Source organism: Yoonia sediminilitoris, assembly GCF_003058085.1.
GTDB lineage: Bacteria > Pseudomonadota > Alphaproteobacteria > Rhodobacterales > Rhodobacteraceae > Yoonia > Yoonia sediminilitoris.
On record NZ_QBUD01000014.1, the window covers coordinates 56361 to 113330 of the forward strand.

The 56970-nt window shown below is 56.0% G+C and carries 55 protein-coding genes, 1 tRNA gene, 1 other RNA gene and 1 pseudogene (2 of these 58 running past the window's edge); 33 read left to right on the top strand and 25 right to left on the bottom strand.

Annotated elements, in window-relative coordinates:
- Both C8N45_RS19140 and C8N45_RS19145 read left to right on the top strand, forming a co-directional pair.
- Positions 1–326 carry the 3' portion of a sigma-54-dependent transcriptional regulator gene (locus C8N45_RS19140; RefSeq protein WP_108387957.1) on the top strand. It extends 1006 nt beyond the left edge of the window, so only the last 326 of its 1332 coding nucleotides appear in the window; its start codon lies off the left edge, out of view; its stop codon occupies positions 324–326.
- A 416-nt stretch (positions 327–742) separates the two neighbouring features.
- Positions 743–3463, top strand: a complete 2721-nt coding sequence (locus C8N45_RS19145) for an Rne/Rng family ribonuclease (RefSeq protein WP_108387959.1) — start codon at positions 743–745, stop codon at positions 3461–3463.
- 341 nt (positions 3464–3804) lie between these two features.
- On the opposite strand, the gene C8N45_RS19150 is transcribed toward C8N45_RS19145, so the two are convergent.
- Positions 3805–4032, bottom strand: a complete 228-nt coding sequence (locus tag C8N45_RS19150; RefSeq protein ID WP_108388083.1) for a sulfurtransferase TusA family protein — start codon at positions 4030–4032, stop codon at positions 3805–3807.
- 105 nt (positions 4033–4137) lie between these two features.
- Between C8N45_RS19150 and C8N45_RS19155 the strand changes: the two genes are divergently transcribed.
- The 4 genes from C8N45_RS19155 (at position 4138) to C8N45_RS19170 (ending at position 8065) form a co-directional block, all read left to right on the top strand.
- Positions 4138–4893, top strand: coding sequence for a cytochrome c biogenesis CcdA family protein (locus C8N45_RS19155; RefSeq protein WP_108387961.1), 756 nt, complete (start codon positions 4138–4140; stop codon positions 4891–4893).
- 51 nt (positions 4894–4944) lie between these two features.
- On the top strand, positions 4945–6219 hold the full coding sequence (locus C8N45_RS19160; RefSeq protein ID WP_108387963.1) for a hypothetical protein: 1275 nt from the start codon (positions 4945–4947) through the stop codon (positions 6217–6219).
- A gap of 59 nt (positions 6220–6278) precedes the next feature.
- The gene (locus C8N45_RS19165; RefSeq protein WP_108388085.1) at positions 6279–7574 is read left to right on the top strand and encodes a cytochrome P450; all 1296 of its coding nucleotides are present in this window, start codon (positions 6279–6281) and stop codon (positions 7572–7574) included.
- A 245-nt stretch (positions 7575–7819) separates the two neighbouring features.
- Positions 7820–8065, top strand: a complete 246-nt coding sequence (locus C8N45_RS19170; RefSeq protein WP_108387965.1) for a hypothetical protein — start codon at positions 7820–7822, stop codon at positions 8063–8065.
- Here the strand turns inward: C8N45_RS19170 and C8N45_RS19175 are convergent.
- The 10 genes from C8N45_RS19175 to C8N45_RS19220 all read right to left on the bottom strand — a co-directional run bounded on the left by C8N45_RS19175 (position 8050) and on the right by C8N45_RS19220 (position 15328).
- Complete coding sequence (locus C8N45_RS19175) at positions 8050–8286, bottom strand: ribbon-helix-helix domain-containing protein (RefSeq protein WP_108387967.1); 237 nt, start codon at positions 8284–8286, stop codon at positions 8050–8052. The two genes, C8N45_RS19170 and C8N45_RS19175, sit on opposite strands and share 16 nt — an antisense overlap.
- Entirely contained in the window at positions 8279–8455 is a 177-nt protein-coding gene (locus C8N45_RS19180) for a DUF4169 family protein (protein WP_108387969.1), read from the bottom strand. The genes C8N45_RS19175 and C8N45_RS19180 overlap by 8 nt, the downstream gene beginning before the upstream one ends.
- Positions 8452–9843, bottom strand: a complete 1392-nt coding sequence (gene fumC / locus C8N45_RS19185; protein ID WP_108387971.1) for a class II fumarate hydratase — start codon at positions 9841–9843, stop codon at positions 8452–8454. The genes C8N45_RS19180 and fumC overlap by 4 nt, the downstream gene beginning before the upstream one ends.
- Positions 9844–9910: 67 nt before the next feature.
- Positions 9911–10393, bottom strand: coding sequence for an SspB family protein (locus tag C8N45_RS19190; RefSeq protein ID WP_108388087.1), 483 nt, complete (start codon positions 10391–10393; stop codon positions 9911–9913).
- A 46-nt stretch (positions 10394–10439) separates the two neighbouring features.
- A complete protein-coding gene (chrA, locus tag C8N45_RS19195; RefSeq protein ID WP_181868960.1) occupies positions 10440–11759 on the bottom strand; it encodes a chromate efflux transporter in 1320 nt (439 codons plus the stop codon).
- A gap of 7 nt (positions 11760–11766) precedes the next feature.
- The gene (locus C8N45_RS19200) at positions 11767–12423 is read right to left on the bottom strand and encodes a DUF1194 domain-containing protein (RefSeq protein ID WP_108387973.1); all 657 of its coding nucleotides are present in this window, start codon (positions 12421–12423) and stop codon (positions 11767–11769) included.
- Between the two features lie 253 nt (positions 12424–12676).
- Positions 12677–13026, bottom strand: a transfer-messenger RNA (tmRNA) gene (ssrA, locus tag C8N45_RS19205).
- 24 nt (positions 13027–13050) lie between these two features.
- The gene (locus tag C8N45_RS19210) at positions 13051–13395 is read right to left on the bottom strand and encodes a DUF4345 family protein (RefSeq protein ID WP_108387975.1); all 345 of its coding nucleotides are present in this window, start codon (positions 13393–13395) and stop codon (positions 13051–13053) included.
- A 100-nt stretch (positions 13396–13495) separates the two neighbouring features.
- Positions 13496–14539: an ABC transporter substrate-binding protein gene (locus C8N45_RS19215; protein WP_108387977.1), complete on the bottom strand. Its 1044-nt coding sequence runs from the start codon at positions 14537–14539 to the stop codon at positions 13496–13498.
- A 60-nt stretch (positions 14540–14599) separates the two neighbouring features.
- A complete protein-coding gene (locus C8N45_RS19220; RefSeq protein ID WP_108387979.1) occupies positions 14600–15328 on the bottom strand; it encodes a FadR/GntR family transcriptional regulator in 729 nt (242 codons plus the stop codon).
- 65 nt (positions 15329–15393) lie between these two features.
- On the opposite strand from C8N45_RS19220, the gene C8N45_RS19225 reads away from it, so the two are divergent.
- From C8N45_RS19225 to C8N45_RS19295, 15 genes are all read left to right on the top strand, one after another.
- On the top strand, positions 15394–16143 hold the full coding sequence (locus C8N45_RS19225; protein ID WP_108387981.1) for a DUF2182 domain-containing protein: 750 nt from the start codon (positions 15394–15396) through the stop codon (positions 16141–16143).
- 13 nt (positions 16144–16156) lie between these two features.
- Positions 16157–16867 carry a DUF1326 domain-containing protein gene (locus C8N45_RS19230; protein ID WP_108387983.1) on the top strand — a complete coding sequence of 237 codons (711 nt, stop codon included), beginning with the start codon at positions 16157–16159 and terminating at the stop codon, positions 16865–16867.
- Positions 16864–17370: a DinB family protein gene (locus C8N45_RS19235; protein WP_245882757.1), complete on the top strand. Its 507-nt coding sequence runs from the start codon at positions 16864–16866 to the stop codon at positions 17368–17370. Before C8N45_RS19230 ends, C8N45_RS19235 begins: the two co-directional genes overlap by 4 nt.
- On the top strand, positions 17370–18470 hold the full coding sequence (locus C8N45_RS19240) for a dimethylsulfoniopropionate demethylase (RefSeq protein WP_108387985.1): 1101 nt from the start codon (positions 17370–17372) through the stop codon (positions 18468–18470). The genes C8N45_RS19235 and C8N45_RS19240 overlap by 1 nt, the downstream gene beginning before the upstream one ends.
- A 90-nt stretch (positions 18471–18560) precedes the next feature.
- Positions 18561–19544 carry an acryloyl-CoA reductase gene (gene acuI / locus C8N45_RS19245; protein ID WP_108387987.1) on the top strand — a complete coding sequence of 328 codons (984 nt, stop codon included), beginning with the start codon at positions 18561–18563 and terminating at the stop codon, positions 19542–19544.
- 98 nt (positions 19545–19642) lie between these two features.
- On the top strand, positions 19643–21493 hold the full coding sequence (locus C8N45_RS19250; protein WP_108387989.1) for a BCCT family transporter: 1851 nt from the start codon (positions 19643–19645) through the stop codon (positions 21491–21493).
- Positions 21494–21607: 114 nt separating this feature from the next.
- Positions 21608–22825, top strand: coding sequence for an aminotransferase class V-fold PLP-dependent enzyme (locus C8N45_RS19255; RefSeq protein ID WP_108387992.1), 1218 nt, complete (start codon positions 21608–21610; stop codon positions 22823–22825).
- 37 nt (positions 22826–22862) lie between these two features.
- Positions 22863–24272: a cryptochrome/photolyase family protein gene (locus C8N45_RS19260; protein WP_108387994.1), complete on the top strand. Its 1410-nt coding sequence runs from the start codon at positions 22863–22865 to the stop codon at positions 24270–24272.
- A gap of 129 nt (positions 24273–24401) precedes the next feature.
- Positions 24402–25613: an SAM-dependent methyltransferase gene (locus C8N45_RS19265; RefSeq protein ID WP_108387996.1), complete on the top strand. Its 1212-nt coding sequence runs from the start codon at positions 24402–24404 to the stop codon at positions 25611–25613.
- A gap of 36 nt (positions 25614–25649) precedes the next feature.
- Positions 25650–26090 (top strand): TrgA family protein, encoded by a 441-nt coding sequence (locus C8N45_RS19270; RefSeq protein ID WP_108387998.1) that lies wholly within the window; start codon positions 25650–25652, stop codon positions 26088–26090.
- Positions 26091–26093: 3 nt separating this feature from the next.
- On the top strand, positions 26094–27206 hold the full coding sequence (locus C8N45_RS19275) for an NUDIX domain-containing protein (RefSeq protein WP_108388000.1): 1113 nt from the start codon (positions 26094–26096) through the stop codon (positions 27204–27206).
- A 51-nt stretch (positions 27207–27257) separates the two neighbouring features.
- A complete protein-coding gene (locus tag C8N45_RS19280) occupies positions 27258–28289 on the top strand; it encodes a cysteine synthase A (RefSeq protein ID WP_108388093.1) in 1032 nt (343 codons plus the stop codon).
- A complete protein-coding gene (locus C8N45_RS19285; RefSeq protein ID WP_245882758.1) occupies positions 28286–30616 on the top strand; it encodes a DUF3772 domain-containing protein in 2331 nt (776 codons plus the stop codon). The genes C8N45_RS19280 and C8N45_RS19285 overlap by 4 nt, the downstream gene beginning before the upstream one ends.
- Positions 30613–31329, top strand: coding sequence for an alanyl-tRNA editing protein (locus C8N45_RS19290; RefSeq protein ID WP_108388002.1), 717 nt, complete (start codon positions 30613–30615; stop codon positions 31327–31329). Before C8N45_RS19285 ends, C8N45_RS19290 begins: the two co-directional genes overlap by 4 nt.
- Positions 31330–31333: 4 nt before the next feature.
- A complete protein-coding gene (locus tag C8N45_RS19295) occupies positions 31334–31978 on the top strand; it encodes a M35 family metallo-endopeptidase (protein WP_168769528.1) in 645 nt (214 codons plus the stop codon).
- Here the strand turns inward: C8N45_RS19295 and C8N45_RS19300 are convergent.
- On the bottom strand, positions 31975–33114 hold the full coding sequence (locus C8N45_RS19300; RefSeq protein ID WP_108388005.1) for an AI-2E family transporter: 1140 nt from the start codon (positions 33112–33114) through the stop codon (positions 31975–31977). The two genes, C8N45_RS19295 and C8N45_RS19300, sit on opposite strands and share 4 nt — an antisense overlap.
- A 128-nt stretch (positions 33115–33242) precedes the next feature.
- On the opposite strand from C8N45_RS19300, the gene C8N45_RS19305 reads away from it, so the two are divergent.
- From C8N45_RS19305 to C8N45_RS19315, 3 genes and pseudogenes are all read left to right on the top strand, one after another.
- A tRNA-Ser gene (locus C8N45_RS19305) sits at positions 33243–33332 on the top strand.
- Positions 33333–33763: 431 nt separating this feature from the next.
- Positions 33764–33889: pseudogene (locus C8N45_RS19310) on the top strand (IS5/IS1182 family transposase); the annotation flags it as partial.
- 13 nt (positions 33890–33902) lie between these two features.
- On the top strand, positions 33903–34319 hold the full coding sequence (locus C8N45_RS19315; RefSeq protein WP_133176016.1) for a hypothetical protein: 417 nt from the start codon (positions 33903–33905) through the stop codon (positions 34317–34319).
- A gap of 261 nt (positions 34320–34580) precedes the next feature.
- Here the strand turns inward: C8N45_RS19315 and C8N45_RS23320 are convergent, their stop codons facing one another.
- The 9 genes from C8N45_RS23320 to C8N45_RS19355 form a co-directional block, all read right to left on the bottom strand.
- The gene (locus C8N45_RS23320; protein ID WP_168769529.1) at positions 34581–34730 is read right to left on the bottom strand and encodes a hypothetical protein; all 150 of its coding nucleotides are present in this window, start codon (positions 34728–34730) and stop codon (positions 34581–34583) included.
- Positions 34731–34741: 11 nt separating this feature from the next.
- The gene (locus C8N45_RS19320; RefSeq protein ID WP_114427863.1) at positions 34742–34984 is read right to left on the bottom strand and encodes a hypothetical protein; all 243 of its coding nucleotides are present in this window, start codon (positions 34982–34984) and stop codon (positions 34742–34744) included.
- Positions 34985–35565: 581 nt separating this feature from the next.
- Positions 35566–36063 carry a hypothetical protein gene (locus C8N45_RS23035; RefSeq protein WP_133176017.1) on the bottom strand — a complete coding sequence of 166 codons (498 nt, stop codon included), beginning with the start codon at positions 36061–36063 and terminating at the stop codon, positions 35566–35568.
- A 111-nt stretch (positions 36064–36174) separates the two neighbouring features.
- The gene (locus tag C8N45_RS19330; protein ID WP_133176018.1) at positions 36175–36459 is read right to left on the bottom strand and encodes a hypothetical protein; all 285 of its coding nucleotides are present in this window, start codon (positions 36457–36459) and stop codon (positions 36175–36177) included.
- On the bottom strand, positions 36450–36644 hold the full coding sequence (locus tag C8N45_RS19335; RefSeq protein WP_108388015.1) for a helix-turn-helix transcriptional regulator: 195 nt from the start codon (positions 36642–36644) through the stop codon (positions 36450–36452). Before C8N45_RS19335 ends, C8N45_RS19330 begins: the two co-directional genes overlap by 10 nt.
- Positions 36645–37683: 1039 nt before the next feature.
- A complete protein-coding gene (locus tag C8N45_RS19340) occupies positions 37684–38289 on the bottom strand; it encodes a hypothetical protein (protein WP_108388017.1) in 606 nt (201 codons plus the stop codon).
- Complete coding sequence (locus C8N45_RS19345; RefSeq protein ID WP_108388019.1) at positions 38286–39470, bottom strand: tyrosine-type recombinase/integrase; 1185 nt, start codon at positions 39468–39470, stop codon at positions 38286–38288. Before C8N45_RS19345 ends, C8N45_RS19340 begins: the two co-directional genes overlap by 4 nt.
- 694 nt (positions 39471–40164) lie before the next feature.
- Positions 40165–42507 (bottom strand): mechanosensitive ion channel family protein, encoded by a 2343-nt coding sequence (locus C8N45_RS19350; protein ID WP_108388021.1) that lies wholly within the window; start codon positions 42505–42507, stop codon positions 40165–40167.
- Positions 42508–42566: 59 nt separating this feature from the next.
- Positions 42567–43001: an amidase gene (locus tag C8N45_RS19355; RefSeq protein WP_108388023.1), complete on the bottom strand. Its 435-nt coding sequence runs from the start codon at positions 42999–43001 to the stop codon at positions 42567–42569.
- Positions 43002–43149: 148 nt separating this feature from the next.
- Between C8N45_RS19355 and C8N45_RS19360 the strand changes: the two genes are divergently transcribed.
- The 3 genes from C8N45_RS19360 (at position 43150) to C8N45_RS19370 (ending at position 46401) form a co-directional block, all read left to right on the top strand.
- Positions 43150–44460: a cache domain-containing protein gene (locus tag C8N45_RS19360; protein WP_108388025.1), complete on the top strand. Its 1311-nt coding sequence runs from the start codon at positions 43150–43152 to the stop codon at positions 44458–44460.
- Positions 44461–44474: 14 nt separating this feature from the next.
- The gene (locus C8N45_RS19365; protein ID WP_108388028.1) at positions 44475–44816 is read left to right on the top strand and encodes an STAS domain-containing protein; all 342 of its coding nucleotides are present in this window, start codon (positions 44475–44477) and stop codon (positions 44814–44816) included.
- 439 nt (positions 44817–45255) lie between these two features.
- Complete coding sequence (locus C8N45_RS19370; RefSeq protein WP_108388030.1) at positions 45256–46401, top strand: NADH:flavin oxidoreductase/NADH oxidase; 1146 nt, start codon at positions 45256–45258, stop codon at positions 46399–46401.
- 773 nt (positions 46402–47174) lie between these two features.
- On the opposite strand, the gene C8N45_RS19380 is transcribed toward C8N45_RS19370, so the two are convergent.
- The 4 genes from C8N45_RS19380 to C8N45_RS19395 all read right to left on the bottom strand — a co-directional run bounded on the left by C8N45_RS19380 (position 47175) and on the right by C8N45_RS19395 (position 51416).
- Positions 47175–48167 (bottom strand): nuclear transport factor 2 family protein, encoded by a 993-nt coding sequence (locus tag C8N45_RS19380; protein ID WP_108388034.1) that lies wholly within the window; start codon positions 48165–48167, stop codon positions 47175–47177.
- A gap of 4 nt (positions 48168–48171) precedes the next feature.
- Positions 48172–49050 carry a carbohydrate ABC transporter permease gene (locus C8N45_RS19385; protein WP_108388036.1) on the bottom strand — a complete coding sequence of 293 codons (879 nt, stop codon included), beginning with the start codon at positions 49048–49050 and terminating at the stop codon, positions 48172–48174.
- 9 nt (positions 49051–49059) lie between these two features.
- A complete protein-coding gene (locus tag C8N45_RS19390) occupies positions 49060–50085 on the bottom strand; it encodes a carbohydrate ABC transporter permease (protein ID WP_108388038.1) in 1026 nt (341 codons plus the stop codon).
- Between the two features lie 83 nt (positions 50086–50168).
- On the bottom strand, positions 50169–51416 hold the full coding sequence (locus C8N45_RS19395; RefSeq protein WP_108388040.1) for an ABC transporter substrate-binding protein: 1248 nt from the start codon (positions 51414–51416) through the stop codon (positions 50169–50171).
- A 263-nt stretch (positions 51417–51679) separates the two neighbouring features.
- Between C8N45_RS19395 and C8N45_RS19400 the strand changes: the two genes are divergently transcribed.
- The 6 genes in view from C8N45_RS19400 to C8N45_RS19425 are tightly spaced (at most 23 nt apart) and all read left to right on the top strand, a layout consistent with a single transcriptional unit that may run on beyond the window.
- Positions 51680–52726 (top strand): ABC transporter ATP-binding protein, encoded by a 1047-nt coding sequence (locus tag C8N45_RS19400; RefSeq protein WP_108388042.1) that lies wholly within the window; start codon positions 51680–51682, stop codon positions 52724–52726.
- Positions 52726–53211 carry an ester cyclase gene (locus C8N45_RS19405; RefSeq protein WP_108388044.1) on the top strand — a complete coding sequence of 162 codons (486 nt, stop codon included), beginning with the start codon at positions 52726–52728 and terminating at the stop codon, positions 53209–53211. The genes C8N45_RS19400 and C8N45_RS19405 overlap by 1 nt, the downstream gene beginning before the upstream one ends.
- A 5-nt stretch (positions 53212–53216) precedes the next feature.
- Positions 53217–54530, top strand: coding sequence for a histidinol dehydrogenase (hisD, locus tag C8N45_RS19410; protein WP_108388046.1), 1314 nt, complete (start codon positions 53217–53219; stop codon positions 54528–54530).
- Positions 54531–54553: 23 nt separating this feature from the next.
- On the top strand, positions 54554–55318 hold the full coding sequence (locus tag C8N45_RS19415) for an SDR family NAD(P)-dependent oxidoreductase (RefSeq protein ID WP_245882766.1): 765 nt from the start codon (positions 54554–54556) through the stop codon (positions 55316–55318).
- Positions 55318–56340 (top strand): LacI family DNA-binding transcriptional regulator, encoded by a 1023-nt coding sequence (locus C8N45_RS19420; RefSeq protein ID WP_108388048.1) that lies wholly within the window; start codon positions 55318–55320, stop codon positions 56338–56340. The genes C8N45_RS19415 and C8N45_RS19420 overlap by 1 nt, the downstream gene beginning before the upstream one ends.
- Positions 56337–56970: the 5' portion of a nuclear transport factor 2 family protein gene (locus C8N45_RS19425; RefSeq protein ID WP_108388050.1), read on the top strand. The gene runs 335 nt beyond the window's last position; the window shows 634 of its 969 coding nt (coding positions 1–634); it begins with the start codon at positions 56337–56339; the stop codon falls past the right edge of the window. The genes C8N45_RS19420 and C8N45_RS19425 overlap by 4 nt, the downstream gene beginning before the upstream one ends.

A 56970-nucleotide genomic window follows, 5' to 3' on the forward strand; every position in this document is an offset into this window, starting at 1 on the left:
CCGCACAATTGCTGCAAGCGCCATGGCCGGGCAACGTGCGCCAGCTCATCAATGTGGCCGAACGTGCAGTATTGCAAAACCGCCGCGGCACCGGGTCAATCGCATCGCTTTTGATGGCGGACACGGAAGAAACCAAGCCAGCCATGACAACCGAAGGCAAGCCGTTGAAGGAATTTGTCGAAGCATTCGAACGGATGCTGATCGACAACACGATGCGTCGCCATAAGGGCTCGATCGTTTCGGTCATGGATGAGTTGTGCCTGCCGCGCCGGACCCTGAACGAGAAGATGGCCAAATACGGCCTGCAAAGGTCTGATTATCTTTAGCCTTGTTATGACAAAAGAATGACAGAACCCTGCACGAGGCACCTTGTGCAGGGGCGATTGTATACCTAGTGTAGAACTTACGGTTGGTCGTGCCTTAGCGCATGATGACAACCGGTCGGAATTCTCTGTTGTGATTGGAGCGGGTCAACGACCCGTACGAACGTAACAGCTGATTTGGTCAGAAATGACCAGAAGAACGCCCTGGTCGCGCATACTCAACGCGGACCGGGCCTTGAACGGGCCGCATCAATGCGGTCGGAGAAGAAACGCGATGCAACGCGCAGGATATAGAGGCAAGGATGCTGCGGCCCCGAGGGGCCCGGTTCTTGCCCGCGCGCAGATCGCCTTAATCAGACATGTAACACGGACTTCAGCGCCCCCAGGGGCGCCTCCGGGGTTATGTGCGAACGGACAAAATGCCAAAGAAAATGCTAATCGATGCAACACACGCGGAAGAAACCCGCGTTGTTGTGGTAGACGGGAACAAAGTCGAAGAGTTTGACTTTGAAAGTCAATTCAAACGCCAGCTTGCTGGCAATATCTATCTGGCGAAAGTAACGCGGGTCGAGCCGTCTCTACAAGCCGCCTTTGTGGACTATGGCGGCAACCGCCATGGGTTTCTTGCGTTCTCGGAAATCCACCCGGACTATTATCAAATCCCGATCGCAGATCGCGAGGCGCTGATCGCCGAAGAAAAGGCCTATGCCGAGGCGCTGAAAGCCGAAGCGGAAGCCGAGGAAGAAGAAAAGCCCAAACCGCGCCGCCGCAGTCGTTCCAAATCGAAGGCTGCCGCAGTCGAGGCAAAGGATGCTGTCGCCACGGCAGATGTTGAAGACACAGAGGGGGAAAATGCTGGCGAAATCGCCGGGATGGAAACCATTGATCTTGCCGACGATGAGGACGAAGGCACATCGCCAATGATGACAGTGGCGGAAACGCCCGTCGAAACCCCTGCGGCCGGTGAAGATGATGATGATGATGACGATGACGATGCTGAACCTGCATTGGATGCGGGCGAAAAAGACGACAGTATCGAAAGCGTGGCTGAGGAAGACGACACCGACGACGTTCGCCCAATCCGCAAGCCGCGCCCGAAACGCTATAAGATCCAAGAGGTCATCAAGGTTCGCCAGATTCTTCTGATTCAGGTCGTCAAGGAAGAGCGCGGCAACAAGGGTGCAGCGCTGACCACTTACCTGTCACTTGCCGGGCGCTACTGTGTCCTGATGCCAAACACAGCCCGTGGTGGCGGTATCAGCCGCAAGATCACCAATGCCGCGGACCGCAAGAAGCTGAAAGAAATCGCCAGTTCCATGACCGTGCCCGAAGGGGCAGGGCTGATCATTCGGACCGCTGGGGCGCAACGCACCAAGGCCGAGATCAAGCGCGATTACGAATATTTGCAGCGGATGTGGGAGCAGATCAGGGAACTGACACTGAAATCCACTGCCCCCGCCAAAATCTACGAAGAGGGCGACCTGATCAAACGGTCAATCCGCGATCTCTATTCAAAGGAGATTGACGAGGTCATCGTCGCAGGCGAGGCGGGTTACCGCACCGCCAAGGACTTCATGAAAATGATCATGCCGTCCCACGCCAAGAACGTGAAGTTCTACGCAGAGCAATTGCCGCTTTTTGCCCGATATCAGGTCGAAGGCTATCTGAACGGCATGTTCAACCCCACGGTGCAGCTGCCCTCGGGCGGCTATATCGTGATCGGTATCACAGAGGCGCTGGTTGCGATCGACGTCAACTCTGGCCGCGCAACCAAAGAAGGGTCAATCGAACAGACGGCAACCAAAACCAACCTTGAGGCCGCCGACGAAGTGGCCCGCCAGTTGCGTCTGCGTGATCTGGCTGGACTGATCGTGATCGACTTTATCGACATGGACGAGCGCAAGAACAACGCCGCCGTCGAAAAGCGCTTCAAGGAAAAGCTCAAGACGGACCGTGCCCGCATTCAGGTGGGCCGGATTTCCGGCTTTGGCCTGATGGAAATGTCGCGCCAGCGCCTGCGTCCCGGTATGCTTGAGGCAACGACGCAAATGTGTCCGCACTGTCACGGCACTGGTTTGCTGCGGTCCGATGATAACGTTGCCCTGTCGATCCTGCGTCAGTTGGAAGAAGAGGGCGTACGCGGGCGTTCCAAGGAAGTGCTTGTGCGGGCACCGATCAGCATCGCCAACTTCCTGATGAACGGCAAACGCGAACATATCGGCGATATCGAATCCCGTTATGGACTGTCCGTGCGCATCGAATGTGACCCCACGCTGGTCTCACCCGATTTCGCGATCGAGAAATTCAAGACCGCTACGCGGGCCGTGCCAGAGGCGGCACCTGTCGTGACCACGGTCATGGAAATGGACGATGACGACGTGGATGATGTTGTCTTGGTCGAAGACAAAGAAGAGGACCGCCCCGAACCGGAAGCGGAAGAAAAGCCCAAGCGAAAGCGGCGCAGGCGTCGCCGCCGTCGGGGTGGTGCTAATCGCGACGACAATGACCAGTCCGATACGCAAACCAATGGTGATCAGTCTGAAGCGCCTGTTGCGGATGCAGATGCAGTAGCCGCTGATAGCCAGACGCCAACCGCCGAGGAAGCCCCGGCAGCAGAGGTTGCAGAAAAGCCAAAGCGCACCCGGACGCGGACACGCAAAAAGGCCGAAGAGCCCGCAGAAGCTGCAGCAGATGCGCCAGCGGCCGAAGTTACTGAAGCGGAAGCGGAAGAAAAGCCTGCGCCCAAGAAACGCACGCGGACCCGCAAGAAGCCAGAGCCTGTTGCAGAAGATGCGGCCGCCGATCCGGTCGCATCCGCTGATAGCGAAACGCCCGCAGCCGAGGAAAAGCCAAAGCCCAAACGCCGCAGCCGCGCCAAGCCCAAAGCAGACAAGGCAGAGACACCTGAACCGGTTGCTGCTGTCGCTGAAGCGACAGCACCTGCAGCACCTGCCGAGGCACCGAAAGCGGCAGAAGCGGCAGAACCTGAACCACAGCCGGAACCGGTGGCAGAAACGGTCAAACCGGCACCGCAGCCGGAACCTGCGGCAGAAGTGGCCGTCGCAGTTGCAGAGGAGCCTGTCGCAGAGGAAAAGCCAAAGCCGAAACGCAAAGGCTGGTGGTCACTCGGACGCGGTTAGTCTGGCAAATTGTCGAATGACGAAACGGACACTATCAAACGCCGCCCTTCGGGGCGGCGTCATGTTGTTCAATCGCATCTGATGAAGGGGCGCTTTCAAGACGTATCCGGTGTTGAGTGCGGAGGCGCCCAACATACCGGGTGCTGAAAACACGCCTCCCGATGAAGCGTAGAAAAATAAATCGTCTATAGAATTGTCGCATCAACCATGGGTGAACATCGCTTGGACTGGCAAGATGCCCTTACAAAGGGGCAGATAGACGCATTCCTGGATGCGTTGAATGAAAGGCCGTTGGGCGTATATCGCACCTTTACGGCCAACATTGTGCAAGGACCAGACGTTCAGGCCTTGCGGATCAGGTAAACCTGTCCGTCCTCCGCATCCGACACCTCAAGCAAATCATGCCCCGCCTCGGCGCAGAAATGCGGGACGTCAACGATGGCGGCAGGATCATCCGCCAGCACGCGTAACACTTGCCCCGACGCCAGCGCCTGCAAACGCTTGCGGGCTTTCAGGACGGGCAGGGGGCACAGCAGCCCTTTGGCATCAAGATCCGCGTCATAAGTCATAGTCGTCAGGTAGGCGGGATATTTCAGTTTGTCCACTAACTTGTGAGCGTTTCCCCCCGTGACGAATGGCTGCGCATCGCTTAGGTGGTATGAAAAGGAAATGCCATGCTCGACACCAGTCTGATCCTTGATGCGACCCTGTTGCCCGCCATGTTCATCGCGATGGTGGCGGGGCTCTTGTCGTTCCTCAGCCCTTGTGTGCTGCCGATTGTGCCGCCCTATCTGGCCTATATGGGCGGCGTGTCGGTGTCGGACATGGATGAAACGGGTGCCGCACGCAGGCGGGTATTGCTTGCCGCTGCGTTTTTCGTGCTGGGGCTGTCCACGATATTCTTGATGCTGGGGTTCGCCGCGTCCGCCTTGGGGCGGTATTTCCTGCAAGCGCAGGATTGGTTCGTGACCATCGCAGGCATTGTGGTGATGATCTTTGGCGCCCATTTCATCGGCATCTACCGGATCGGCTTTCTGGACCGTGAAGCGCGGGTCGACACGGGCGACCGGGGCGGGTCGGCGTTTGGGGCTTATGTCTTGGGATTGGCCTTTGCCTTTGGCTGGACACCCTGCCTTGGGCCTATTCTGGGCACGATCCTTGGCTTGGCTGCATCCGAAGGAGACGTGGCGCGCGGCACGATTCTGCTGGCGGTCTACGCTTTGGGTTTGGGCATTCCTTTCCTTATCGTTGCGGCGTTTTTCCCGCGCCTCAAGGGGCTGATGGGCTGGATGAAGCGCCATATGGACCGGATCGAGCGCACCTCTGGCCTGTTGTTGTGGACTGTTGGCCTGCTGATGCTGACCGGGCAATTCACCGCCTTCAGCTTCTGGCTGCTTGAACAGTTTCCGGCATTGGCTGCCGTGGGTTAACGGCTTATCACTGCTGCATAATCCATTTGTGCTGCGTGGCAAGGAACATTGATGAGCGAACAAGGCAGCCGGGTCAGACGCCGCAGGGTTTTTCATATCCCCGGCTATGACCCGATCCATCCGCGCCGCTACCGCGAACTCTACCGGACACAAAGTGCGGCACAGGCCGACTTCAGCGGCTACGATATTGCTGTCAAAGCCCACAGTGCCGAGAGTGGTTTTTGCTGGCTGACCAAGGCGCGCATTGATGGACAAGAGGTGCAGGCGCGGGTTGATGTGCTGGTCTGGTCAGATATCGTGCGCAAGAGCATGGCCCGGACCATCCCGGCGACTTATCTGCAATTGGCCCAGACGGCGTGGATCTATGTTATGACAGGCACGTTGCAGCGGCTGATGCGGATGCGCAAGGGGCCGGTTATCGCAGCCCTCTATCCGGTTGCGATGTTGCTGTTGCAGCTGGCTTTTGCGGTCATTGTCGGAGGCTATGTTGGCGGGGCGGTGCAAGCGGGCCTGAATGAGCTGGCCGGCATGACCGGCCTGTCAGAGGGGGCGCTGTCGGGTGCATTTACGTGGGGTGCCACAGGCTTGAAATATGGCGTCTGGGTTGGGGTTGTGCTGTTGCTTCTGCGTTGGTTCAAGAGCAAGGATCACAAGGTTCTCGCCTACTACCTCATGCATGACTATGCCTTTTCTGCGCGGCATTGGGGGGCGAACCCACCCGCACTTGACACACGCCTGTCAGAGTTCGCAAAGGTGATCGCGGACAGCTTCACCGAAGACGTGGATGAGGTGCTGGTGGTTGGTCATTCCTCTGGCGCGCATCTGGCGATTTCAGTGCTGGCGGATTTGTTGCGCTCGGGCAGAGTGCCGCAAAAGGGGCCGAAGCTTGCCCTGCTGACATTGGGGCAGGTTGTGCCGATGATGTCGTTTCTGCCGGACGCGTGGCAATTGCGCAGTGATCTGGCTTATCTCGCAACCTGCGATGCTATCACGTGGGTTGATGTGTCCGCACCCGGTGACGGCTGTTGCTTTGCGCTGTGCGATCCGGTGGCAGTTACAGGGGTCGCGCCGCCGGGCAAACGTTGGCCACTGGTCATTTCAGCCGCATTCACCCAAAGCCTATCGCCAGCGCGGTGGAAGGAACTGCGCTGGCGGTTCTTTCGGCTTCATTTTCAATATCTTTGCGCATTCGACCAACCGGGGGACTATGATTATTTTCAGATCACCGCCGGGCCGCTGACATTGGCTGACCGTTACCGGGATCGGCACCCGTCACAGTCGCGGATTGATGTGGCTGTGTCCAAATATACATCGTTTGCGCCGTGAATAATGAATTGCCCCCCAAGCCCGCTGCACGGCCTGAAAAAGTGTCGCTTTGGCAGTACATGCGCCTGTTCCGCCGCGATATCCTGTCGGCACAGCCTGCCAAGCTTTATGGCGCATGGATGGCAGAGTTTCGCACGCCGTTTTTTCGCAGCTACCTTGTGAATGATCCCGCCCTCGTGCGCCTCGTTTTGCAGGACCGTCCGCAGGACTTCCCCAAGTCCGACCGCATCGGCGCGGGACTGCGCCCGTTGCTGGGCGAAAGCGTTTTTCTCACCAATGGTGAGGTCTGGAAACGCCAGCGGCGTATCATTGACCCGGCCTTTGCGGGCGGGCGATTGCGCGACACCTTTGCAGGGATCATGGCGGCGGGGCAAGCCGGTGTTGACCGGATGTCATTGGAAGATGCCCCGCAGGAAATCGAAGCGATCGCGAGCCATATTGCCGCTGACGTGATTTTTCGCACCCTGTTTTCCATCCCGATCGAGGACAAGACAGCAACACAGGTTTTTGATGCGTTCCAACGTTATCAACGCTCGCAGCCGATCCTTAATCTGGCAGCCTTTGTGCCGGGGCCAAAATGGATGCCGCGCTTCTTTCGCAAGGATACGCGGCGCACCGCGCAAACCATCCGGCGGCTGATAACGGAGCTGACCCAACAGCGGCTTGACCTGATCGCCAAGGGGCAGGCACCCGACGATATTGCCACCAAAATCCTGACCACACGGGACCCGGTCACAGGTGCCAGCTTCAGCCTGAAGGAAATGGTCGATCAAGTGGCGATCTTTTTTCTTGCGGGGCATGAAACAAGCGCGTCTGCACTCGCATGGGCCCTGTATTTGCTCGCGCGCTACCCCGATTGGCAGGATCGTGTCGCAGCAGAGGCACAGGGCTTTGATGGGCATTTCGCCAGCCTGTCGCGTTTGCCTGTGACCCGTGATGTGTTCCGCGAGACGCTGCGGCTTTATCCGCCGGTGCCGATGATGGTGCGCGAAACGACCAAGTCGGAGGTTTTCAGGAAACGTTGCGTGAGACCGGGTGCGCAGGTTGTGATCTCTGCCTGGCACATGCACCGGCATACTCGGCTATGGGCGGATCCGGACCAGTTTGACCCGGCCCGCTGGCAGACGAGCGCAGGCAAAAAGAGCGCGCAAGATGCCTATCTGCCCTTCTCCGCCGGCGAGCGGGTCTGCATTGGGGCAGGCTTTGCGATGATTGAGGGAACGGTTCTGCTGGCGCAACTTTTGCGGGCTTTCCGATTTGAGCCCTGCGAATCGTTCGTACCGGTGCCTGTCGCGCATCTGACGGTACGCTCTTATAGCGGGATATTGTTGCGTATTAGTTCGCGCGTAAGTTGAAAGGGTTCATGAATAGATCAATTATCGCGCATTTTTGGGGGAATTGGAGGCAATGACGAAACGTCATCTTGGGCAAATTGGGCCGAATCTCGCTGAGCCATTGTTTCGTTAACATTAGGTTTATAGACGATTGGATATCTGTGGAACGTGATAAAGAAACGGTGAACCGATGGCTGCTGCCTTCTTTTCGCCGCATTGTTGGTGAACCTGTTTAGCCTAGCTTCAATAATGTTATCGGGGGATACATGAGTATAGCACTGCCATCTATATCCAAGCGTGGCCTTGGCGGTTTTTTGGGACGCAAATCGAAGAAAATAAGCTCCGCGCATGTACCATCAGCGCAAAAGCAGCTTGAGGGGCGTGACATCGCCAAGCTGTTTTCCGAGAAGGGGCAGAGGCCAAAAGCAAGGCCCGCCAAACTGAACGAAACTGAAAAGCTGGATCGTGCTGCATTGAACAGTTTGCGCGGCGCTCTCTATTCCAAAGACTGACTGCGCGCCAAAGCGCGCTGCAGCACGTAGACACGCAAGGCCGAGGCGAGACCGATGTCTCCCCGGCCTTCGTCTATTTCGGCAGCAAGCCCGTTGATTGTCTTGCCATCCGCATCGGCAATCGCACGGAACTGGTCCCAGAAAATATCTTCCAATGACACACTGGTGCGATGGCCCCGCAGCGTCAGCGACCGTTTCACAGGGCGCCGCTGGTCACTCATCATCGAACTTCAACTGTGAGAGCCGGTCGCTGGCCTGCTTCTCGCGGGCAGCATCCAGCAGTCTTTCTGCCTTGCTCCGGCCAAAGCGCACGGCGTTTGCATCCGCTTTGGCCTTTTCCTCGGCCCGCGTCTTTGCCTTGCGCGCTTTGTTCAGATTGATGGGCTTCATTTGGGGCCGATCATATCCTCGGGGCGTACGACCTTGTCGAAAGTCGCCTCATCGACAAAGCCCAGCTTGATTGCCTCTTCTTTCAGGGTTGTGCCATTCTTGTGAGCCGTCTTGGCGACGGTGGTAGCATTGTCATAGCCGATGGTGGGCGCAAGGGCCGTCACCAGCATCAGGCTTTCGCGCATCAGCTTTTCGATCCGGGTCCGGTCGGCCTTGATACCGACCACGCAATTGTCAGTGAATGCACCACAGGCATCACCGATCAGTTGCATGGATTGCAGGACGTTGTAGGCCATCATCGGCTTCATCACGTTCAATTCGAAATGACCCTGTGATCCGGCAAAGCCAACGGCCGCGTCATTACCCATGACATGAGCACAGACTTGGGTGATTGCCTCTACCTGTGTGGGGTTCACCTTGCCGGGCATGATGGATGATCCGGGCTCGTTTTCGGGTAGCATCAGTTCGCCCAAGCCACAGCGGGGCCCAGAGCCAAGCATGCGGATGTCGGCGGCAATCTTGTAAAGGCTGGCGGCGGTTGTCTTTAGCGACCCCGACATCTGCACAAGCGCATCATGGGTCGCCAATGCCTCAAACTTGTTGGGGGCGGTCACAAAGGGCAGGCCGGTAATTTCGGCCATATGTCCCGCAACCGTTTCGCCCCAGCCTTGCGGTGTATTCAATCCGGTGCCAACGGCGGTGCCGCCTTGGGCCAATTCGTAAATCTGGGGCAGGGCGCTGTTGATCCGGTTGATCGCCATCTGCACCATATGCACATAGCCCGAAAATTCCTGCCCCAGCGTCAGGGGCGTCGCGTCCATTGTGTGGGTGCGGCCGATCTTGATGATATCGTCGAACTCTGCCTGCTTGGCCTTCAACGCATCAAGAAGCTTTTCCAGACCCGGCAACAGCACGTCGCGGGCGGTGGTTGCGATGGCGATATGCATGGCCGTCGGGAATGTATCGTTGGACGACTGGCCCATGTTGCAATGATCGTTGGGGTGCACCGGGTCCTTTGATCCGATGGTACCGCCCAGCATTTCGATAGCGCGGTTGCTGATGACCTCGTTGGCGTTCATGTTCGATTGGGTGCCCGACCCGGTTTGCCAGACCACCAAAGGGAAATGATCGTCCAGCTTGCCCGCGACTACTTCGGAAGCGGCCGCGATGATCGCATCTGCCAGTTTGGCATCCAGTTTGCCGCGTTCCTTGTTGGCAATGGCGCAGGCCTGCTTGATCACACCCAACGCCTGGACAATCGCGACCGGTTGCTTTTCCCAGCCAATGGGGAAGTTCATGATGGATCGCTGCGTTTGCGCGCCCCAATAGCGGTCTGCTTGAACTTCCAACGGGCCAAAGCTGTCGGTTTCGGTGCGCGTTGCAGTCATTGGAATACCCCTTCTGAAAAACGTTCAGTGCGGGTTTAAGCTGCAGGCAACCACGGCGCAAGCCGTGCTATTTGCGAAACTTGTCCAGACTGACGACTTCGGCCTCTTTGCGGCCTTCGCCGCCGTCGTCGTCGGATGGTTCGACCATTTCATCCATGGGCGCTTCTTCGGCGTCCGGCTCGCCTGTTCCGGTCTCTTCCTGGGTTTCGAAACGCAGGCCAAATTCAACCGACGGGTCAACAAATGTCTTGATCGCGTCATAGGGAATATAAAGCGTTTCGGGATTGTCGCCAAAGTTCAGCGAAATGGTGAAACCTTCAGAGGTCACGTCAAGATTGTCGAACCAATGCTGGATCACCACGGTCATTTCACCGGGATAGCGGTCAGACAACCAATCGGCGATTTCGACATCAGGGTGCATGGTGTCAAAGGTGATGAAAAAATGATGATCGCCCGGCAGTCCGTCAGCGGCAACACGCTCCAGCACCTCTTGGATAAGGCTGCGCATCGCGCGGTGCATCAAGTTGCCATAGTCGATTGTCCGGCTCACATTCTTTTCCTTTTGGTGACGTTCCTCAATCATAAGGGATTCGATCCTAGAGGGAAGGGGCGATCTGAAACGAGGGCGCAGCAAGGTGAACAAGAAACCCAAGCGCGGCGGACATTGCAAGGACGATGGGCAAGGACAATCGCGCCCGCTGCATGGCAATCGCCGCGATCGCGGCAAGGCCCACGGCCACTGGATTAATACTTTGCAGCTCTGGCACAAGGGTTTGCAGGGGGCCGCTTTGCACGGGATGCAGCATGCGAAAGAACACATGCAGCGAAAACCACAGCGACAGGTTTGCAATCACGCCCACAACTGCAGCGGTAACACCGTGCAACGCCCCTTGCAGCCGCGGACGCCCTTCCAGCCAGTCGATCAAGGGCGCACCGGCAAAGATCCAGATAAAGCAGGGCACGAATGTCACCCACAGGGTGATGGCACCGGCCAACAGCGCAGTCGCGATGCCACCTTCGGCCATACCCGCGAGCATGCCCACAAACTGGGTGACAAGGATCAGCGGCCCCGGTGTCGTTTCAGCCAGACCAAGCGCGTCCATCATTTGCGGCGTTGTCAGCCAGCCGTATGATCCCACGACCTCTTGCGTCATATAGGCAAGCACGGCGTATGCGCCGCCAAACGTGACGACGGCCAGTTTCGAAAAAAACAGGCCCAGATCGACCATGAAAGGTGCATCCAGGAGATAGGCCGCAACAAGCGGCGCAGCCCAGATGGTGGCACCAATGGCAATGACGCGCCCGCTCTGGCTGAGGTCAGGGTGCCCCTTGATGTCTGTTTCTTGGGGCACTGTTGTGCTGACGCTTGCGCCGATCATGGCAGCGAAGGCAATAACAATCGGAAACGGGATCGCGAACAAAAAGAGTGCGACGAAACCGGCCAGCGCGACCAGCCAATGCCACGTCTGCACCAGCGCCCGCCCAGAGATTTTGACCAGCGCATTGATCACAATCACAACAACTGTAGCCTTGATGCCAAGGAACATGGCCTGGGCCACGGGCAAGTTGCCATATTGGCCGTAAAGCAGGGCAAGGATCGCGATGACAATGGCACCGGGGATCACAAACAGCAGCCCGCCGATCAAGCCGCCAACAACACCGTGGCGTTTCCAACCGGCATAAGTGGCCAGTTGCATCGCCTCCGGCCCCGGTAACAACATGCAAAAGGACAGGGCGCGCAGGAATTGCTGTTCGGTGAGCCAGTCGCGGCTTTCCACAAGTTCCTTGTGCATCAGCGCAATCTGCGCCGCAGGCCCGCCAAATGACAAAAGGCCGATGCGCCCGAAAACCCGGATCATGTCGGTGATCGGCGGGGTCCCGTGGCCGGACCGCGATGGGGGACGCAGACGAGCCATCTGTGACCTATCCAAAGACCTTGCTGATCTCGCGCAGAATTTTTGTCCTGATGGCGCGGGGGTAATCGCGATGGGTGCGGGCCGTGATTACGAAACCGTTGCGGGTGATGACAGCGCCGCGATAGAAATTGGTGATCGCGAGCCCCATGGATTCAATGGCAATCCCGTTGATTGTGACGCCCGCGCGTTCCGCGGCATTGCGCGCGTCGCGGACCGCAGCACCGGCATTCGGGGTGCCGTCGCCGGACACATCAATGACCTTGCGCACACAATCGGGAACCTGATCGAACAAGCGCAGCGAAAACCGGATCGCTTCGGCGGGTGCGGTGTCTGACAAAACAAAGGCACGTTCCATCAGGCGTGCCTGCTGTGCCACATATTCTGCATCAAGGCTGGTGCGCACCCGCGTCCATGGAATGGAAAGCTGCTGCCGGTCCACGCCTGACCATTGCACCACGCTGAGCGCAACTTCGCCCTGCACCAACGCATCCACGATTTCAGGATCACGCAGCGCATCGGCCAGACCGTCAACCTGCAAGCGGTACTCGGCCACATCGACAGAGTTCGACACGTCGATTGTCAGCACAAGCGCTGTATCACAGGCTATGCTCCGCAACGGTAGCCAGCAGAGGCAAAGCACAAGGAGAACACGAAAGCATGTCATGCCGTTACACTGTGATGCGTCAGAGCGACAATCAAGCCCTGATGGTGGACCCGCTGGAGATGTCGGTCAGGAACTGCCGCCATTATTTCTGCTTGATTCTGTCGCTTTTTGGGCACATTCATTGTTCACCTCTTGCTTCATGACCCACACTCGTAGCGCGCGCCGACTTTACCACTCACTCACCCAACGGTCGGCGCGCCGGCGTGGCGAGCACAATTTTGCCAGTGCATGGCTTTTTTCAGGCGGGAGGGAAAGTGCAGGTTTCTGTTGCCAGGTACCTGCGAACCCCGCCAGAGGCTGCAAAGCCTAAGGACTTAAGTTTTCGATTTTACGCACAGCTTACGCTGCGAGTGCCATCGGTGCTTTGTTGTCATTTGCAACTAGCTTTGATGTACCGATAACGGTGGTAACTCACCGAAACAAAGCAAACCCCTTTAGACGTTCGTCGATCCTATTTCGTCCCCATGGCTGCCAAATGAGCAGTTATTGGTGGAGACGCCGGGTACCGCCCCCGGGTCCGATCCGCTTATTACGAGCGCGTTTATGTCCATAGTCCCGAAGGACACTCCTTAATTAGTATGCGGACTGCGCATAAACAAGCCCGGCATCGTCATTTCCGGATTAGAATTAGACATTAAGCGACAGGGCAAGTAGTCCCACGGCGGCCTCGACCACGAAGAAAACCCATTTCTTTTTGGATTGCCCGTCCAGAATGAGCGATGTGAGCCGCCCCGTTGCGGCACCGGCCCAGCAGAACCCCAGCATTATGTAAGCTTCCGCAGAGCCCAGGATCAGCGCCCCAAGCCCCATGCCGACAAACAGACAGCCCGCAGATGCCCTGATTTCGGAGGGACCCATCTGCGACGGACCGGAGGTCAGGTCCAGTGTCTCCAGGGTGTAGCGCGGCGCCAGCCAGCCAAAACATCCAAGTCCAATGCTGGTCAGCGCAAAGATGATATTGATGATGTCCATGGTTTTTCCTTGGCGGGGGATGGGTTAAAACCCATCTTACGATAACAAAAAGGGCAGCCTTTTCTGGCTGCCCTTTGACAATTAGCGCTTGTGGCGGGTTTTAGAAGCCTGCCTTGATCAACTCAAACGTTTCGGCCTGACGTTCGCGGGCGTCGTTTGAGATTGGCAACTGCGCCAGCACCGGCACATCAATTGTCCCCAGACCGGAGGCTTCAAGGTCTTCTTCGGTGACTGTCGAGGTCAGCGCGACCTTGTTTGACGACCCAAAGCCTGCTTCGAGCAGGGGAATGACGGATGTGTCGGCAAGAATGGCGTTCATATAGTCATAGGCCTTTTCTTCTGTGCCCTGACCGTCGGCCAGATTGACATAGCCGCACAGCCACAAGGATGATCCTTCGGTTGCCTCGCGTTGAAAGGCCACGGGGCGCCCTTCTTCTACCATGGTCGGGTATGTCTCATTCCAGGCCCAGCTGATCAGCACTTCGCCCGATGACAGCAATTGCGCCAGTTCTGCGGGGTCCGTCCAGTAGGTCCGCAGATTGGGATGCACTTCGCGCAGCCAGTTTGATGCGGCCTCGAACTGCGCGTCGGTTGCATTTTGCCAATTGTCGACCCCTGTTGCCAGATATGCCAGCGCATAGGCATCATCCACATTGTCAGGCAGCGTCAACCGCCCCGCATATGCGGGGTTTTTGAAGACCTCGAGGCTCGCCACATCGTCGGCAGGGACCTCTTCGGGGTTGTAGGCGATGGCAGTCGACCCGAAGTCTGTTGGAATGAAATAGACAGCTTCGCCTGATGCCACGTCGGTGCCGGTCAGGTTACTGTCAAGATCGCCGTAGGCAGGGATTTTGTTTATATCCCAAGGTTCAATAATGCCGCTTTGTGTCCATTTGCTGACCGATCCGGCGCAGATATGCGCCACGTCGGCCTGAAAACCCGAGCGGACTTTCTGAAATGCTTCGTCCTCATCGCCAAAAAAGCTGAAGGTCGGGCTGTCGCCGTGTTGTTCCACATAGCCCAAATGGAAGTCCGGATTTTCAAACCCCGGATAATCAAGGATCAGTAAATCCGCGTCCTGTGCAAGACTTGCCGTTGTGAGTGCGCAAACGGCTGTCGCGCATAGAAAGAAATTCGTTTTCATTGTTGTTACTCCCGCTACAACTTGGGCAAAATTAGAGCGCCTCGTAGCGCGCTGCAAGCGTCAACTGGCCTGCCTGCGCGCAATCACCCTACGTGCCAATTGCTGGGTATATTCGGACAGAGCCGACAGATGCTGTTCTGTACTCTGGCTTTGGCCCGCTTCGATCGCATCAGCGATCTTTTGATGCAGCGTCACGATCATTTCACGCGACCGATCGGTAAAGGTAATCATGTTCATGAGCGGTTGCATCGCCTCTACGGCACCTGCCAGTTGATAAGACAAGACAGGATTGCCTGCCGCATCTACCAGCGCCCGATGAAATGCCACGTCAGAGGCGCAGAAGTCTTCGTCGGTCAGCTCCGGTTGCTGCTGTCGCGCAATTTCGGCGCGCATGACCGCCAGATGAGCGTCTGTGCGCCGCAAGGCGGACAGGGGCGCGCAGGCCCGCTCAAGGGCAAAGCGCGCCTCGCAGGCGGTCGCAAAGCTGACGTCGTTCATCGACAAAAGCAGAGTCGATGTGGTGATCTGCTGCCTGTAGGCATCGCGAAAGGTCAACCTGTTCACAAAAGCGCCGCCAGTGGCCCCGCGCTGGGTCCGGATCAGGGATTGTGCCGCCAGCCGCTTCAGCGCTTCGCGGACCGTCGGGCGCGAGACATCAAACTGTTCGGCGAGTTCGGCCTCGGACGGGAGCCTTTCATCAACGGGCAGGGCACCTGAAATAATGGCATCGCGGATCGCCTTAGCGATTTGGGCCGACAGATCAGCAGGATTCGTTGGATCAATTTTCATTTGTCAGACAATTAAACGTCTGACATATGATGAGGCAAGGGAAAGATTCGTTTGGGAGGACGGTCATGACCTCTGCATTGCAGCGTTTTCCATTGCGGACAGTCCTTTGGCTTGCGTTTTTTGGCGTGATTGCAGCCGCTTGGACGGTGATGTTCATGATGGCCAAGATGTCCGGCGTGGATTTCATCGGGCAGCCTGTCTCGGGAAACATGATGCCGATGCAAAGTTTTGGCGCGCTGTTTCCAATGTGGGCCATTATGATGGCCGCGATGATGTTGCCCACAATGGTGCCCACCCTGACAAACTATGAACGGTTGATGGTCAGCGCCGATGGCACTCGCGCGGGATGGGTTGGGGTGCTGGCTGGCTATTTTCTGGTCTGGGTCGCCTTTGCCGCCGGGATCAGCCTGATGCAGATTGGCCTTCTGCATCTGCACCTGATTGACGGGCTGGGGATCGCCACCTCCCGACATTTCGCGGCGACCTTGTTAATCCTTGTTGGTACCTTCCAGTTCACCCGGGCAAAGGATGTCTGTCACGGGGTGTGCCATGCGCCTATGACCTATTTTCTTGGAGACTGGCGCACGGGCTTTGTCGGTGGCCTGCGTATGGGCGTTGGTCTGGGTGCATTTTGTGTCGGCTGCTGCTGGGGGTTTATGGCGCTGGGTTTCGTGGGCGGCGTAATGAGCCTGTTGTGGATGGGGCTCGCAACGCTTTTGATGATTTTTGAGAAACTGCCCGCTGTCGGGCATTACGCAATCAAGCCGACGGGAGGGCTGCTTATTGCGGGTGGCCTGGCTGTTCTGGTTTTTTAGGGAAGGCACTGAAATGGCTGAAAAAAAACGCGCTCCGGCAGACAAGTTGTCGATTTCGCAACGGATTGATCAGCGCATGGCAAGCAACCCGCTGCGGCGCAAGATGCAGCCGACCACATGGGCGATCAAGGGTGAACTTTTCCTGAATTGCTCCTGTACTGTGTTCTGCCCCTGTGTGGTCAGCCTTGGCGCGCATCCCCCGACAGAAGGGCACTGTCACGCATGGATGGCGGTTGCCATCGACGAAGGGCACTTTGAAGGCGAAGACCTGTCTGGTTTGAACGTGGGCCTGCTGGTGGATATTCCGGGCCGGATGGCAGAAGGCAACTGGCGCGTCGCGGCCTATGTTGACGAACGTTCCACCCAAAAGGCCTATAACGGGCTGCTGAAAATATTCAGCGGTGCTGCAGGTGGGACAACTGGGCTGTTCACTATGCTGGTGTCCGAGATCATTGGCGCGGAGCGCGAAAAGGTCGAGATTGTCCGCGAAGGCACCAAAAGGGGCATTTACATTGGCCGCAAGATTCAAGGCGAGATCGAGATGATGACGGGCAAAAGCCCCGATCACCCTGTGATGATCAGCAATTCGAAATACTGGATGGGCCCGGACATTATCGCCGCTCAAGGCGTGAAGTCCAAGGTCCGCGACTACGGCCGCGTCTGGGATTTCGGCGGTAAGTCGGCAGAGATTTGTCCGATTGACTGGAAAGGCCCCAAGCCGTGATCACGCCCGCATATTGCAAAACCATGGCGCGTTATAATGCGTGGCAAAACGATGGGTTGCGCAAGATGATTCCTGAAATGGATCATGCGGAGGTTTATCAGGATCGCGGGGCGTTTTTTGGATCAATCATGCGCACGCTGAACCATCTCTTGTGGGGTGATATGCTGTGGATGAGCCGGTTTGACGGTGGCGCGGCACCTGATTTGTCGATCGAGGACAGTTTCGAGATGGCGCCGACCCCTGCGGTCTGGGCCGCAGACCGGTTTCAGATGGATGCCCGGATCACGCTGTGGGCCGAGAGTATCGCCGCAGTTGATCTGGTTGGCGATATTGCCTGGTACTCCGGCGCGATGAAGCGCGACATGGTGCGCCCCAAGGCGCTTTGCGTGATGCAGCTTTTCAACCACCAAACCCATCACCGCGGACAGGTTCACGCGATGCTGACAGCAGCCGGCCAAAAGCCGAACGATACAGATATCCCCTTTATGCCGGAGTATGGCTAATGGCGACCATTGCACCGTCCCGCCGGATCCGGCGGACCCCTTTTACACCCGGCGTCGAAGCAGCAGGGGTGAAAGGCTATACCGTTTATAACCACATGTTGCTGCCCACCGTCTTTGAAAGTATCGAGGCGGACTATCATCACCTCAAATCAGCCGTGCAGGTCTGGGATGTGGCGGTTGAGCGGCAGATCGAACTGCGCGGTCCCGATGCGGCGCGGCTGATGCAGATGCTGACACCCCGTGACTTGCGCGGCATGATGCCGGGCCAATGTTACTACGTTCCCATCGTTGATGAGACGGGGGGGATGTTGAATGATCCGGTTGCATTGAAACTGGCCGAGGACCGCTGGTGGATATCAATTGCCGACAGCGATTTGCTGTTCTGGGTCAAGGGGTTGGCCTACGGATATCGGCTTGATGTGCTGGTGGACGAACCCGATGTATCCCCCTTGGCGGTACAAGGCCCGCAAGCGGAAGAGCTTGTGGCGCGCATTTTTGGAGATGCCGTCCGAGCGGTTAAGTTCTTTCGTTTCAGCTGGTTCGATTTTCAGGGCGTCAGCATGGCTGTGGCCCGATCCGGTTATTCGAAACAGGGCGGTTTCGAGATTTACGTGGATGGCACCGCAAACGGTATGCCGCTTTGGAATGCGTTGATGGAAGCCGGACGCGATCTGGATGTGCGCGCAGGGTGCCCAAATCTGATCGAGAGGATTGAAGGCGGCTTGTTGTCATATGGTAATGACATGACCCGCGAGAATACGCCGCATGAATGTGGTCTGGGCCGGTTCTGTTCGACCCAGACTGCGATTGGTTGTGTCGGGCGCGATGCCTTGTTACGCGTGGCCAAAGAGGGACCGACCCAGCAAATCCGCCCGCTGTCCATTGCGGGCGATCTGCCCCCCTGTTCGGCGGCCTGGCCCTTGATGGCGGGAACGAAGCGCGTGGGGCAGATCACCTCTGCCGCCTATTCGCCGGACCAAAAGACCAACGTGGCCATCGGCATGGTCAGAATGACACATTGGGACGAAGGCACCCTTTTGCAGGTGCAGACTCCGGATGGGTTGCGCGATGTCACGGTACACGAGAATTTTTGGGCCTAGGTGCGTGTGGCATCTGTCGGAGCCTCCGGCGGAAGTTTGATTGGACGAAGAAAGATAAGGGGTCCTGCACCCCAAGGGAAAGGAATTGTGATGTTCAAGGCATTGGTTGTCGAAAAGAATGAAGAGGGCAAAACGCATGCCGCTGTGCAGGAGCTGTCGGAGGCGCAGTTGCCAGCGGGTGACGTGACGGTTGATGTGGCCTACTCGACAGTGAACTACAAAGACGGGCTTTGCATCGGACCGGGTGGCGGATTGGTACGCAATTATCCGCATGTGCCTGGTATTGATTTTGCCGGTACCGTAGCTGCATCGGATGATGATCGTTATAAACCGGGTGACAAGGTTGTTCTGACAGGTTGGCGCGTGGGCGAAGCCCATTGGGGCGGTTATTCCCAGAAAGCGCGGGTGCAGGCTGATTGGCTGGTCCCGCTGCCAACCGCTTTGACACCGCGGCAGGCCATGGCCGTCGGTACCGCCGGTATTACAGCGATGCTGGCAGTGATGGCGCTTGAAAAGGCCGGTATCAAGGACGGCCCTGTGCTGGTGACGGGTGCCGCTGGCGGTGTCGGGTCGGTCGCGACTGCCATTCTTGCCAATCTGGGCTATCAAGTTGCTGCCGTCACCGGACGCCCGGAAACGGAAGACTATCTGAAAATCCTTGGCGCAACGCAGATTGTTGCCCGCGAAGAATTGAACGAGACTGTCAAGCGCCCGCTTGAGGGTGAAACATGGGGCGGCTGCGTCGATGCCGTTGGCGGGCCGATGCTGGCCCGCGTACTGGGGCAAATGCAGTATGGTGCATCGGTCGCTGCTGTTGGTTTGGCAGGCGGTGCAAATCTGCCTGCGACGGTCATTCCGTTCCTGCTGCGGGGGGTGAACCTGCTGGGGATCGACAGCGTGATGCAGCCTTTTGAAAATCGTCAGGCGGCATGGGCCCGTATCGCCACCGACCTGCCGATGGACAAGCTGGAGGCGATGATTGTGCCCGCCACATTGGCGGACTTGCCTGATTTGGGCCGTGACATTCTGAAGGGGCAGGTCAAAGGGCGTGTGGTCGTCGATGTCAACGCCTGAGTATTGCGGTTGGGGCACCCCGACTCGTCGGGTGCCCCGATTTGTGATTTGTCGATTTTTTGTTTATGCTAAAAAAACTTAACAGGGGAACAAAGAAAATGGCGATAAAACCACCATTAATGCATCTGCCGATCAAGACCGCGACAAGCGGTTTTTATAAAGGCTTTACAAAGGACGTGACGATCACCGCCAAGATTTTGGTGGGTGCGCTGATTGTCTGGGCAATTGCCTTTCCTGATCAGGCCGCGTCTGTCTTGGGGACCTTGAACAGCATCATCCTTGCGACATTCAGCTTTTGGTATGTCTATGTGATGGCGTTCTTTGTCATCTTATGCTTTGCGTTGGCGTTATGGCCAGCCTCGGGACGGCTCAAGATGGGAATGCCCGAGGATGAGCCGGAATTCTCGAACTTTTCGTGGTTTTCCATGATGTTTGGTGCCGGGATCGGCATCGGGATGCTGACATTCGCCACCGCTGAGCCGATGTATCATTGGGCGAGTAACCCGGAAACGATTCAAGGGCTGACCGAAGGCAGCACTGAAGAGAACGTGCGCGCCGCCTATCTCTGGTCATTTACCCACTGGGGTCTGGCTGCCTGGGCCTCTTATGCCATCGTTGGCCTGTCCTTGGGCTATTTTTCCTACCGTCGTGGCCTGCCGCTGACGATCCGGACCGGTCTGACACCGATTTTGGGTAAAACACTGTCGGGTCCTGTCGGTCACGTGGTTGATATTGTTGCTGTTGTTGCGACCGTATTGGGAGTGTCGCAGACGTTGGGTTTCGGGGTCGAGCAGTTTATCTCGGGCTTGTCACGCATCGGGTTTGGCGAGTGGCTTTACACCGCTGACGGTGAAGGCGGGCAGTCATCTTCGACCATGGCGATCATCTTTGCCTTGCTGGTGATTATGGGGGCATCGACCCTGTCGGCGCTTTCGGGTGTTGGCAAGGGCATTAAGTGGCTGTCCAACATCAACATGGGGCTTAGCTTTTTCGTACTGGCCTTTTTCATCATCTTCGGGTCGACACTCTTTGGTCTGAAAGCTCTTGGGCTTGGGATCTTTGATTATCTGGCCTCTATTCCGGGCAATATCTTTACGGTTTGGACAACGAGCCCGATTGAAGGTTTCACAGCGAGTGTACCTGCTGCCGTACAAGCATTGCCTGCGGAAGATCTGACGGCCATCTTCGATTCAGCATCAAGTCCTTGGGGATCGCTAGCGGCCTTCAGTGAAGGGTTGCCAGCCTCTGCTGCGTCGCTATCGGCTGATGATATTGCCGCAACCTATGCTGTGGTAACTGAAAACCGTTTGTCTGGTTGGCAAGGGGCCTGGACCATCTTCTACTGGGCTTGGTGGATTGCCTTTGCGCCATTCGTTGGCGTGTTTCTGGCACGTATTTCACGTGGCCGGACCGTGCGCGAATATGTGCTGGGTGCGATGATCATTCCAGCATTGATGTGCTTTGTCTGGTTTGCCCTTGTCGGCGGCACAGCGATTGATCTGGAACTGACTGGCACCGCCGATGGTGCAATTTCAGGGGCCGGACAAGAGGCGCAACTGTTTGCCATGCTTGACGTGATCCTGTCGCCTGCACTTGCCTGGGGCATGTCGGTGCTGATCGTTGTGCTGTTGCTGACGTATCTTGTGACCTCGGCGGATAGTGCGGTGCTGATCATCAACACGATCAATGCGGCTGGTGACGAAGGTCCAAAAGCGCGTCCGCATATCCTGTTCTGGGGTGCCGCACTGGCGCTGGTTGTCGGTGGTCTGATCATTGCGGGTGGATTGGGTGCAATCCAGACGGCCATGGTGATTGGTGCGCTGCCCTTCAGTCTGGTTATGGTTCTGATGGGTCTCGCGCTGATCAAGGGGATCTATCTGGACGGTCGCCGCCAGGCTGCGGGCGTGCCGAGCACGATCGACGATGTCGACGCACAGCCTGCGGAATAGCAGGTGCGTTGCGCCAAGAGCCGGTAATCCCGGCTTTTGGCAAGATACTGGAAATCATGAAAAAACCGGACCCCGGAGCTTGCGCTTCGGGGTTCTTTTTGTTTCAGATGGCGCATGGATCTAGATAACGCATGGGTGCGCGCCCAATTCCCCGCCTTTGATCAGACGTCCCTTCAAGGTCATGCCTTTTTCGAGAATGCGGGCGGATCATATCCCTGTCGCCAAGTGGTCGACCGCCTTTGTCGTTTCTATACCGAACGCAAGGTGCAGCCCTATGCCCCATATGAGGCATCCCGCATCGCAGGCGAAGAGATGGATGAGGCCCGCAGCCGTCTTGCCGAAATGCTGGGCGTTGCAGATCAAGAGGTTTCATTTGGCCCCTCGACGACGCAGAACACTTATGTTCTGGCACAGGCGGTGCGCCAGTGGATCAAGCCTGGTCAGCATATCATTGTGACCAATCAGGATCACGAGGCCAACAGCGGCCCATGGCGACGACTGGCGGATCAGGGTGTCCCTTTCCGTGAGTGGCAAATTAACCCGCAAACGGGTGAGCTGGGTCTGGATGATTTGGCCAATATGTTGGACGAAAGAACCGCCTTGGTCGTCTTTCCCCACTGTTCAAATGTGGTCGGAGCAATCAATGACGTGGCGGCGATAACGGAAATGGCGCATGCCGCAGGCGCGCGGGTCTGTGTGGATGGGGTCGCCTATGCGCCGCATGGCTTTCCCGATGTGGGCGCTTTGGGGTGCGATGTCTATCTGTTCAGCGCCTACAAGACCTACGGCCCACATCAAGGCATCATGGTGATCCGTGAAGCGTGGGGAATGGAACTGCCGAACCAAGGCCATTATTTCAATGGGGACAGCCTGTACAAGCGCTTTACACCCGCGGGGCCCGATCACGCGCAGGTCGCCGCAAGTGCCGGCATGGCGGACTATATCGATGCGCTATCTGCCCACCATGGCGGGGAGAGCGGGGCACAGGCCGCGCGGCTGTCGCATGATCTGATGCGTGCGCATGAGGTGGCGTTGCTGCAACCCGTGTTGGATTATGCCAGTGCGAAAAATGCGATCCGCCTGATTGGGCCCGGTGATGCAAATCGGCGCTCACCGACGGTCGCACTGGAAATCGGGCGCAATGCCGAAGAGGCTGCCGCCGAATTGGCCGCGCACGGCATCATGGCAGGCGGTGGCGATTTCTATGCCCAACGTCCTTTGCAAGCCTGTGATGTTGATCTGGACAATGGGGTCTTGCGGGTCAGTTTCGTACATTACACCTCAAAACAAGAGGTTGACGGGTTGCTGGAAGCGCTAGATCAGGTCCTGTAACGCACGGCCTCCGGTATCCGTGACGACAGGAGGGCACATGCCAACTACACCTATCATCCTTTGGTTTCGCCGTGATTTGCGACTGGGAGATCACGACGCGCTGACCGCCGCCTGTGCCAGTGGCAGGCCTGTGATCCCATTGTTCATTCATGATGAACTGGTCGATGGGCTTGGGGCTGCTCCCAAGTTCCGACTGGGGTTGTCGGTGGGCGATCTGGCGCAGTCATTGGCTGACAAGGGCAGCCGTTTGACTATCCGCAAGGGCAATGCCTTGGCTGTGTTGCGCGAGATCATCGCACAAACCGGGGCAGGGGCGGTCTATTGGTCGCGCCTTTATGATCCCGACAGCAAGGAACGCGATACAAAGGTCAAAGCGGCTCTTAAGGAAGACAAGGTCGAGGCCAGAAGCTTTGCTGGTCATGTGCTCTTCGAACCTTGGACGGTCGAGACCAAAACTGGTGGATTCTATAAAGTCTACACGCCCATGTGGAAGTCGGTCAGAAACAGAGATGTGCCGTCTGCGCTGCCGACGCCGGGGCAGATCCCTGCACCTGCCGGTTGGCCAGCATCCGAAAACCTGGATGAGTTGCGCTTGGGCGATGCGATGCAGCGCGGCGCGGACGGGCTTTTGGCCCACTGCACCGTGGGTGAACGCGCAGCTAGCAGTCGTCTGGGCGCTTTTATTGCCAATCGTGTTGCGGATTACGCGAGGAACAGGGATTTGCCTGCGATCAAGGGCACCTCCGGTCTGTCAGAAAACCTGACCTATGGGGAAATCAGCCCGCGCGTTTGCTGGCACGCGGGCTGGCGGGCCATGCATGACGGCAAGACCGATGCAGAGGTTTTCCTGAAAGAGCTCGTCTGGCGCGAGTTTGCCTATCATCTGGCGCACCACACGCCGCGCATCACGACCCGGAACTGGAAGCCCGAATGGGATGATTTCCCCTGGAATAGCGAAGAAACCGCCGAAGTGACGGCTTGGAAGCAAGGCCGCACCGGCATTCAGTTTGTCGATGCGGCGATGCGGGAGATGTATGTCACCGGTGTCATGCACAATCGGGGCCGGATGATCGTGGCGTCCTACCTGACAAAGCATTTGCTGAGCCATTGGAAAATCGGGCTGGACTGGTTTGCCGACTGTCTGATCGACTGGGACCCATGCAGCAATGCGATGGGCTGGCAATGGTCGGCTGGGTCGGGGCCGGATGCAACGCCCTATTTCCGCGTTTTCAACCCGGTCACCCAACTGGATAAATTCGACAAGAACAGGGAATACGCTTCCCGTTGGCTGGCTGAACCCTACAGCAGACCTTCGCAGACGGCGCTAAGCTATTTCGATATGGTGCCTAAAAGCTGGCAACTGTCCCCCAATGACCCTTACCCCGCGCCGATTGTTGCCGCTGATGTCGGGCGCAAACGGGCGCTTGAGGCCTATGCCGCGCGATAAAATCAGGATTTGGGAAAGCGCGTGAAACTTTTTGCGACGGTTTCCGTGACTTCTACCAAGCAGAGGCTAACATACGTCAATGACGCGGTCCGATAAATGTGTCATACGCGCAGAAAAACGGGACGGAATATGATACTGACTACCACCGAAGGACAGACGAAACTACCCCGCTATTTCAAACCTGTCTTCGACAAAATGACGACGATGAAAAAGGGCCGGATTGATGTGATCCTGCCTGACGGGCGGCATTTCCGCGCCGAGGGTCACGCGCCGGGTTATGTGGCTGAAATTCACGTACACAACGATGATCTGTTCGCCCGTACCATCCGCGAAGGCGATCTTGGGTTTTGCGAAGCCTACATGGATGGCTGGTGGTCAACGCCTGACCTGATGGCCTTTATGGATCTGATCCACGATGATGACGCCGAAGAAATGTACGACGGGTTTCCCGGCCAGTTCATTGTGCGCAGCTACGAACAATTGCGGTTCTGGTTGCAGGGGAACTCAAAAAAACAGGCCAAGAAGAACATTAGCTACCACTATGATCTGGGCAATGATTTTTACGGAATTTGGCTTGATGACACGATGACCTATTCATCAGCCAAATTCGAAACCGGACAGGAAAGCACCGAAGCGGCCCAAATCGAAAAATACAAAAGCATGGTGGACCAGATGGGCGCGCAGCCCGGTGATCATGTGCTGGAAATCGGCTGTGGCTGGGGCGGCTTTGCCGAATATGCCGCCAAAGAGAGGGGCCTGACCGTCACCGGACTGACCATCAGTCAAGAGCAGCACGACTACGCGGTGGAACGGATGGCCAAGGCAGGGCTATCTGAAAAAGTGCATATCAAGATGCAGGATTACCGTGACGAAACCGGGACTTATGACGGGATCGCCAGCATCGAAATGTTCGAAGCGGTCGGTGAAAAATACTGGCCTGCCTACTTTGAAACCGTCCGCGAGCGCCTGAAACCGGGCAAGAACGCAACACTCCAGATCATTACAGTGGCCGACCGCCGATGGCATGTCTACAAGCGCGGCGTGGACTTCATTCAAAAATACATCTTTCCGGGTGGGATGTTGCCCAGCCCGACAGCTTTGCGTCAAGAGGTTGAAAAGGCTGGATTAAGTGTGGCGCGGTCGATCGAATTCGGTGAAAGTTACAGCCAGACGCTGCGCCGTTGGCACGAAACTTTCAACGACAAATGGGACGATGTGGCCAATCTGGGCTTTGATGAACGGTTCAAACGTATGTGGAACTTTTATCTGACCTCTTGCGCGGGGACTTTCCATAGCGGAAACTGCGATGTAACGCAGATTACCGTCACGCGCGCTCCTTAAAGAAGGCTGCTGGCGGCACCAAGAGGACGCAGTGCCATGCCCACCGCTGGTCGACTAGCCGCAGCAACGGCCTTCTTCATTTATGGTTGGTACATAGCGCTTGCCGCGAGCCCGTTTTTTCTCGAAGGGATCGCGCCGGGCTACTTGATTCCGCTGTCCATTGGCATCGCTGTCCTGTGCGGCTGGATGGTTGTTGGATCGCGCGCTGGCCGTGGCTATGTCGCCGCCGTCGGTCACGGTCTGACGGGGGCCTTTGCCTACAGCCTTTGGATGATCTTTCTGATGTCGTTCGAAGATATGATCGCGCGTTCGTTGCGGCGGCTTTACGACGGCCCGATGGAGGCGCTTGTCGGTGTTTTTGACCTGATGCTGCAATTGGGCAACGACCTGTTCGATATCAATCTTATCCTGTCGGTCGCAATAGGCGGGATCGTTTGTGCGTTGTTTGCAGAGTATTTTGCGAAACGCTATCCCTGATCCATGGATCTGTTTGTGTATGGGACGTTGCGGTCAAGCGACCTGATGGCTGCAGTCGCCGGCGATGGGCCGCTTGATGCGCAAGACGCAAACCTTGATGGCTATGCTGTGCGGCCTGTGTCCGGCCAACCCGTCCCCTGCATCGTGCGCTCACGGGCGCGGGCGGAAGGGGTCCTGTGGTCCCGCCTGACGCCAACGCAGATGAAACGGCTTGATCTTTATGAGCGCGCCTTCGGCTATCGGCTCGCGCCTGTTTGCGTCGTTTTGGCTGGCGTGTCACGACAGGCCCATTGCTATGTGCCGCCGTCCGACGTGCACGCCGGGCCGGGCACCTGGGATCTGGCCGCATGGGAAGCGGAACATCTGGCGCCCGCGTTGCTTGCCGTTGACGAGCTTTTTTCACAAGACCCGCTGCCCACACCGGCTGCGCTGCGCCAGATGTGGCCAATGATCGAAGCGCGCGCATGGTCAAAGCATCGTGCAGATGCTGCTGCTGCACAGGTACGGTCACGCCCGCAGGGCAATGCGTTTTCCCTGACCAAATCCGGCCGGTCTGCGGGTGCTTTTTTCCGGTTTCAACGGTTTGACGTGACCCACGACAGGTTTGATGGGCAGCGGTCCCCGGTACTGAGCCAAGAAGCTTTCATCGGTGTCGATGCAGCAATAGTTCTACCCTACGATCCGGTCCGCGACAGGGTGTTGCTGGTGGAACAATTCAGGCTAGGCCCGGCCGTCCGACAGGACCCGAACCCGTGGGTGCTGGAAGCCGTGGCCGGGATTGTCGATGCGCATGAAACCCCCGAGCAGGCCGCAATCAGGGAAGCGCGCGAAGAGGCGGGTGTCGAGATTGCGCATCTGGAACATGCGGGTGGCTCTTATCCGTCGCCGGGTGCGACAACGGATTATTTCCATCATTTCGTTGGCTTGTGTGATTTGCCAGCGACGGCCTCCTTTCAGGGTGGGCTGGACGCAGAACACGAAGATTTGAAGCTCCACCCGATGTCATTCGACACCGCATTGGCCCTGATAGAAACAGGCGAGGCGAACGTCGGACCGCTTTGTTTTCTGCTTTATTGGCTTGCCGCCCACCGCGACCGGTTGCGCAAGATGGCTTGATGTCCCGCAGGTGCGGACTTAAACATATCAAGCGCAATGAAAGGCCTGACAATGACAATCCGCAATGACCTCGCTGATGCTGTAGGAAACACCCCGCTGATCAAACTTCGCGCCGCGTCCGAGGCGACCGGCTGCACGATTTTGGGCAAAGCCGAGTTCATGAACCCTGGCCAGTCGGTCAAAGACCGGGCGGCACTTTTCATGATCCGCGATGCGGTAGCAAAGGGGACGTTGAAGCCGGGCGGAACGATCGTCGAGGGGACCGCAGGCAACACAGGCATAGGGCTGGCGCTGGTCGGGGCCTCGATGGGCTTCAAGACCGTTATCGTGATCCCCGAGACCCAAAGTCAGGAAAAGAAGGATATGCTGCGCCTTGCAGGCGCGCTACTGGTCGAGGTGCCGGCAGTCCCGTACCGCAACATCAACAACTATGTGCGCTACTCCGAACGGCTTGCCGTAGCATTGAACAAGACCGAACCCAACGGTGCCGTCTGGGCCAATCAGTTTGACAATGTGGCCAACCGGCAGGCGCATATCGAAACCACCGGGCCCGAAATCTGGAACCAGACCGATGGTAAGGTTGACGGGTTCATCTGTGCATGTGGCTCGGGCGGGACACTGGCGGGTGTTGCGGTGGCGCTACAAGACAAGGGGGTCAAGATCGGACTGGCCGACCCTGATGGTGCAGCGCTTTATTCCTACTACACGACCGGTGAGCTGAAGATGGAGGGCAGCTCGATCTCGGAAGGGATCGGTCAGGGGCGTATCACCAAGAACCTTGAGGGGCTGAAGCCGGATTTTGCCTATAATATCAGCGACCAAGAGGCTGTTCCTGTTGTGTTTGACCTGCTCCGGAACGAGGGGCTTTGCATGGGCGGATCAACCGGGGTGAACATTGCAGGCACAATGCGCATGGCGCGCGAGATGGGGCCGGGTCATACCATCGTGACGATCCTGTGTGACTATGGCACGCGCTACCAGTCAAAGCTGTATAACCCTGCGTTCATGCGTGAAAAAGGACTGCCCGTTCCTGCATGGCTGGAAGCAGAGGTCAATGTGCCGTCGGTGATGGAAGAAGCATGATCAATAGGCTCTTTGTCCTTCTGGCAGTGGTCATTTGGCCATTGTCGGCAATGGGGCAGAGCCTTTATTACCCCGACCTGGAAGCCGAACTGCAGCCTGCGCTTGTCGCGCAGGAAGGCGTGACGGATTGGGAAGACATCGCACAGCGCGCCGAAGAGGTTGCACGCGACGGCGATGCCTCTGCATTTGCGATAGCGCGGTTGCGGGCGCAACTGGTGGTCTGGCGTGATGTTTTTCTGGATAACACCAGCCAGAACGCAGAGCGCATCGCCACGGTTGAATCGCAAATCGCGGCCTTGGGTCCGGAACCCGAAAGCGGTGATGAGCCCGCAGCGATTGCCGAACGCCGAGCGGCCCTGCAAGACCAGCTGGATACGCTGTCCATACCCGGTGTGCTTGCCGAAGAAGCCTTTGCGCGGGCAAATGGCCTGATCCGAGAGCTGGACGGGCAGGTGATTGAACGTCAAACGCGGGAACTGACCGCGCTCGAACCATCGCCATTGAACCCGACAAGCATTGCCGATGGCACAACGGCCCTGTGGGCGACAGTGACTGATTTGGGCGCGGAAATAAGGGCGGGTCTCAGCGCGCAGTGGGAATCGGGCCGTCTGCTGCGCAACCTGCCTGCTGTGCTGTTCTATCTGGGGCTGGCGATCGGGCTTGTCGTATATGCGCGCCGTTGGTTGACGGTATGGCGGGCACGGATGCTGGATAATCAGTCATCACTGCAACCGATCTGGCTTTTGCTGTTGTCGCTCAGTCAAATGATCGTGCCGGTTATCGGCATCTATTCACTCACCCGCGGCCTTGAGACGCTCCAGATTTTTGGTTTGCGCGGACAGGCTGTGATTGATGCGCTACCTTTGGCCGGTTTCATCATAGTTTTTGTGTGGTGGCTGAGCGGGCATATTTTTCCTGCCGGTGAAAACGCCGGTACTTTGGGGTATGATCTGGACACCCGCGATGGCGGGCGCCGTTACGCATTGGCGATCGGTTGGGTTATCGCATTGGGCAGTGTCGTCGATGCGGCCATCAAGGCAACGAATACGGAGCTTTCAGACGCGCTTCCTTTCGAATGGACGGTGCTGGCGCTTTTGGGTTTCCTCTTGTGGCGGCTGGGGCGTTATATCAAACGCCCCCCCGCGCCAGTCGAAGGGCACGATGTCTCACCGGGGCGCATGCGCAGTCTGGTCGGTCGTTTTTGCACATTTGCGGCCATCGTCGCACCGTCGTTGGCGGCAATTGGTTATGTGAACGCGGGGCGGTCACTTATCGTCCCGACGATCCTTTCACTGGCGCTGTTCGGTTTTGTAAATGTTTTGCAGCGGATCACCGAAGGGGTGACTTCGGCGGTCAGTGACGGCAAAGAGGAAAGCCCGATACGCGCGCTTGCGCCGGTGTTGGTCTCGATGGCGCTGTATCTGGTCAGCTTGCCGATACTGGCCCTGATCTGGGGCGCACGCGTTGATGACCTGTTTGAAGTGTGGTCGCGTTTCCGAGAGGGGTTCGCCTTTGGCGACAGCCGGATATCACCCACTGATTTTTTGACCTTCGCGCTTGTCTTCGGCTTGGGCTATGCGATGACCCGTTTCATTCAAGGCACTCTGCGCAGGTCTGTCCTGCCGCGCACGCGGCTGGATCTGGGCGGGCAGAACGCCATTGTGTCTGGGCTGGGCTATTTGGGGATCATTCTTGCAGCCATTGTTGCGATCACCAGCGCGGGCATTGACCTGTCCAACCTTGCGATTGTTGCAGGGGCCTTGTCCGTCGGAATTGGTTTTGGCCTGCAAAACATCGTGTCCAACTTTGTATCGGGCATCATTCTGCTGATCGAACGGCCCGTCAGCGAAGGCGACTGGATCGAAGTGGGCGGGCACATGGGATATGTGCGCGGGATCTCCGTCCGCTCGACCCGGATCGAAACCTTTGACCGGACCGATGTGATCATCCCGAACGCCGACCTTGTCAGTGGACAGGTCATAAACTGGACGCGGGGCAATCTTGTTGGGCGCGTGATTGTGCCGGTGGGTGTCGCCTATGGCAGTGACGTGGATCAGGTCATTGGTATCTTGCAAGAGATCGCGGAAAAGCACCCGATGGTCATCATGGACCCTCCGCCATCGGTTCTTTTCATGGGCTTCGGGGCTGACTCGCTTGATTTCGAGATCAGGGCGATTTTGCGCGATGTGAACTATGTGATGGTGACAAAATCCGAAATGAATCATGAAATATCGCTTAAGTTTGCTGCAGCAGGGATCGAAATTCCCTTTGCGCAGCGCGATATCTGGCTACGTAATCCTGAGGTTCTGAATAAAGGCGAAGCATGACCGAATTGTTGTTCCGCAAAGATGCCTACCTGCGTGAAGCGCAGGGGCGGGTCAAGGAAATCACCGCCGAAGGGGGGGTCGTGCTGGATAAGTGCCTTTTCTATCCCACGTCCGGCGGTCAACCGGGCGACAGTGGCGAACTGCTGTGGGAAGGTGGCCGCATGACCATCGCAACTGCGGTCAAGGGGGCGGCAGAGGATGTGGTGCTGCTTGCCGCTGAACCCGCAAATCTGCCAGAGGTCGGGCAAGTCGTGCAGCAAACCATCGACTGGGACCGCCGCCATCGCCACATGCGCGTTCATACCGCGCTGCATCTGTTGTCAGTCGTTATCCCGTTGCCTGTCACCGGTGGCGCCATCTCTGCCGAGAAGGGGCGGCTTGATTTCGATATGCCCGAGGCACCGCAGGATAAGGCTGCATTGGAGGACGACCTTAACCGGCTGATTGCCTGCAATATGGATGTGACCGAAGAATGGATCACAGACACCGAACTGGATGCGCAGCCCGATCTGGTGAAAACCATGTCGGTGCAGCCGCCGCGCGGCACGGGCATGGTGCGGCTTGTGCGCATCGGTGTGGGCAAGGAAACGGCCGACCTGCAACCTTGTGGCGGCACTCATGTCGCCAACACCGATGAAATCGGCAGAGTCAGGCTGGGCAAGATCGAAAAGAAAGGCCGGGAGAATCGTCGGGTCTATCTGCATCTGGATTGATCGGATGCGTTGTTTTCTGGCGTTGATCGCCTTTCTATCCTGCCTGAGCGCGCCCGCCCATGCCCAATCTGCCGACGGATGCAGCAAATCACAAAGGCAGATGGCCGCGCATGCCGTTGGGGATGCCAATCAGATGACAATCATGGCAGCTGTGTCCATTGCCGACCACGAGCTATTTGCAAAATGGTTTGGCAGCTACAGCACCCCCAATGCCGAAACCGTGCGCGCCACGCTCAAATCCGCTGTGACCGCGATGCGGTCTGGCCGGGTCAGCGTGCAATGTGTGCCTGCGCAGGGGGATGGCTGCCAGGATGGTACAATTGCATGGGTTTCCAGACCGCAGGCTTTCGTGCTGAACCTCTGCCCGGGCTTTTTCGATCTGCCAATGCTTGATACAGCCACGCCGGACGGTGGCCCGCGCGGCGATTCCACGCAGGAAGGAACAGTCTTGCACGAAATGACGCATTTCCAGCAGGTCGGCCGGACCGAGGATTATTGCTACACCCGCAGGGTTTGCGCGGAAATGGCAACGGCCCGGCCCGGCAACGCGATCAGGAATGCGGACAGCTATCAGTATTTCGCAGAAGACATCATCTATTTGTCGCGACAGTCACAGCCGCCGGGCAAAACTGCGAAGTCAGGACCCTAGCGGCCTTCATTGCCGAAAAGATCGCGATCGATCGGTTGCTCGAGCATTTTTTCCGACTCTGGCAAACCTTCACGGCTGAGCAGGATCGCAAAGGGGCGCAATTGCGGCACGTGGCTGCACACAACCAGCAGCATCACCATTATCGGCACAGAAAGGAACATGCCCGGAATACCCCAAACTGCCCCCCAGAAGGCCAGCGAAAGGATAATCCCGAATGATGAGAGCCGCAGCGCGCGGCCCATTAGCATCGGATCAATCACGCTGCCGTTGATGAACTGGATGATGCCCGCGACAACAAAGATGAACAGCGTGATCGTGGCATCGCCGATCTGGACATGTGCCACTAGCGCGATCAGCCCCGTGGCGACAATTGACCCGATATTGGGGATAAAATTCAGCACGAATGTGATGATCCCGATCGCCGTGGCCAGCTCCAGCCCGAAGCTGCGCGCAAGCACATAAACCATTGCACCGGTTATGGCGCTGATCACCGTCTTGACCAGCAGATAGTAGTTCACCCGATGAATGATCGACTGAATGATCTTGCCCACCCGTTCTGCCTGCACGTCATCGGCGACGAAGTTTTTCAGCTTGGTCTGGAACCAGATCCGTTCTGCGAACAAAAATCCCACGAACAGTATGACAAGCACGGTCCCTTGGGTGATGTTTGTGGCCTGCGACGCGGCGGTACGCACATAGCTGGACACGTCGATTGACTGGAGCGCGTTGAGGATCGCCATTTGGCTGTCCGACCCCAACCATGAAAACAGCGACGCCACCGCAGATGGTGCGCGCTCGGTGTAGGACAGGGTGGTGACAAGCACGGTGTTCACCTGCGCCAGCAGGATCGATGTCAGGGTGATAAGCGCAAGTGCGATTAGCAAAAGTGCTGCGATACTGGCCAGGCGGTTGGGCACATGAAACGGGCCGATGCGGCGGCGTGCAATAAAGTTGATGACGTCGCTCGTCAGGCTGAAAAGGATAATCGCGGTTGCTAGCGAAATCAGAACAAACCGGGCCTGAACCAACAGGAAAAGGACAACGGCAAAGGCAATAATAACCAAAGCACCTGTTTGCAGGCGCGCCGCATCACTGCGTTTTTCGGGGGCGCTTGTGGTGGGCGGATCATGCAGCATGGGTCAATCAGTTCGTCTTTGTCCCCAACGCTTATAGGGGGAGCATCACTCAAGAGTAAACGGGACACACAAACATATGTACAGGGTCTTGCAAATGGTGCGCGGTTGAGGCTAAACCGCCTCCCAACGGACAGGTGGCCGAGTGGTCGAAGGCGCACGCCTGGAAAGTGTGTAGGCGGGAGACCGTCTCCAGGGTTCGAATCCCTGTCTGTCCGCCACTTACCCTCTGCAACCCGTTGATATGCAATTATTTTTGCGCTTATTGGGTGGCTATGTCCCCACTTTTGTCCCCTATTTGCATCCAATACAGCCCATAGGCACGCTACGTCATTATCCATCGCGATTGTATCGCACGCCATCATACCTCCGTCAGAGATCATGCAATTTATTCAAAAAATTGAGTTTGACAGATCGTCAATCATTAGGTCCATCTCAGGGCATTGGGTTGCTTTGGGCGGAAACTTGACCTGTTGTCCTGCCTAATGACCACTTCCCGCCACTGTCCTAGGCATCTCAACCACCGGCCGAGCCATTCCATCGTAAAGACTGACCTCACCCAGCCTAATCATCATTGTGTCGCTCAGCCGGTCCTGTCAGCGCATAGCCGACATACGTGACAAACCCTTACTTAGTAGTTCGCTCAAACGATGAGGCAGAATGGCTATTGGCCAACCGCGGCTATGATGCAGATTGGTTCCGAGAAGCCTTAGTAGACAGGTGCACAAGGCCCTGCATCCCGGGTCGAAAGTCCCGCAACAAGGTCGTCAGATACGATATACATATGGGCGTTGAGTAGCCCGACCCCGCGCGAAGCTTTGGCGGATGCACTTGATCTGAATGTCAACTTAAAAAGCGGGCGCGAACCGTCGATGTACAGCGACTTACGCACTGGTCCGGATCGAGTGCAGACGCCAGAGGAGGTCATCCGCACCAACGCTGCTAAGGACTGTGTCAGGTTGGCCGGGAACTGCCTTGCCCATGCGCATCGCCACGTGAGTGAAAAGGTACCGTCCAAATTCACACCCGCTCAGGACAGACTGTTCACCATGAAATCTAGCAAGTTTCAGGAAATAATGAAAAACGAAGACTTCTGGTGGTACTTCATCGCACGCATGGAGGCAGGACATCATGACATTGCAACAGCGGTTCTAGGATATGAACGGGATCACGCTAAGACATGCACGCTGTTTCGTGCTGCGCAATAAAGAAACGTTGAAGTTTCAACCCGCATAGATGGCAGATGGGGGTTCAAAGAAGTCTTTCAGTGCATCGGCCTCAAATGATCGTTTTGGGGAATATGACTAACGCTGCACGACCAAACAGCAGCGTTAGGTCAATGCAAGCAACGGCCAGGCGACATCTTCATCAAAACCGACTACACCTAACCTGAATGTCATCGTTCCGCTCAGCCGGACGTTTCAGCGCATACTCATTGCTCACTACGACACAGGTTTGTTCGGGTGACTTTACTTCTTCTCGTAGCCTTCGGGGATGATATTCTTCGCTTCATCATAGCCCTTGTCGTATCCGACTTGCTTGCCGACAATCCATCCTGTGAAGGCAAAAACTATCAACATGATGATGATGAAGTATGTCGGTATGTTTGTTTCCAGCATCTGATATCCTTTTAATTTGCATGGGTGACAATGTAGCTTGCCCGCTCATATATCTGGGGCAGGAATGTGTTGAACGCATCAAGGCGACGCCCCCCTTGCGCAACAGCAACAGGGAACATTTGATTAACGGCACCACGTGGCGCGTCTGGGTGCCCGAATACAGAGATGTTGTCATCACCGTTCAAGGCAAACCCACTGAGGCCGTCATCCATAAGGAACAAACGCATCCCAGTGTAATCGTCATAGACCGTCACCTGCTCACCAAACGGGCCAAGGCCTACTTTTACTTCTGAGATGATTTCCCTGAGGACGGCGGGGTCCTGGACTTCGCTGATGGGGCGGGCTTTTGACCCGTAACGCTTGATGACGGTTGCCTGTCGTCCTCTGAGAGTTTTTCCCCCAGCAGGTGCTCGGCGTACTCCTTTGGTGTCATTTGTTTGACCATCACATGGCCCCTTCGTTGCTGTGAACTTTGCTGGGTAAAAGCATCATTATTTCCAGTATAAGAAAACCCCTTTATTTTAAGGGCGTGGGTGGACTGATCATTAGGAACGGCCAGGCGGCCGCATGATCAGGACCTACCTTATACTCACCCAGACCGTCATCGTGCTGCTCAGCCGGACCTGTCTGCGCATGCGGCTGTTTTCTTGCCAACATAGATCATCAAAACAACAGAAGCGGGCATTCTACGATGATCAAAAGGATCATCATCAGGTTCCATTCTGCCCAGCCCAAAGCGTACATCCAGGTCAATGATGGCGTAGGGGTGCCCACCGACTGCAACTATTTTTGCAGGACGAAGATGAAGTATTACCCGCCGCGCGATTGCCGTACTTTAACAGGTAAAATGATCATAATCTTCTTTGAGTTTGTTATTTGATTGGGACATGGCAGTCGGTGTCTGACCCGAGACTGCATGCCCAATGGACACGCCCCATTTATCCTGACTAAATTTCGCGGCTTCTTGAGCAATCGTTGGGTAGGCTCGAGATGAGCGCCAATTATAAACACGGCTGCTCTCTGATGCGTTAAGCAGCAAGGGGTTGGTCAGTACGCGCTTAATCTTGCTTTCGCCTGCTCGTGCACGGTCGATTAGTGCCATTGAGTATGCTGGACGATCCGCTGGGGGCATACCGTAGTAGGTCTCGCAAAGACGCATGTGAAGATCAAAGAATTCGTCTTCGCGGCGGCGCTGTGAAGGGGATGTTCTTCGGTTCTCAGGTATTCCACCTCGAGACATGGCTTTGCGGCAGGTGGGGTTGCAGTATTTGGCAGTTGAGCGTTGAGCACAGAACGACGCCCCGCACTTTATGCAGGTTGTTGATTTGGTCATCTTGTTTCCTTGGCGGGCGGTGTTGGTCGCGCCTTAGCGTGACGGGACAATAAAGAAGGACTAGGCTGGGCGTAGCTTGAAGCTGTATCCGCCTAGTGCCTTGGCGATGACTTACTCATTTTTCATCTGCTCGATCTTTTCAGGCAGGGCGTTCAGGCAATCCATTGCACCCGGCTGAGGTTCACAGCCGTGATCAAACACGACACGGATCAACGCTTTCCTTCCCGTGGAATAACTGACGCCAGTCCATCTTGCCCTGCCGTCTCGTTCACCTTCCCGCTTTTGCAGTATCCATTGGATGCCATCACGGCAGATAATCACCCGCCAGCGGTCGTTAATCTTGGTAACAACCCTGTCGTAGTCATCAGTGCGTTCTCTTTGGGAAGTCATGCGCACTGACCTCCCGCACTTGGTCGGTCAAGCAACCAGTCTTCAACTACTTCGCTTGGCCAGCCTACGGCACGTATGCCGATACGTACCGGTCGTGGGAAACGACCGCCTGCCATCATGGCATAAATCGTTGAGGACGATAGGCCTGTGCGCTCTTTGACGTCAGGCATGCGGAGGATGATTTTGTTCATATCAATCTCTTTCTCACTAGGTGAGCACGAGATTGCCTACAGGAGCCGATACGGTCGTGGGACTTAATTCAGGGTACCTGATGTTGCTTCCGTTTCGACATCTTCGATCTCCTTCGTTTTGAAGATCAGCAGATAACAAATCGTAGCTTACGTCAGTGTCCGATTTTCGGGGGGTAGCTCACACTTTAATTCACAGTAGTCGCCTTGCCATGTGTCAAATCGGCTATGTGGATCGAAAACGGCAAAATCATGGTCGCATGTGAAGCTGGAAACTCTGAGCACCATTCTTTATAAATTATTCGCAATCTATGACTTCATCGATTGGATTGAATGCCAAGGGAACTGTTGCACCTAAACACCTTTGCCGCTTTGATCTTTTTCACAATAACCCGTTAGGATTACAAAAATGACTACGCATCCAACACGACGCCAAATTGTTAGACTAATATGTTTTGTTGTGGCTTTTATCAAGCCGACGGCCACATTGGCGCAACCCTCTATGAGTTATTTTGATGTGGAAGTTGATCGAGATCACAGCCTTAGAACATGCATGAACGCCGCAGAAGATGGGAATTACATTGGGAAAGACGGTAACTTTCATGTCTTTGTTTATGACGGACAGTTTTTCCGCATTGATATTAGGGCGCGCGCGATGGGCTGCTTCTCTTTTCGGCCGACAGGTCGACGTAATTAGAGTGGTCACTTTTAGGTGGGCTGTATCGGCGAAATATTGGTGATCTCTTACCAATGTGTTGCTTGAACGATGCTTCACCGTTTGAGTTGACTACCAAGGATAACTGTCGCACCCGCGCACCGCACCAAAGGGGCGGTGGGGGCGGGTGGGGTCTACCCACCCCGTATATTACAGAACCCACCCCGTGAACGACTGTAAGCTACGGCAGATCGTGACGGCTGTATCTGGCTGATGTTATTCCCCATTTGGCAGAGATGGCCACTGGCCGTTGCCCCCAGGCGCAGTTGTGTTGTTATGCACTGACCATGATAGGTTAAGTTTGCAGCTTGCCGTATGGCGGCTTCTTTAGTCATCATGGCCTTCAAATAGATCAATGTCTTCACAGCGCCGGATAGCCTTTTCGATGGATTTATTACTTGGAACAGTCAGTCCGGCTTCGCGGAAGGCTTCGGCGATGATTTCGCACGCTGTAGCGATTGTCGCGCTGTTTGATCTTGAAGGTGTTGGTTGATCATTCTTGCTAAGGTACAGGCCATACTTGCCGGTAATGGTGGCAGCCATCACTCGAAAAATAAGGTCTCGGACACCATTTTCGTTGCCATTCTTTCCACGCATATTGGGCACTGGAACCTGATACTTGTCTGCTCTTGTAAGCCACTCTTCCCAACCGATAGGCAGGGGTACGTTAGCTTCACGGTTGGTTTCCATGATATGCAGCATTAGATCAAAAGCAGCTTTGTCCTGCTCAGCCAGACGCATTAACAAACTTGCCGGTATGAAAGGCACCTCATAAGCGCCATTGATCATCTCGATACCAAGTTTTAGCTGTATCATGTCCCTTCGGTACCAATGCCCACCATTCTTGGTGAGCAACTCATCAAACCTTGGCGATAGGTGCACAAGAAAATCTTTTGCGTATGCGCGGGCTCCCTCAATATTGGGTGATTTCATCGCACCACCTCCAGCTTTGTGACCGGGCGTAGGTGGTGGTCTATGTACCTTGCCCAGGCATTCATCAGTTCATGCCTTTTTTCAAACAGGTCTGACCGCGCATAGGCCGCAACAGACTTGTTCTTGATCGTATGGGCTAACGCCTTTTCGACAACATCATGAGGAAAGGAGGTTTGTTCCTGTGCCCATGTACGAAACGAAGTACGAAACCCATGGACATCCACGTCATAGCCAAGGCTTTTGACCAGCTTTGACAGCGTCATGTCGGACATCGGTTTGCCTTCGCGTGAGCCAGGAAACACTAGATCACTGCCGTCTGCATATGCACGGGCTTCATTCAGAATAGCAACAGCACGCAGCGATAGTGGAACCCGGTGGTCTACGCCTGCTTTCATGCGGTCTGCCGGGACACACCATTCACCCTTATCAAAATCAATCTCAGACCATGTGGCAAGCCTGACTTCCCCTGACCTTGCGGCTGTCAGTATGAGAAATTCCAGCGCAAGTTTGGTCGTCTTCCCCGCACCGGATGCCACTACTGTTTCAACACACTCAGCCACATCAGCATAAGGCAATGCTTTGCGGTGCTTTGGACGCGCCCTTACCTTCGGCAATGCAGACTGAATTGCAGCAGATGGATCATCTTGCCGAAAACCCTGCGCCACGGCCCACTTCATGACGGTACCAATTCGCTGCTTCACCCTGCGGGCCGTTTCTTGCTTGGTTGTCCAGATGGGAAGTAGTGCAGCCAAGACGTCAGCCGCTGTGATGTCACTCACCGACATCGATCCCATTTTGGGGAAGGTGTATGTCTCTAATGTTGTGATGAACTGCGCCGCGTGTTTTTTGTTTTTCCAGGTCGGGCTGTGTATCCTGTGAACTTCTCGTGCAGCTGCTTCAAACGTTGGGACTGACCTTTGCTGTGCCTTTTCAGCAAGTGGATCAGCACCAGACCGGGCTAGCTGTCGATTTTCATAGGCCTTTGCCCTGGCGTCCGACAGAGAGACAAGCGAAGCAGAGCCAAGACCAACTTCGCGTTGACGGCCCTTGATGGTCAGCCGCTGCACCCACCGCTTTGAGCCAGACTTTTCAACGCGCAGGAACAATCCATTCTCGTCATAATACTTACCTGGTTCTGATACATTGCGTACGCGCAGAGCGTTTAAGCGTGCCTGAGGCATATCCTGTCCCCTATTCTGTCCCCTAAAATATACTGGAACATACTGGACAAACCAAGGCCTTACTGGACAATGAATAATGTTAAATCATTTTTATTAAACAGTTATTTGCAGATCATAGGGTTTCACTGGATAATCTAAAGGCGGACTGTCTGTCCGCCACATGCTCTTGAGAAATTGTTCTCTCGATCCGGCTGGAACCGGATTCTTGCGTTATAGTGCGGTGTTAAGCGGGTTGGGCAATTCACCAACAGATGTGCTTATCGGCCCAAATGCGTTCTCTCGCACTCATATTCTCTGAACCTGATGACTGCGCCGATTTAGTGAATTTCTTGTAAGGCACTGCCAGCGTTGGGTTTTTCTCAGTACAACCTAAACACTTCGACAACGGTCGCATTTGGGCAAGTGGAATCGACATCCAACTCTCGCAAGTTGAGGTTTTTCCAAGCGGCAGTGGTCCAGCAGTCCCTTGCCCAGCTCAGAGGGCGGAAAGCAGACCTTCGCTGCGTTAGCGAGCTCAACACATGGTCTGGTCGAGGGCCGACATTCAATCGAATGAGAATTCTAAGCGTCCATTGCATTGTAGCGGGGCAGCATTCAGCGCAGAGTACTTGGGTCTTCGAATTGCTCGAAGGGTGGCGAGGCGTGCTTTGTGGACAGAACAGACAGAAGAAGCCTTTAGGAAACCCTAACTATCTCACTCCTCCTCTTTGACGAGATGAATCGTCCTGGTCGGGAAGGCGAAGCTCACTCCGACCTGCTTGGCAAGATCAACGATGTCGGCAACAAGTGCAGACCGAACTGCAACTTGGTCGTCGTAGTTGGACACGAAGACAAAACACCGGCATTCAATCTCTATCGCGGACTGTCCAAAGTCTTTTAGCCCTACGTAGCAGTCGTTGGCGTCAGCACTCGGGTGCCGGGAAATGACACCCCGCACGTCTTCTACAAACTGCTCTAGGAGCGGGCGCTGTGTGTCGTAGGTCAGTCCAATGGAAAGGTCGATACGGCGACGTGCGCGCAATCCCCAGTTCACAATGACCTGATCGCTCAATTGCGCGTTTGGGATGATCATTACCGTGTCGTCTAGCCGTTTTAGGCGCGTCGACCTTATGCCAACTGTCTCAACCGTTGCGAGTTGACCGTCCGTTTCGATCAGATCGCCACGCCGGAAGGGCCGGTCGGTCAGCAGGAGTATGCCGCCGAGCACGTTGGACACTGTCTCCCGCGCTGCGAATGCCAGTGCGAGGCCGCCGACACCCAACCCGCCCAGAACGCCTTCGTAGGGAAGATTGATGATTTCGGCCAGAAGAAGCAGACCAACCGTCAGCAAAGCCAGCTTGATGATGCCGATCGCCATCGCGGTTACGATCTCATCGGCATAGCTCACGGTCGACTCCGCTCTGCGCTGAAGGACGGCTCCTAATATGCCAGTCGTGCGGATTGCGAACCAGGTCGCGCCGATAACCGCCGTCACGGAGGCGAGCGTGTGCAGCACTGCGAGCGGCGTCTCGATAATACCAGTGACACCAAAGCCCCAAACAAGGATCAGACTTCCCGAAGTCAGCCTTGCCGCCTGAACCAACGCGTCACCCTGAGGCGTCATAGTCTCGGCTGCTCCGTTGTCGTCGCCGCCGTCTCCGTCGTCGGTTTTGGTCCGTGCCTTTGGAACCAGCAAACCGAGCAATGCAACGACAATGGCAGCCACTCCAACCATCACAAGGATCGCAAGCCATTGCCAGTTTTCTATAATCACAACACGGTTCAGAAGGGCGGGCGACATATCCCGGATACGCTCTCGCAGAGAGAAGTACTGTGTCAGCGGGTCGCTCTGTGGGATGCCTTCGGCCATCGGAAGGTTCTGCATGGCCAAATAAAGCGCAGGCAAATTGCGAAGTGTTTCTGCATCGAAAGCCCATTGGTTGGGCGCATCTTCATTCTCCGTCGTCATGCGCGTGATGACGATGTCGCCAAGAGGATGCGCATAGTGGACATAGGGCGTTGTCCGATTTGGGTTGTTGGGAATCTCTTGAAGAAAGATGAAGCCAGCGCGGTCCAGAACATTCTTCAGGTAGTCCGCCAGCAACGGACCTTCGGCCCTGTGCAAGTGGTCCGGCAGCATGGACAGGTCCAGCGTCGACAAGACGTCGTCCCGTCCCGGTCCCTCCCAATCTTGAACGCCGAAGAGAAACCGCTCCATGACGCCGCGCGGGGAATGCTCCATGGCGGCCTTGGCTGCAGCAACATTGGGCTGCCCAAGTGCGTTGAGATAGCGCCTGATGGTCGCGGACAGCGTTTCGGCGTCCTCCACAATCAGTCTCCAACCGCTATCGTCCGCCTGAACGAAGCGCAAGTCATAGGATGCCTCGGTCCCATCTTGCCCAATTGTGAACATGGCGGTGTCGGCTTCGGGACGCGCAGGCGCGTCGTAGACCCGGAATGTCGACAGATCCATAATGTCCCAAAGCATAGCTTGGCGATGGCGCAACGTATTTGCTGGCGCATCATCGCCTTCGAATACCAGAAGCGTCCGGGCAAAGCGTAGGGCCTCCACATCCCCGCCGACCAGAAAATCGCTCAGCGACGCTACGATCGATTGCAGCGTTTCCCGCGGGGAGGCGTCGCCCGTGATCAAGCGCTGAACTGCCGCGTCAGATCGGCGTCCGTTCCACCACTCGCCGGTGTCGAAGCGCCCGGTGAAACTCTGCCCATCGTTTGAGAGCGCGAAGATCAGGCCTCCGCTGACGTCACCTTCAATCCAAAGCCCGCGCAGGACGTGGCCATCAACCTGCCCCTCGATCCGGCCTCCGCTGGGCTCATACGTTCCGGTAACAGTATTGCCGTCCGCCTTTAGCTCAATGACCGCCGCTCCGTCGCGCCAGAATGTATCCCAGCGCCCCGACCAGTCGGGGGACGCCTGAGCGAGTGCAGCAATCATGGTTATCAGCAAAAAAATCCAGGCTAGGATGAGAGCGTAGACAAGGCGAATTGGCCCACCTGGATTTGCGCGGTTGCTGTCCTGCTTGATCAGGGCGGTCATGACGTTTTGTGTATCCTTGTCGTTGCAACGGACAGTTGAGGTGAGCGTGTCGGAGTGCGTCACCGGACAAATCCGGTGGGAGGGATGACGCGAGCATTTGTAACCTGTTCAAACGCATACGCCATCCCCAACACGTCCCCATCGCCAAGATATGGGCCAACAAAGGTTACGCCGAAGGGGATTCCTTCGCTGTTGACTCCGTCCGGGACCGTTACAGCAGGATGCCCCGCGGTTGGATAGACCCCGGAAAGGTTGTTCCCTATGCCGACGATGGCGTCCACGTCATGTTCTGAAAGAAGATCATCAAGATACGCAGCAGCAGCAGATCTGAGTTGCAGAGCGCCTGCGCGATAGTCCTCTGCCGTGACAGTGCTTTCGGATGATGCTTCGAGGTACTGTTGCCCATATGGCTGATAGACCTCGGGGTTTTCGGTATTGAACCGGACGATATCAGCAACGCTTGTCGCTTTAGAACCCGCAAAATGCGTTCCCAAGTAATCATTCAGGTCAATTTGAAAGCTGGGGACAAGAAGCGCTTGCAGCGGGAACCTTGGTGCGTTTCTGGGGTCAAGAATGACGAGTTCGGCCCCCTCACCCTATACAGTAACGGACACATCCTCCGACGATGCACGTAGCTGACAAATGACCATTGTGAAGGCGCACCAACGAAGCTTTGGGCTGCGATCAAAGCTTGTGCTTTTCGCTGTCTTTATTGCGACTACATCTTTGTTGGTAAGCTGGCTTATAGCATCATTCATTAGCGGCAACGCCTTACGGCATTCCGCTTTTGAAAGATTAACTGCAGTCAGAGAGCTAAAAGCGGAAGAATTGGAGAATTATTTCTCGATCATTCGGTCCCAGCTGGTGAGCTTGGCTCGAAACCCTCTAATAGCAATGCAAATAACAGAGCTGGAAACCGCCTTCGCATCGGCAGAAGAAAACCCGCTCTACGCAGCGCTTATGCAGGACGATTTCAGCCAGCTTCGCTCTTTCTACTCTGAGGAGTATCTTTCTAGACTTGATGATCTGACTCAAACCACGCCGCTATTGGAGAGATATTGGCCGGAAGATCCGCGAACACTCCTACTTCAACACCAATATATTGCGGACAACCCAAATAATGTTGGATCAAAACATTTGCTAAGTAGTGTTCAAGATGGCTCACGCTATGACGCAGTCCATGACGAGATTCATCCCTACCTTTCCAGCATTCAACAGGAATTCGGATTCTACGACATCTTTCTCATCGATAGGAACGGCACGATTGTCTATTCCGTATTCAAGGAAACGGACTTTGCGACATCCTTGATTAGTGGGCCCTACTCGAGCAGCAATCTTGCGACAGTCACTTTGAGCGCATTGAACTCCGACTTAAGCGCTGAGCCGGTGATCGAAGACTATGCTCCCTATTTGCCCTCATACGGCGCTCAGGCCGCCTTCATGGCAGCTCCGATCTTTCTCGGAGAAGCAGTTGTTGGTGCTATTGCCGTTCAATTGCCTTCCAGCCGAATTGATTCTCTCATGACCAACTTTGGCTTGTGGAGTGACGTGGGCCTTGGACAGACTGGTGAAACCTACGTTATTGGTCATGATCTGCTGATGCGTAATGAGTCTCGGTTTTATATCGAGGGCAAAACAAATTTTTTGGAGGAGATTGCGGAGGCTGGTGGGGGTCAGGAAACCATTGCTGAGATCGATAGATTTGGTTCGGTAATTGGTAGGTTGGCTGTCCAAACAGAGCCCGGTCTTGCAGCTGTTTCTGGCATCACCGGCGAAAGTGAAGCGAACGATTATCGTGGAGTTCGTGTTCTCTCATCTTACAGACCTCTGGCAATACCCGGTTTAGACTGGGCAATACTAAGCGAAATTGATGAAGCGGAAGCACTGGCGGGTGTTCGCGACTCCGCAGTTGCGCTCGGGCGGATACCACCACCGATGAACAAGAAGACCTGAGGTAAAGCAAGACAATGAATATCGAGATAGAAACCAAAGAGTTTGCGGGGATCACTGTCGTCTATCTATCTGGCCAACTGGTCAGCACGACCCATGGTGAAGTCTCTGATCGTTTGGTCAAGATGGTGGAGGGCGGTGTGGAAAAGATGCTTTTGAACCTTAGAGGGCTAGAATATATCACTAGTGCCGGTTTGCGCAGTATCTTGGTTCCAGCAAAGTTGCTGAAAGGGCGCGGCGGTCAGTTGAGAATGTGTGAGGCAAACGAGACGGTTTCGGACATCTTGAAGACTTCTGGCTTCGTCGATCTCATTCAGCTTCACGAGAGTGAGGCCGAAGCCGTATCAGCTTTTCATTGACGACAAACCAGACGGCCTATTTTAGGACCTCTGGCGAGCTTCTTCGAAATCGGCCAGCTCACGGATTGAAAATCCTCGTGTCGGTGGTTCGATTCCGCCCCCGGGAACCATATATATTAAAAAATATACACAAACAGATGCTTACATGATGTATGCGCTTTTCGTTCCCCAATTATTCCCCAATTTCCATTAGGCTCTCGAATACCAATATCGCCTTATGACCTTCACGTAGTGTAGTGCGACCACCATATACCCAATCACCGAGTTCAAAGAGTTCTGGCTGATAAACGCGGCACTGAGATGAACAGAATCAGGTGCGAGTGCCGGACCGCCCCTGAACAAAGCAGGGCTGGCGTTACCGAAGTCCTGACCCTAGAGAACAGAAGACAGACAAGCATCGCGCGATGTGGCAAAATAACACCAAAGCATCGGAGACAACATGACTGCCGCGCCTCACCTTTTTCAGCCCCTGCAGCTGCGTAGCCTCGAGACACGCAACCGCGTCGTGATCTCGCCTATGTGCCAATATTCCGCGCACGAGGGGCATATGGATGAATGGCATCTGGTACACTTGGGGCGTTTCGCCATCGGAGGCGCCGGTATTGTCTTTACAGAAGCAACAGCAGTTCAAAAATGCGGTCGGATCACGCACGGATGTCCAGGTCTGTGGACCGACAGCCAAATACCCGGGCATGCACGGGTCGCACAATTTGCGCTGCGCAATGGTGCCATACCTGCGATCCAGTTGGGTCATGCGGGCCGCAAGGGCGGCATGCAGCGGCCGTGGTTCGGAAACGGCCCTCTGAACCAAGAAGATATAGAGCGCGGCGATATGCCGTGGACGCCAGTCGGAGCATCCGCCTTGCCTATTGCTGAAGGCTGGCCCGTCCCGCACGAACTTTCAGAAACCGAGATTGGCTCCCTTATCGACGATTATGCGTCTGCCGCGCGGCGCGCCCTTGCCGCTGGCTACAAGATTGCGGAAATTCACGGCGCACATGGGTATCTTATCCATAGTTTTCTGTCGCCTATCTCCAACCAACGCTCTGACAAATATGGCGGTGATCTATCTGGGCGGATGAGGCTGGCACTAGAGGTTGCGCAACGAGTGCGTTCCACCTGGCCAAGTGAATTGCCGCTGTTCTTCCGCACATCCGCAGTTGATGGCCCGCCTGAAGGATGGTCGCTGGACGACACTGTCGTGCTCGCGCAAGAACTCAAACAGATTGGGGTTGATGTCATCGACTGTTCGTCCGGCGGTATTAGTGGTGCCGCAACTGCGAGTAGCGGACAGAAGCGTCAGCCTGGCTTCCAAGTCGGTTATGCAGAGCGGGTTCGCAGGGAGGCCAATATAACGACTGTGGCCGTCGGACTCATCACCCACCCGGAACAAGCTGAGGACATTCTTGCCAAAGGCCAAGCTGATCTGGTTGCACTCGGCCGGGAAGCGCTTGTCGATCCCATGTGGGCGCTGCATGCAGCGCAAACTCTTGGCCATGACACTCTATTTGAAACTTGGCCCCAACAGTCAGGCTGGTGGTTGGCTGGGCGGCAGCAGACCTCTGACTTCTATCAACCGAAGTAGGTTCTCTATGCCACGTCGATACTCTGCCTTCCGAGGCTCGACAAATGCCAGCGATCTGCCGTGGTCACCTCTAGGTACCCATGAAGCCAAGCAGGAGTGCACTGGGCGATGATGAAGCGATTTCTTCGATACCGAACGCGGCCGAATTGGGGACATATTTTTGACCTCGTAGATGACGAATACCGCTCATACGCGGATGGCACGATAAGACGGTTCCGACATCGCCGACACCCTGATGGAAGCAAGACGCGTGAGTTTGTTGGCTCACGTAAGCCGACCAACGCAGACTGGGCAGCTTTCTATCAGGTGATGGACCGATATGAGGCCTGGTGCTGGACGACTGAATCATTTTTGCCCGTCATGGATGGCAATAGCTGGAGCTTGCGCGTCGTAGGCGGTGATCGAGAAGTCAGGATTACTGGCGGCTTTGGCTTCCCTCCCGGCTTTATCGAGGTCTCAGATGCAATCCACACGCTAGTACATGGCACTGAGGGCCAATTGTTGGAAGAATAAGAAGTCATCTTTTCAGTGCACAAACCCCAGTCTTTCTTATAGTGCTCGGCGCATGTAACCGATGCGTTGGTCCTTGAATGCAATAACTCGAAAGTCCACGATGTCGTTGTTGCTAGATGGTTGCCAAGTCCATACCACAGAACTTCAAGAACTGCCGGTGGTGTCCAAAGCGGCGCAAGTGGATTTTGTCTGACAGTGCCTAAAGCAATCTTAATCTGACAGTGCCCCATCGCTTTTGGAATGCGTAGGGTTCGGAGTTTTCAAGTGCTTTTCAGCCGCATCAAGACATCCAGACCCTGCTGATTGAGCCAGTGCAGCATGTCAATGAATATCCAATTTTCGGAAAGCTTGTCGCCGTCACGCCGGTAGATATCTACCACGCGCATTTCAGAGGGACTGCTTGCTGGTAGTCCCATAAAGCCGCCTGCATTGGTCACGGTCAGGTTCGCCCACCCAAAGAAACCGCCAAATTCGCCTTCCGCGATACGGCAGATATGCCCGTTGTAGATGCGGTCTTTGATGTAGGTCCGGAAAGGCATCTGATGTTGATCGATATAGCGGTCAATCGTGTAGGTTGCCCCGATCCCAGCGGGCCCCCACCAAATCATGTCGTCATGCCAGCATTGGGCGAGTTCTTCTTGGCGGGTCTGATACTTCTCGTGGGCATTGATGTCGCCAATCATGCGATTGATCAAGCCAAGGGTCTGACTGCCTTGGGCTGGTTCGGAATCGTGGTAAAGTAACCCGTCATGCGTCATCGGACCCGGTTGTACGAGGTGTGCCCCGGTTTGTGGCGGTAGGGGATATTGTCCCGCTTGCATCATGAGGTGCAAGAGATCGACAAACAGCGACGTCTCGACGATCTTGCCGCCTTCAACCCGGTGAAATTCTGCATAGCGCAGCATTGCGATCCGCGCGGTTGGTTTGATCCCAATAAAAGGTGCATCAAAGAGGCCCATCAGATGACCCATTGAGCAGACCCATGTGCTTGACTGGTTGTCGCAATCGTTCAGTCCAGCAAAGAATATGTCCTCGCGCCGTTGGAAGCGGGAGAAAGCTTGCAACAACGGTTCGTAAAAAACTTCGGCAACCGCTGCAGCCCCATGTTGCTCATGAAACGGGTGCATCCCGCGCCAGTGCCAGTTCCGCGCGGTATTCTTCGCCAATGCAGCCGAGATATCGCCCGGGCCTGCTGCTTTGAGGTCAGCGTGATGGGCACGGACGACGCGCTTGGCATCTTGAAATGTAGTCACGTTATTATCCTTTGACGGCACCGGCCGTCAGCCCTGAAACAATCTGGCGTTGGAAGAACATGATCATCACGAACAGTGGAGCAGTAATCGAGACCACGGCGGCAACCGCAAACATGACGTTCCCCTTAGTCTGGGTCGTGCCCAAGAAGGACGCGAGCTTTGGCACCATTGTCTGGTTTTCCTTGCTGAGCAGCATCGATGTTACGGCAAAGTCGTTATAAGCCAGCAGAAAGCTGAACAGACCTGTTGTGATAACACCTGGCCACATAACAGGGATGATCACATGGCGAAATGCCTGAAATCGGGTGCAGCCGTCAACCATTGCGGATTCATCCAGATCCTTTGGGATGTTCTTGAAGAAGGAATGCAGCATCCACAGTGTGAATGGCTGATTGATCGCGACTAGTACGATAATCGTAGTGCTCAGGTGCCCCCAAAGATTCCACTCGAAGAATGGTAGCAAATATCCAGAGACCAGAATGATCGGTGGCGTTGCGCGGAAGATCAAGGCAAACAAAAGAAGCCAAAAGGCATATCGGTACGGCGAGCGTGACAACGCGTAAGCTGCCAAGGTGCCGCACGTTAAAGAGATCGTGACGACGCAGACGCAAACAATCGCTGTGTTGAGCGCCGCCCGCCAGAATTCCTCCTGAATCCATGCGCCATAGTATCCCGCGCCAGTATATGATCCGCCCGTTTCAGATTGTGTCAGCGTGCCAAAAATTGAATTGGCCCAGTCTGCCTTTGAGAAGAAATCCCCCTCTACTTTGAAAGACCCCCAAAGCGTCCATAAGAACGGAAAGGCGGCCAGGATCAGCCAAAGCATCAAAAAGCTGGTGGCGAGGAACTTGACCGTGAGCGGGCGGCGGGCGGCTATAGACATGGCGTTCCCTTACTTCTGCGTGCCGAAGTCGCGCCACGTCCGAACAAGGACGGGCGACAACAAGATGGCGACAAAGACGATAGTTAAAACGGATGTAGCCGCGGCTGATGACAACAAGCGCGTCTCCCCTCCAAGATCAGTGAAAATCGCGATAGACAGCGATCGCGCATGTGCCTGCGCTTGAAACGAGATGATGGGTTCAAACACTCTGAAGTTATCCATCAATTGGATCAGCGCGATGAAGATGGTCAGCGGTGCTAAATGAGGAATGATGACGTATCTAATCCGTTCCCACCGGCTAGCGCCGTCGATCATGGCCGCTTCGAGCGTATCTTGGTTTACGGTCTGCAGGCCCGCATAATAAACGATGAAGGCAAATGGGATCGAACTCCACGTGCCGTACACCATCAGCATAATCCACATAAGCGGGGTGGAGGCTTTCACCGACAGTGAAGGGTCGTTTGCCAGCCATTGTAGCGCTGTGCCAAGAATCCCCCGGGCGTCCACCATCCAAAACAGGATTAGCGCGCCGACAAGCGGGGTGACAATCATCGGCAAGAGCGAGAAAAAGATCGTTGGCCCACGCAGCGACCGCGCTACAGAGTTAATGGCGATTGCAACTGCGAAGCCCAAAATGATCGTCATCGGCGTCACGATTGCGGTGTAAACCAATGTGAAAGCCAAGGCGCCGTAGAACGGCAGGTTCATGAGCGTATTCCAGAACTCACGGAAACTGTTGGTACTGCCCCATGCGCTGGCCACTTCTGATACCGCGAGGTGGTTGCGGTCTTTATAGATGTCCAAGCCCGCAAATTTACCCAACGGCTCTGCGTCGCGCAGGGCTTGGGTTGCGACTTGGTCAACGGATTGGGCCTCGGTGCAGCCAAAGGGGCCGCAGTTCTCGACGGTAATGATGACCTGCTCGTGTTGAGTATAAAGCGATTGCGTGACGACCGAAACGATGGGTAACGCAATGAACGAAAGCATCAGGATGACCGATGGCAATACGAACCAAAAGAAGGATTTGTGCTTCATCGTAATCTCGGCCCCGGCTTTCTAAATGATAAAGGGAAATGGGGAGCACGGGGCCAAGGAAAGCCCCGTGCCAGAAGCAAGGTTTATTGCAGGAACCCCTGTTCAGTCGCAGCCGCAGTATAGGCTGCTTCGACGTCTGCCAATGTCTGCTCGGCACTTTCATTGCCTTGCAGGAAGTCGGCAAGGTTATCACCCAGCGCCGAGTGTAGCAGGCCCTGGAAGGGAACCATCGGATAGGGTGTTGATCCCGCGGCGACCGAAGCCAAAACGCCTTCATTCACTGGTTGGGCCTCAAAGCCGTCCATCAGCCAGACTGCTTGCGACATTGTTTCGTCGTTCAGCAGGGCAGGCGATGTTGCGTGGGCCAGTGCCTGGAACGTCGTCGCAGCGTCTTCGTCGCTGATGTTCTTGGCTACGGTCCAGCCATCCCACCATAGTGTCGTGGCGGGCACGCCGCTGTCGCCGACTGTCAGCGGTCCGCCCACGACGGTATTTTCATACACCTCAGGTGCGGAACCTTCATCGTCCATCAGAACACCTATCCGGCTCCCCCACATGTTCATCAATGCCACGTTGCCAGCTTCCCACTCGGCAGAAGTCGCGTTGCTGTCATGTGTCAAGTAGTCAGGGTTCATGTAGGCAGTTAAAGCTTTCATCATTTCCAACGCTTCAACACCTTGCGCGTTGTTGATCGTGACGTTGGCCGTGCCCGGCTCAAAGAATTGACCGCCGGTGCCGATATACATGTTGGTGAATTCCTGGGCGAGGTTCCAACCCGCTGCATAAGCACCGCCAACAGGGTATTCCATGATGCCGTCTGCGCGGATTTTCGCGGCAGCAGCAAGGACTTCTTCATATGACGTCGGAACGTCCAGACCAGCTTGTTCCAGCACGTCCTTGCGGTACACGAGGTGCTGCGCATTCGCCATGAACGCGACAGCCATGATCTGACCATTCACGGTGATTAACTGCTGGCTTGGAATGTCGGCACCGTATTCGGCAACCAGAGCGTCCAGCGGCTGGATAACATCTTCGTTGATCAGGGCAACAATAGAAGAGTTGGCAACGATAGCTGACGTATACTCGGCCGGATTGCCTGTCATACCCGCAACGTTCAGTGTCTGGTGATCCGCTGTGAGGTTTGATGCGGTCTCGGCACTGGCAGCGCACTCGAGCGCCAAAGCAGCGACGGATTGGATCGCTGGGAACTCATTGCCAATGATGCTGATCCGTCCGGCATCCATCGCGCACCCGTGGCCGCCAGCTATCGCGGTCGTGCTTGCCACGGCCGTAATCGCGGTGCTTAGCAGTGCAGTCTTAATCATGTTCATTCGAAAGAACCTCCCGGTTTTGCGTTCGAGCCGGTTGTCCGGCGCCTTTTTTAAGCAGCCACCTGACTACCTAGTCGTATGGTGGCCGAGTCGCGCGAATCGCCATTAACTTGCATACGTTTGCAATTTAATCCGCCCATTGGGCCTTTTGGCAAGGCTTTTATTTTTCTGCAGCGCGGCAAAAATCTTTAAAAATAGGGGCTTGTCAGAAAAAAAGATTCGCGTCACTGTTTTGCAAGCGTATGCAATGAAGGGAGTCGGTCATGGCCGAAATTCAGCTTCGCAAAGTGTCCAAGCGCTGGGGCAGCTTTGTTGGCGTGAGGGAATTTGACCTTACGATTGCCGATCAGGAATTTCTGGTGTTGTTGGGTCCATCTGGTTGCGGCAAGACCACGACCATGCGCATGATCGCGGGTCTCGAGGATGCGTCCAGCGGCGATATCCTTGTTGATGGCAAGCGCATCAACGACCTTGACCCTAAAGACCGCGACGTGGCGATGGTGTTTCAATCCTACGCGCTTTACCCAAATATGAACGTCTACGAAAACATCCGCTTTCCGTTGAAGGTGCGCGGAATTCCGGCGAGCGAGCATGACGCGCGTGTCAAACGAGCCTCTGCCATGGTCGAGCTTGACGAATTCCTGCACCGTAAACCGGCAGAGCTGTCAGGCGGCCAACGACAGCGCGTCGCTTTGGCTCGCGCGGTCGTGCGCGAACCCAATGTCTTCTTGATGGATGAACCGTTGTCCAATCTGGATGCCAAACTGCGTGTTTCGACCCGTGCGCAGATTAAGAACCTGAGCCACGAACTCAAGACGACCACCATTTATGTGACGCATGACCAAATCGAGGCGATGACACTGGCCGACCGTGTGGTTGTGATGTCCAAGGGTGTCGTGCAGCAGGTCGGCACGCCGACCGAGATCTATGATCGTCCCGCAAATACATTCGTTGCGGGCTTTATTGGCTCTCCTGCGATGAACCTTGTCGACGGTACGCTTGAAAACGGGACCTTCACGGCCGACAAGATCAGTATCTTCGGCTTACCAACCCAGCATTCCGGCAAAGTCACACTTGGCTTTCGTGCCGAGGACGCAAGCGTGGCTGACAGTCCGGCGCAGGCGAATTCACAGGTCTATTCCCTTGAGCTCTTGGGTGAGGCCACGATGGTCACGATGCGCGCAGGCGGGACAATTGTGTCAGTCAAATCCGGCAAGGAATACCGGACGGAGATTGACGACGCCGTGCACGCGAACATACCCGCCGATATTTGCCATATCTTCGACGCCGAAACGGGAGAGCGCGTCTGATGCCCTATGATGAAAAATCCGCTGCATCACTTGCCGCCGTCAAAGCGATGGAAGCAGGCCTTGCCGCCAATGAAATGGACATGACGAAGTATTTTACCGAAGACTTCATATGGCGTGGCAATCAGGGCTCGGGCACGAAGCGCGGCATCGCGGAATTCCAGCGCAACTGGCAGTTTCCACTGCGAGCGGCTTTCACAGACCGGAAATACGAGACGGAACATTTCATGGCAGATGGCGATTGGGCCTCCTGTTTTGGCCACATCGACGCGCTGCATTCAGGCACTTTCATGGGCATCCCGGCGACCAACAAGCGGGTCAAAATCCCCTACATGGATTTCTGGCGCATCGAAGACGGGCGCATCGCAGACAACCCTGTGTCGGTCGATTTGGCCCATGTTTTGTTCCAGCTCGGCGTTGACGTCTTCGACGGCAAAGGCTGGGAAAACTATGACAACGGCTCAGTCGAGCCGCCAAAGCCGGAGTAGGCACTATGGCGATCAAACACCTCAAATACGGCAAGCCAGAGACCGAGCGTCAGGAAGACGACGCCAAGGTCCGCAAGATTGTGGAAGATACGCTTTCAGATATCGCAGCCCGTGGCGACAAAGCCGTGCGCGAACTGTCTGCGAAATTCGACAATTACGAACCCCAAAGTTTCCGCCTGACCGCGAGCGAAATTGAGGCGGCCATGTCCAAGGTCAGCGCGCGCGATATGGAGGACATCAGATACGCCCAACAACAAATCCGCCGGTTTGCCGAAGCGCAACGCGCCTCCATGACGGATATTGAGATCGAGACCGAACCTGGCGTCTTTCTGGGCCATCGCAACATCCCCGTGCAATCGGTCGGCTGCTATGTGCCGGGCGGCAAGTTTCCCATGGTGGCCTCGGCCCATATGTCGGTCCTTACCGCCTCGGTTGCCAAGGTCCCCCGCATCATCGCTTCGGCGCCTCCGCAAAACGGAGAACCACATCCGGCCATCGTCGCGGCTATGCAGATGGGCGGGGCACACGAAATTTACGTCATGGGAGGCATGCAGGCGGTCGGCTCCATGGCGTTGGGCACAGAAAGTATTGCGCCTGTGCATATGATCGTCGGCCCGGGCAACGCCTTCGTTGCCGAGGCCAAGCGGCAGCTCTTCGGGCGCGTTGGAATCGATCTCTTCGCAGGACCCACCGAAACAATGGTGATCGCCGATGAAACTGCTGCCGACGCCGAACTCTGCGCCACCGATTTGCTGGGCCAAGCCGAACACGGCTATAACTCTCCAGCCGTTTTGCTGACGAACTCGGAAAAACTCGCACGCGAGACAATGGCAGAGATTGAGCGCCTCCTGCAAATCCTTCCCACCGCCAAAACAGCACGCGCCTCATGGGACGACTACGGTGAGGTCATCGTCTGCGATACCTATGATGAAATGCTCGAAGTGGCCGACGATATCGCGAGCGAACACGTACAAGTCATGACCGACCGCGACAATTGGTTCCTCGACAATATGACCTGCTACGGCGCGCTCTTTCTGGGGCCACGCACCAACGTCGCCAACGGCGATAAGGTTATCGGCACAAACCACACGCTGCCAACCAAGAAAGCAGGCCGCTACACCGGTGGGCTTTGGGTGGGCAAATTCCTGAAGACCCACAGCTATCAGCGCATAGAAACCGACAAAGCCGCCGCGGAAATGGGTGCCTACGGCTCGCGGCTTTGCATGCTTGAGGGCTTTGTTGGTCACGCCGAACAATGCAACGTCCGCGTCCGTCGCTACGGTGGTAAGAACGTGCCCTACGGCACTGCGGCAGAGTAATGGCAGGTGTCCGCGAACACATGATGAGCCTGCCGCAAACCCCGTCCTTCAGCCTCACTGGTAAGCGCGCGCTTGTTGCTGGTGCGTCCTCCGGGATTGGTCTGGCCTGTGCGGTGGCCTTGGGTCAGGCCAAGGCTGCGGTTACGCTCGCGGCGCGGTCAACTGACAAACTTGATCAGGCGGTCGACCTGATGACGGCGGCGGGTCTTGCCGCAACCTCGTTCCAGATGGACGTTGCCGATATATCGCGGACACAAGCACAGGTCGCTCAACACGGCCCCTACGACATTCTTGTGAATTCTGCGGGCCTTGCGCGTCATGCGCCGGCCATCGACACGACCGAAGCTGACTTTGACGCTGTCAGTTCGCTCAACATCAAAGGTGCGTATTTCCTCACGCAAGCTGTGGCCAAAGGGCTAATTGCTGTAGGTAAACCCGGTAGCCTGATCAACATTTCTAGTCAGATGGCACTCGTCGGTGGTATCGACCGCGCGGTTTACTGCGCCACCAAACACGCCGTCGAGGGGTTCACGAAATCCATGGCAATCGAATGGGGCCCGCTGGGAATCCGGGTCAACACGATCTGCCCGACCTTCATCCGCACAGCCTTGACCGAACAGACCTTCAATAATCCCGACCGGGTCAAATGGCTGGAAGAAAAGATCAAGCTTGGACGGGTCGGCGAAGTCACCGACATCATGGGGCCAGTGGTCTACCTTGCCTCGGATGCCGCTGCACTTATGACCGGAACACATCTGCTGATCGACGGAGGTTGGACCGCCGACTGATGGAACATGCGCGCATCACATCGCTGCAAGTGGCCGAACGGGCAGGCGTCAGCCAGTCTGCCGTCAGCCGCGTGTTCACACCAGGCGCCTCGGCCAGCGCCAAGACGATCGCCAAGGTCAGGAAGGCCGCAGAGGAGCTTGGCTACCGGCCCAACCGCGTGGCCCGCACGATGATTACCGGCAAGAGCCGGATCATAGGTCTGGTCGTGGCCTATCTCGACAATCAGTTTTACCCGCAAGCGCTCGAACATCTGTCAAATGCGTTGCAGGAAAAAGGCTATCATGTCCTTGTGTTCACAGCGACAAACAGCCCCGAGAAGGTCGAGGAAGTGATGCGCGATCTGCTCGACTTCCAGGTGGACGGGATCATTACGGCCTCGGTTGCTGTGACTTCGGATCTGACAGTGCGCTGCAATGCGGCTGGCATCCCGGTGGTGATGTTCAATCGTGATCAGGATGGTGCGGATGTAAACGCTGTCACCTCGGACAACGTGAATGGGGGTCGCAAGGTCGCTGAGTTCCTTGTGCAATGCGGACATAGGCGCATTGCGCACATTTCCGGGTGGGATGGGTCATCCACCGGCCGTGATCGCCGCCGGGGATTTAGCGAAGGGCTCGCAGCACACGGTCACAAACCACACCAAATCATCGACGGTATGTACAATCGCGATACCGCCTCACAGGCGACGCGCGATTTGATGGATTCCCTGACTCCGCCGGATGCGATCTTTGTCGGCAATGACCATATGGCCTTTGCGGTTATGGACACGCTGCGCCACGAGCTTGGGCTGAAAATTCCTCAGGACGTTGCAATCGTCGGCTTTGACGACGTCCCTCTTGCAGCGTGGCCCTCATATGATCTGACCACCGTGCGCCAACCCCTCAACCGGATGGTCGAGGCAACGGTCGACATGGTGATCGCCCAAATTGATGAAGGTGTTATCGCGCCCCGCCGGGTCGCTTTCGACGGCCCTCTGATCAGACGCAGTTCCACACGCCAACCCAAAGGACAAGAAACATGAAGGGCTTAAATGCCAAGTGGAAAGATCTTCCCGACTATATTATCGGCATTACCAAAGAGATCTGGGAAGATCGCGGTGTCGGCACGCTGAACCATTACTATGCGCCCGACATTCCCGTGCGCTCACCCATGGGCGTTGCCGTCGGTAATCAGGCGACAATTGCCGCAACAATGGCAACGATCAACGAATTCCCGGATCGAGAACTTCTGGGCGAGGACGTCATCTGGTCGGGCAACGAAGATGATGGCTTTCTGTCCTCTCACCGCCTGCTGACCAAGGCGACACATACGCGGGATGGTCAATTCGGCCCGGCCACCGGCAAGCCGTGGGTCGTGCGCGTGATCGCCGATTGCGCGGTCAAGAATGACACGATCTATGACGAATGGCTGATCCGCGACTACGGCGGAATCGTGCGGCAACTCGGCATGGACCCGCGTGAATATGCCGCCGGTTTGATTGAAAAAGAGGGTGGTCCAGGCAATGCCAAACCCGCCTTCACCCCTGCGATAGATGTTCAGGGAGACTACAAAGGTACAGGCAATGATAACCAGTGGGGCCAACGCTACGCCGATATTCTAACCCGGATCATGGATAAGGATTTTACAGCGATTAATCGCAATCTTGATCGTG

Excerpts from the sequence above, each read along its gene's own strand:
- C8N45_RS19145 (WP_108387959.1), top strand. The coding sequence starts at position 743 with ATGCCAAAGAAAATGCTAATCGATGCAACACACGCGGAAGAAACCCGC.
- C8N45_RS19150 (WP_108388083.1), bottom strand. The coding sequence starts at position 4,032 with ATGACTTATGACGCGGATCTTGATGCCAAAGGGCTGCTGTGCCCCCTG.
- C8N45_RS19155 (WP_108387961.1), top strand. The coding sequence starts at position 4,138 with ATGCTCGACACCAGTCTGATCCTTGATGCGACCCTGTTGCCCGCCATG.
- C8N45_RS19160 (WP_108387963.1), top strand. The coding sequence starts at position 4,945 with ATGAGCGAACAAGGCAGCCGGGTCAGACGCCGCAGGGTTTTTCATATC.
- C8N45_RS19165 (WP_108388085.1), top strand. The coding sequence starts at position 6,279 with ATGCGCCTGTTCCGCCGCGATATCCTGTCGGCACAGCCTGCCAAGCTT.
- C8N45_RS19170 (WP_108387965.1), top strand. The coding sequence starts at position 7,820 with ATGAGTATAGCACTGCCATCTATATCCAAGCGTGGCCTTGGCGGTTTT.
- C8N45_RS19175 (WP_108387967.1), bottom strand. The coding sequence starts at position 8,286 with ATGAGTGACCAGCGGCGCCCTGTGAAACGGTCGCTGACGCTGCGGGGC.
- C8N45_RS19180 (WP_108387969.1), bottom strand. The coding sequence starts at position 8,455 with ATGAAGCCCATCAATCTGAACAAAGCGCGCAAGGCAAAGACGCGGGCC.
- fumC (WP_108387971.1), bottom strand. The coding sequence starts at position 9,843 with ATGACTGCAACGCGCACCGAAACCGACAGCTTTGGCCCGTTGGAAGTT.
- chrA (WP_181868960.1), bottom strand. The coding sequence starts at position 11,759 with ATGGCTCGTCTGCGTCCCCCATCGCGGTCCGGCCACGGGACCCCGCCG.
- C8N45_RS19200 (WP_108387973.1), bottom strand. The coding sequence starts at position 12,423 with ATGACATGCTTTCGTGTTCTCCTTGTGCTTTGCCTCTGCTGGCTACCG.
- C8N45_RS19210 (WP_108387975.1), bottom strand. The coding sequence starts at position 13,395 with ATGGACATCATCAATATCATCTTTGCGCTGACCAGCATTGGACTTGGA.
- C8N45_RS19215 (WP_108387977.1), bottom strand. The coding sequence starts at position 14,539 with ATGAAAACGAATTTCTTTCTATGCGCGACAGCCGTTTGCGCACTCACA.
- C8N45_RS19220 (WP_108387979.1), bottom strand. The coding sequence starts at position 15,328 with ATGAAAATTGATCCAACGAATCCTGCTGATCTGTCGGCCCAAATCGCT.
- C8N45_RS19225 (WP_108387981.1), top strand. The coding sequence starts at position 15,394 with ATGACCTCTGCATTGCAGCGTTTTCCATTGCGGACAGTCCTTTGGCTT.
- C8N45_RS19230 (WP_108387983.1), top strand. The coding sequence starts at position 16,157 with ATGGCTGAAAAAAAACGCGCTCCGGCAGACAAGTTGTCGATTTCGCAA.
- C8N45_RS19240 (WP_108387985.1), top strand. The coding sequence starts at position 17,370 with ATGGCGACCATTGCACCGTCCCGCCGGATCCGGCGGACCCCTTTTACA.
- acuI (WP_108387987.1), top strand. The coding sequence starts at position 18,561 with ATGTTCAAGGCATTGGTTGTCGAAAAGAATGAAGAGGGCAAAACGCAT.
- C8N45_RS19250 (WP_108387989.1), top strand. The coding sequence starts at position 19,643 with ATGGCGATAAAACCACCATTAATGCATCTGCCGATCAAGACCGCGACA.
- C8N45_RS19255 (WP_108387992.1), top strand. The coding sequence starts at position 21,608 with ATGGATCTAGATAACGCATGGGTGCGCGCCCAATTCCCCGCCTTTGAT.
- C8N45_RS19260 (WP_108387994.1), top strand. The coding sequence starts at position 22,863 with ATGCCAACTACACCTATCATCCTTTGGTTTCGCCGTGATTTGCGACTG.
- C8N45_RS19265 (WP_108387996.1), top strand. The coding sequence starts at position 24,402 with ATGATACTGACTACCACCGAAGGACAGACGAAACTACCCCGCTATTTC.
- C8N45_RS19270 (WP_108387998.1), top strand. The coding sequence starts at position 25,650 with ATGCCCACCGCTGGTCGACTAGCCGCAGCAACGGCCTTCTTCATTTAT.
- C8N45_RS19275 (WP_108388000.1), top strand. The coding sequence starts at position 26,094 with ATGGATCTGTTTGTGTATGGGACGTTGCGGTCAAGCGACCTGATGGCT.
- C8N45_RS19280 (WP_108388093.1), top strand. The coding sequence starts at position 27,258 with ATGACAATCCGCAATGACCTCGCTGATGCTGTAGGAAACACCCCGCTG.
- C8N45_RS19285 (WP_245882758.1), top strand. The coding sequence starts at position 28,286 with ATGATCAATAGGCTCTTTGTCCTTCTGGCAGTGGTCATTTGGCCATTG.
- C8N45_RS19290 (WP_108388002.1), top strand. The coding sequence starts at position 30,613 with ATGACCGAATTGTTGTTCCGCAAAGATGCCTACCTGCGTGAAGCGCAG.
- C8N45_RS19295 (WP_168769528.1), top strand. The coding sequence starts at position 31,334 with ATGCGTTGTTTTCTGGCGTTGATCGCCTTTCTATCCTGCCTGAGCGCG.
- C8N45_RS19300 (WP_108388005.1), bottom strand. The coding sequence starts at position 33,114 with ATGCTGCATGATCCGCCCACCACAAGCGCCCCCGAAAAACGCAGTGAT.
- C8N45_RS23320 (WP_168769529.1), bottom strand. The coding sequence starts at position 34,730 with ATGCTGGAAACAAACATACCGACATACTTCATCATCATCATGTTGATA.
- C8N45_RS23035 (WP_133176017.1), bottom strand. The coding sequence starts at position 36,063 with ATGACCAAATCAACAACCTGCATAAAGTGCGGGGCGTCGTTCTGTGCT.
- C8N45_RS19335 (WP_108388015.1), bottom strand. The coding sequence starts at position 36,644 with ATGAACAAAATCATCCTCCGCATGCCTGACGTCAAAGAGCGCACAGGC.
- C8N45_RS19340 (WP_108388017.1), bottom strand. The coding sequence starts at position 38,289 with ATGAAATCACCCAATATTGAGGGAGCCCGCGCATACGCAAAAGATTTT.
- C8N45_RS19345 (WP_108388019.1), bottom strand. The coding sequence starts at position 39,470 with ATGCCTCAGGCACGCTTAAACGCTCTGCGCGTACGCAATGTATCAGAA.
- C8N45_RS19350 (WP_108388021.1), bottom strand. The coding sequence starts at position 42,507 with ATGACCGCCCTGATCAAGCAGGACAGCAACCGCGCAAATCCAGGTGGG.
- C8N45_RS19360 (WP_108388025.1), top strand. The coding sequence starts at position 43,150 with ATGACCATTGTGAAGGCGCACCAACGAAGCTTTGGGCTGCGATCAAAG.
- C8N45_RS19365 (WP_108388028.1), top strand. The coding sequence starts at position 44,475 with ATGAATATCGAGATAGAAACCAAAGAGTTTGCGGGGATCACTGTCGTC.
- C8N45_RS19370 (WP_108388030.1), top strand. The coding sequence starts at position 45,256 with ATGACTGCCGCGCCTCACCTTTTTCAGCCCCTGCAGCTGCGTAGCCTC.
- C8N45_RS19385 (WP_108388036.1), bottom strand. The coding sequence starts at position 49,050 with ATGTCTATAGCCGCCCGCCGCCCGCTCACGGTCAAGTTCCTCGCCACC.
- C8N45_RS19390 (WP_108388038.1), bottom strand. The coding sequence starts at position 50,085 with ATGAAGCACAAATCCTTCTTTTGGTTCGTATTGCCATCGGTCATCCTG.
- C8N45_RS19395 (WP_108388040.1), bottom strand. The coding sequence starts at position 51,416 with ATGAACATGATTAAGACTGCACTGCTAAGCACCGCGATTACGGCCGTG.
- C8N45_RS19400 (WP_108388042.1), top strand. The coding sequence starts at position 51,680 with ATGGCCGAAATTCAGCTTCGCAAAGTGTCCAAGCGCTGGGGCAGCTTT.
- C8N45_RS19405 (WP_108388044.1), top strand. The coding sequence starts at position 52,726 with ATGCCCTATGATGAAAAATCCGCTGCATCACTTGCCGCCGTCAAAGCG.
- hisD (WP_108388046.1), top strand. The coding sequence starts at position 53,217 with ATGGCGATCAAACACCTCAAATACGGCAAGCCAGAGACCGAGCGTCAG.
- C8N45_RS19415 (WP_245882766.1), top strand. The coding sequence starts at position 54,554 with ATGAGCCTGCCGCAAACCCCGTCCTTCAGCCTCACTGGTAAGCGCGCG.
- C8N45_RS19420 (WP_108388048.1), top strand. The coding sequence starts at position 55,318 with ATGGAACATGCGCGCATCACATCGCTGCAAGTGGCCGAACGGGCAGGC.